At 60.6% G+C, this 54,961-nt stretch carries 61 protein-coding genes (2 of these 61 only partly in view); 44 read left to right on the top strand and 17 right to left on the bottom strand.

Features of this window, described 5'->3' with window-relative positions:
- Positions 1-72 carry the 3' end of a mechanosensitive ion channel domain-containing protein gene (locus DSM107133_RS16610; protein WP_240310470.1) on the top strand. Its footprint begins 1,245 nt before the window's first position, so 72 of the gene's 1,317 nt are visible here — the last part of the coding sequence; the start codon falls outside the window, past its left edge; its stop codon occupies positions 70-72.
- On the opposite strand, the gene DSM107133_RS16605 is transcribed toward DSM107133_RS16610, so the two are convergent.
- Positions 69-1,292 carry an SEL1-like repeat protein gene (locus DSM107133_RS16605; RefSeq protein WP_114292746.1) on the bottom strand — a complete coding sequence of 408 codons (1,224 nt, stop codon included), beginning with the start codon at positions 1,290-1,292 and terminating at the stop codon, positions 69-71. The two genes, DSM107133_RS16610 and DSM107133_RS16605, sit on opposite strands and share 4 nt — an antisense overlap.
- A 239-nt stretch (positions 1,293-1,531) precedes the next feature.
- On the opposite strand from DSM107133_RS16605, the gene rsfS reads away from it, so the two are divergent.
- Both rsfS and rlmH read left to right on the top strand, forming a co-directional pair.
- Complete coding sequence (rsfS, locus tag DSM107133_RS16600; RefSeq protein ID WP_114292745.1) at positions 1,532-1,897, top strand: ribosome silencing factor; 366 nt, start codon at positions 1,532-1,534, stop codon at positions 1,895-1,897.
- Between the two features lie 7 nt (positions 1,898-1,904).
- Entirely contained in the window at positions 1,905-2,375 is a 471-nt protein-coding gene (gene rlmH / locus DSM107133_RS16595) for a 23S rRNA (pseudouridine(1915)-N(3))-methyltransferase RlmH (RefSeq protein ID WP_114292744.1), read from the top strand.
- Positions 2,376-2,445: 70 nt separating this feature from the next.
- On the opposite strand, the gene DSM107133_RS16590 is transcribed toward rlmH, so the two are convergent.
- Both DSM107133_RS16590 and DSM107133_RS16585 read right to left on the bottom strand, forming a co-directional pair.
- The gene (locus tag DSM107133_RS16590) at positions 2,446-2,796 is read right to left on the bottom strand and encodes a hypothetical protein (RefSeq protein WP_114292743.1); all 351 of its coding nucleotides are present in this window, start codon (positions 2,794-2,796) and stop codon (positions 2,446-2,448) included.
- On the bottom strand, positions 2,793-3,491 hold the full coding sequence (locus DSM107133_RS16585; RefSeq protein ID WP_114292742.1) for a DUF599 domain-containing protein: 699 nt from the start codon (positions 3,489-3,491) through the stop codon (positions 2,793-2,795). The genes DSM107133_RS16590 and DSM107133_RS16585 overlap by 4 nt, the downstream gene beginning before the upstream one ends.
- Before the next feature lie 80 nt (positions 3,492-3,571).
- Here DSM107133_RS16585 and DSM107133_RS16580 point away from each other — a divergent pair, with 80 nt between their 5' ends.
- The 7 genes from DSM107133_RS16580 (at position 3,572) to DSM107133_RS16550 (ending at position 10,824) form a co-directional block, all read left to right on the top strand.
- The gene (locus DSM107133_RS16580; RefSeq protein WP_114292741.1) at positions 3,572-5,020 is read left to right on the top strand and encodes an FAD-linked oxidase C-terminal domain-containing protein; all 1,449 of its coding nucleotides are present in this window, start codon (positions 3,572-3,574) and stop codon (positions 5,018-5,020) included.
- Between the two features lie 48 nt (positions 5,021-5,068).
- Positions 5,069-6,181 (top strand): FAD-binding protein, encoded by a 1,113-nt coding sequence (locus tag DSM107133_RS16575; protein ID WP_114292795.1) that lies wholly within the window; start codon positions 5,069-5,071, stop codon positions 6,179-6,181.
- Positions 6,181-6,549: a hypothetical protein gene (locus DSM107133_RS16570; protein WP_114292740.1), complete on the top strand. Its 369-nt coding sequence runs from the start codon at positions 6,181-6,183 to the stop codon at positions 6,547-6,549. The genes DSM107133_RS16575 and DSM107133_RS16570 overlap by 1 nt, the downstream gene beginning before the upstream one ends.
- Before the next feature lie 10 nt (positions 6,550-6,559).
- Positions 6,560-7,948: a glycolate oxidase subunit GlcF gene (gene glcF, locus DSM107133_RS16565; RefSeq protein ID WP_114292739.1), complete on the top strand. Its 1,389-nt coding sequence runs from the start codon at positions 6,560-6,562 to the stop codon at positions 7,946-7,948.
- 68 nt (positions 7,949-8,016) lie between these two features.
- Entirely contained in the window at positions 8,017-8,829 is an 813-nt protein-coding gene (locus DSM107133_RS16560; RefSeq protein WP_240310467.1) for a trypsin-like serine protease, read from the top strand.
- Between the two features lie 163 nt (positions 8,830-8,992).
- Positions 8,993-9,463 carry an Hsp20 family protein gene (locus DSM107133_RS16555; RefSeq protein ID WP_114292738.1) on the top strand — a complete coding sequence of 157 codons (471 nt, stop codon included), beginning with the start codon at positions 8,993-8,995 and terminating at the stop codon, positions 9,461-9,463.
- A gap of 140 nt (positions 9,464-9,603) precedes the next feature.
- Positions 9,604-10,824 carry a PLP-dependent aminotransferase family protein gene (locus tag DSM107133_RS16550; protein WP_114292737.1) on the top strand — a complete coding sequence of 407 codons (1,221 nt, stop codon included), beginning with the start codon at positions 9,604-9,606 and terminating at the stop codon, positions 10,822-10,824.
- 43 nt (positions 10,825-10,867) lie between these two features.
- Here the strand turns inward: DSM107133_RS16550 and DSM107133_RS16545 are convergent, their stop codons facing one another.
- Positions 10,868-12,343 carry an NAD-dependent succinate-semialdehyde dehydrogenase gene (locus DSM107133_RS16545; protein ID WP_114292736.1) on the bottom strand — a complete coding sequence of 492 codons (1,476 nt, stop codon included), beginning with the start codon at positions 12,341-12,343 and terminating at the stop codon, positions 10,868-10,870.
- A gap of 80 nt (positions 12,344-12,423) precedes the next feature.
- Between DSM107133_RS16545 and DSM107133_RS16540 the strand changes: the two genes are divergently transcribed.
- The 12 genes from DSM107133_RS16540 to DSM107133_RS16485 all read left to right on the top strand — a co-directional run bounded on the left by DSM107133_RS16540 (position 12,424) and on the right by DSM107133_RS16485 (position 23,308).
- Positions 12,424-13,209: an alpha/beta hydrolase gene (locus DSM107133_RS16540; protein WP_114292735.1), complete on the top strand. Its 786-nt coding sequence runs from the start codon at positions 12,424-12,426 to the stop codon at positions 13,207-13,209.
- A 152-nt stretch (positions 13,210-13,361) separates the two neighbouring features.
- Complete coding sequence (locus tag DSM107133_RS16535; protein ID WP_114292734.1) at positions 13,362-14,594, top strand: aminopeptidase P family protein; 1,233 nt, start codon at positions 13,362-13,364, stop codon at positions 14,592-14,594.
- 196 nt (positions 14,595-14,790) lie between these two features.
- Positions 14,791-15,867 carry a hypothetical protein gene (locus tag DSM107133_RS16530; RefSeq protein ID WP_114292733.1) on the top strand — a complete coding sequence of 359 codons (1,077 nt, stop codon included), beginning with the start codon at positions 14,791-14,793 and terminating at the stop codon, positions 15,865-15,867.
- 25 nt (positions 15,868-15,892) lie between these two features.
- Complete coding sequence (locus tag DSM107133_RS16525) at positions 15,893-17,008, top strand: hypothetical protein (RefSeq protein ID WP_114292732.1); 1,116 nt, start codon at positions 15,893-15,895, stop codon at positions 17,006-17,008.
- Positions 17,009-17,078: 70 nt separating this feature from the next.
- Positions 17,079-19,007: an ATP-binding protein gene (locus DSM107133_RS16520; protein WP_114292731.1), complete on the top strand. Its 1,929-nt coding sequence runs from the start codon at positions 17,079-17,081 to the stop codon at positions 19,005-19,007.
- Positions 19,004-19,381: a hypothetical protein gene (locus DSM107133_RS16515; protein ID WP_114292730.1), complete on the top strand. Its 378-nt coding sequence runs from the start codon at positions 19,004-19,006 to the stop codon at positions 19,379-19,381. The genes DSM107133_RS16520 and DSM107133_RS16515 overlap by 4 nt, the downstream gene beginning before the upstream one ends.
- 63 nt (positions 19,382-19,444) lie before the next feature.
- Positions 19,445-19,687 (top strand): hypothetical protein, encoded by a 243-nt coding sequence (locus DSM107133_RS16510; protein ID WP_162791991.1) that lies wholly within the window; start codon positions 19,445-19,447, stop codon positions 19,685-19,687.
- 154 nt (positions 19,688-19,841) lie between these two features.
- Positions 19,842-21,206 (top strand): DUF6638 family protein, encoded by a 1,365-nt coding sequence (locus DSM107133_RS16505; protein WP_114292728.1) that lies wholly within the window; start codon positions 19,842-19,844, stop codon positions 21,204-21,206.
- A 4-nt stretch (positions 21,207-21,210) separates the two neighbouring features.
- Positions 21,211-21,489, top strand: a complete 279-nt coding sequence (locus DSM107133_RS16500) for a hypothetical protein (RefSeq protein ID WP_114292727.1) — start codon at positions 21,211-21,213, stop codon at positions 21,487-21,489.
- A 13-nt stretch (positions 21,490-21,502) separates the two neighbouring features.
- Complete coding sequence (locus DSM107133_RS16495) at positions 21,503-22,153, top strand: DUF1523 family protein (RefSeq protein WP_114292726.1); 651 nt, start codon at positions 21,503-21,505, stop codon at positions 22,151-22,153.
- A gap of 73 nt (positions 22,154-22,226) precedes the next feature.
- Positions 22,227-22,565, top strand: coding sequence for a hypothetical protein (locus tag DSM107133_RS16490; protein ID WP_114292725.1), 339 nt, complete (start codon positions 22,227-22,229; stop codon positions 22,563-22,565).
- A 53-nt stretch (positions 22,566-22,618) separates the two neighbouring features.
- A complete protein-coding gene (locus tag DSM107133_RS16485; RefSeq protein ID WP_205387782.1) occupies positions 22,619-23,308 on the top strand; it encodes a L,D-transpeptidase in 690 nt (229 codons plus the stop codon).
- A 64-nt stretch (positions 23,309-23,372) separates the two neighbouring features.
- Here DSM107133_RS16485 and DSM107133_RS16480 read toward each other — a convergent pair whose 3' ends face one another.
- Positions 23,373-24,950: a DUF5928 domain-containing protein gene (locus tag DSM107133_RS16480; protein ID WP_114292724.1), complete on the bottom strand. Its 1,578-nt coding sequence runs from the start codon at positions 24,948-24,950 to the stop codon at positions 23,373-23,375.
- Positions 24,951-25,094: 144 nt separating this feature from the next.
- Between DSM107133_RS16480 and DSM107133_RS16475 the strand changes: the two genes are divergently transcribed.
- Positions 25,095-25,913, top strand: coding sequence for a sulfotransferase family protein (locus tag DSM107133_RS16475; protein ID WP_114292723.1), 819 nt, complete (start codon positions 25,095-25,097; stop codon positions 25,911-25,913).
- A 46-nt stretch (positions 25,914-25,959) separates the two neighbouring features.
- On the opposite strand, the gene DSM107133_RS16470 is transcribed toward DSM107133_RS16475, so the two are convergent.
- Positions 25,960-26,628 (bottom strand): SGNH/GDSL hydrolase family protein, encoded by a 669-nt coding sequence (locus tag DSM107133_RS16470; RefSeq protein WP_114292792.1) that lies wholly within the window; start codon positions 26,626-26,628, stop codon positions 25,960-25,962.
- 113 nt (positions 26,629-26,741) lie between these two features.
- Between DSM107133_RS16470 and smpB the strand changes: the two genes are divergently transcribed.
- From smpB to DSM107133_RS16455, 3 genes are all read left to right on the top strand, one after another.
- On the top strand, positions 26,742-27,221 hold the full coding sequence (gene smpB / locus DSM107133_RS16465) for an SsrA-binding protein SmpB (protein WP_028957004.1): 480 nt from the start codon (positions 26,742-26,744) through the stop codon (positions 27,219-27,221).
- An 85-nt stretch (positions 27,222-27,306) separates the two neighbouring features.
- The gene (gene sseA, locus DSM107133_RS16460; protein WP_114292722.1) at positions 27,307-28,161 is read left to right on the top strand and encodes a 3-mercaptopyruvate sulfurtransferase; all 855 of its coding nucleotides are present in this window, start codon (positions 27,307-27,309) and stop codon (positions 28,159-28,161) included.
- Entirely contained in the window at positions 28,161-29,345 is a 1,185-nt protein-coding gene (locus DSM107133_RS16455) for an amino acid aminotransferase (protein ID WP_114292721.1), read from the top strand. The genes sseA and DSM107133_RS16455 overlap by 1 nt, the downstream gene beginning before the upstream one ends.
- A 142-nt stretch (positions 29,346-29,487) precedes the next feature.
- Here DSM107133_RS16455 and DSM107133_RS16450 read toward each other — a convergent pair whose 3' ends face one another.
- Both DSM107133_RS16450 and DSM107133_RS16445 read right to left on the bottom strand, forming a co-directional pair.
- Positions 29,488-30,828, bottom strand: coding sequence for an ammonium transporter (locus DSM107133_RS16450; protein WP_114292720.1), 1,341 nt, complete (start codon positions 30,826-30,828; stop codon positions 29,488-29,490).
- 28 nt (positions 30,829-30,856) lie between these two features.
- Positions 30,857-31,195 carry a P-II family nitrogen regulator gene (locus DSM107133_RS16445; RefSeq protein WP_114292791.1) on the bottom strand — a complete coding sequence of 113 codons (339 nt, stop codon included), beginning with the start codon at positions 31,193-31,195 and terminating at the stop codon, positions 30,857-30,859.
- Positions 31,196-31,453: 258 nt separating this feature from the next.
- On the opposite strand from DSM107133_RS16445, the gene DSM107133_RS16440 reads away from it, so the two are divergent.
- Entirely contained in the window at positions 31,454-33,631 is a 2,178-nt protein-coding gene (locus DSM107133_RS16440) for a PBP1A family penicillin-binding protein (protein WP_114292719.1), read from the top strand.
- Positions 33,632-33,664: 33 nt separating this feature from the next.
- On the opposite strand, the gene DSM107133_RS16435 is transcribed toward DSM107133_RS16440, so the two are convergent.
- Positions 33,665-34,258, bottom strand: a complete 594-nt coding sequence (locus tag DSM107133_RS16435) for an ABC transporter substrate-binding protein (RefSeq protein WP_114292718.1) — start codon at positions 34,256-34,258, stop codon at positions 33,665-33,667.
- Positions 34,248-35,042 carry a VacJ family lipoprotein gene (locus DSM107133_RS16430; protein WP_240310466.1) on the bottom strand — a complete coding sequence of 265 codons (795 nt, stop codon included), beginning with the start codon at positions 35,040-35,042 and terminating at the stop codon, positions 34,248-34,250. Before DSM107133_RS16430 ends, DSM107133_RS16435 begins: the two co-directional genes overlap by 11 nt.
- Before the next feature lie 188 nt (positions 35,043-35,230).
- On the opposite strand from DSM107133_RS16430, the gene DSM107133_RS16425 reads away from it, so the two are divergent.
- From DSM107133_RS16425 to DSM107133_RS16395, 7 genes are all read left to right on the top strand, one after another.
- A complete protein-coding gene (locus tag DSM107133_RS16425) occupies positions 35,231-36,946 on the top strand; it encodes a type I secretion system permease/ATPase (RefSeq protein WP_240310465.1) in 1,716 nt (571 codons plus the stop codon).
- Positions 36,943-38,253, top strand: a complete 1,311-nt coding sequence (locus DSM107133_RS16420) for an HlyD family type I secretion periplasmic adaptor subunit (protein ID WP_114292715.1) — start codon at positions 36,943-36,945, stop codon at positions 38,251-38,253. The genes DSM107133_RS16425 and DSM107133_RS16420 overlap by 4 nt, the downstream gene beginning before the upstream one ends.
- Before the next feature lie 132 nt (positions 38,254-38,385).
- A complete protein-coding gene (locus DSM107133_RS16415) occupies positions 38,386-38,844 on the top strand; it encodes a RidA family protein (protein ID WP_114292790.1) in 459 nt (152 codons plus the stop codon).
- 2 nt (positions 38,845-38,846) lie between these two features.
- Positions 38,847-39,608, top strand: coding sequence for a glycerophosphodiester phosphodiesterase family protein (locus DSM107133_RS16410; protein WP_114292714.1), 762 nt, complete (start codon positions 38,847-38,849; stop codon positions 39,606-39,608).
- A gap of 74 nt (positions 39,609-39,682) precedes the next feature.
- A complete protein-coding gene (locus DSM107133_RS16405; protein WP_114292713.1) occupies positions 39,683-40,870 on the top strand; it encodes a GNAT family N-acetyltransferase in 1,188 nt (395 codons plus the stop codon).
- Entirely contained in the window at positions 40,867-41,163 is a 297-nt protein-coding gene (locus tag DSM107133_RS16400) for a 4a-hydroxytetrahydrobiopterin dehydratase (RefSeq protein WP_114292712.1), read from the top strand. Before DSM107133_RS16405 ends, DSM107133_RS16400 begins: the two co-directional genes overlap by 4 nt.
- Positions 41,164-41,166: 3 nt before the next feature.
- Entirely contained in the window at positions 41,167-42,018 is an 852-nt protein-coding gene (locus DSM107133_RS16395; protein WP_114292711.1) for a mechanosensitive ion channel family protein, read from the top strand.
- A 100-nt stretch (positions 42,019-42,118) separates the two neighbouring features.
- Here the strand turns inward: DSM107133_RS16395 and DSM107133_RS16390 are convergent, their stop codons facing one another.
- On the bottom strand, positions 42,119-42,607 hold the full coding sequence (locus DSM107133_RS16390) for a peroxiredoxin (RefSeq protein ID WP_114292710.1): 489 nt from the start codon (positions 42,605-42,607) through the stop codon (positions 42,119-42,121).
- Positions 42,608-42,710: 103 nt separating this feature from the next.
- On the opposite strand from DSM107133_RS16390, the gene DSM107133_RS16385 reads away from it, so the two are divergent.
- The 4 genes from DSM107133_RS16385 (at position 42,711) to DSM107133_RS16370 (ending at position 46,547) form a co-directional block, all read left to right on the top strand.
- Positions 42,711-43,913 carry an FAD-dependent oxidoreductase gene (locus DSM107133_RS16385; protein ID WP_114292709.1) on the top strand — a complete coding sequence of 401 codons (1,203 nt, stop codon included), beginning with the start codon at positions 42,711-42,713 and terminating at the stop codon, positions 43,911-43,913.
- The gene (gene rsmD / locus DSM107133_RS16380; RefSeq protein ID WP_114292708.1) at positions 43,910-44,461 is read left to right on the top strand and encodes a 16S rRNA (guanine(966)-N(2))-methyltransferase RsmD; all 552 of its coding nucleotides are present in this window, start codon (positions 43,910-43,912) and stop codon (positions 44,459-44,461) included. Before DSM107133_RS16385 ends, rsmD begins: the two co-directional genes overlap by 4 nt.
- Before the next feature lie 120 nt (positions 44,462-44,581).
- On the top strand, positions 44,582-45,370 hold the full coding sequence (locus DSM107133_RS16375) for a substrate-binding domain-containing protein (RefSeq protein ID WP_114292707.1): 789 nt from the start codon (positions 44,582-44,584) through the stop codon (positions 45,368-45,370).
- A 217-nt stretch (positions 45,371-45,587) separates the two neighbouring features.
- Positions 45,588-46,547 (top strand): IS110 family transposase, encoded by a 960-nt coding sequence (locus tag DSM107133_RS16370; RefSeq protein WP_243253540.1) that lies wholly within the window; start codon positions 45,588-45,590, stop codon positions 46,545-46,547.
- 12 nt (positions 46,548-46,559) lie between these two features.
- On the opposite strand, the gene map is transcribed toward DSM107133_RS16370, so the two are convergent.
- Both map and sfsA read right to left on the bottom strand, forming a co-directional pair.
- Positions 46,560-47,369 carry a type I methionyl aminopeptidase gene (gene map / locus DSM107133_RS16365; protein WP_114293169.1) on the bottom strand — a complete coding sequence of 270 codons (810 nt, stop codon included), beginning with the start codon at positions 47,367-47,369 and terminating at the stop codon, positions 46,560-46,562.
- Between the two features lie 69 nt (positions 47,370-47,438).
- Positions 47,439-48,143, bottom strand: coding sequence for a DNA/RNA nuclease SfsA (sfsA, locus tag DSM107133_RS16360; protein ID WP_114293168.1), 705 nt, complete (start codon positions 48,141-48,143; stop codon positions 47,439-47,441).
- A 49-nt stretch (positions 48,144-48,192) separates the two neighbouring features.
- Between sfsA and DSM107133_RS16355 the strand changes: the two genes are divergently transcribed.
- The 4 genes from DSM107133_RS16355 to DSM107133_RS16340 are packed head-to-tail and all read left to right on the top strand — an operon-like array spanning position 48,193 to position 51,159.
- Entirely contained in the window at positions 48,193-48,915 is a 723-nt protein-coding gene (locus DSM107133_RS16355; protein ID WP_114293167.1) for a molybdopterin-binding protein, read from the top strand.
- On the top strand, positions 48,912-49,634 hold the full coding sequence (locus DSM107133_RS16350; protein WP_114293166.1) for a GNAT family N-acetyltransferase: 723 nt from the start codon (positions 48,912-48,914) through the stop codon (positions 49,632-49,634). Before DSM107133_RS16355 ends, DSM107133_RS16350 begins: the two co-directional genes overlap by 4 nt.
- Positions 49,631-50,203: a peroxidase-related enzyme gene (locus DSM107133_RS16345; RefSeq protein ID WP_114293165.1), complete on the top strand. Its 573-nt coding sequence runs from the start codon at positions 49,631-49,633 to the stop codon at positions 50,201-50,203. The genes DSM107133_RS16350 and DSM107133_RS16345 overlap by 4 nt, the downstream gene beginning before the upstream one ends.
- Positions 50,200-51,159, top strand: a complete 960-nt coding sequence (locus DSM107133_RS16340; protein ID WP_240310495.1) for an OmpA family protein — start codon at positions 50,200-50,202, stop codon at positions 51,157-51,159. Before DSM107133_RS16345 ends, DSM107133_RS16340 begins: the two co-directional genes overlap by 4 nt.
- 49 nt (positions 51,160-51,208) lie before the next feature.
- Here DSM107133_RS16340 and DSM107133_RS16335 read toward each other — a convergent pair whose 3' ends face one another.
- The 3 genes from DSM107133_RS16335 to DSM107133_RS16325 form a co-directional block, all read right to left on the bottom strand.
- Positions 51,209-52,114, bottom strand: a complete 906-nt coding sequence (locus tag DSM107133_RS16335) for a LysR family transcriptional regulator (RefSeq protein ID WP_114293164.1) — start codon at positions 52,112-52,114, stop codon at positions 51,209-51,211.
- A gap of 345 nt (positions 52,115-52,459) precedes the next feature.
- On the bottom strand, positions 52,460-53,398 hold the full coding sequence (locus tag DSM107133_RS16330; RefSeq protein WP_114293163.1) for a zinc transporter ZntB: 939 nt from the start codon (positions 53,396-53,398) through the stop codon (positions 52,460-52,462).
- Positions 53,399-53,401: 3 nt separating this feature from the next.
- A complete protein-coding gene (locus DSM107133_RS16325) occupies positions 53,402-54,088 on the bottom strand; it encodes a winged helix-turn-helix domain-containing protein (RefSeq protein ID WP_114293162.1) in 687 nt (228 codons plus the stop codon).
- A 74-nt stretch (positions 54,089-54,162) separates the two neighbouring features.
- Between DSM107133_RS16325 and DSM107133_RS16320 the strand changes: the two genes are divergently transcribed.
- Positions 54,163-54,468 carry an NIPSNAP family protein gene (locus tag DSM107133_RS16320; protein WP_028957032.1) on the top strand — a complete coding sequence of 102 codons (306 nt, stop codon included), beginning with the start codon at positions 54,163-54,165 and terminating at the stop codon, positions 54,466-54,468.
- The gene (locus tag DSM107133_RS16315) at positions 54,465-54,827 is read left to right on the top strand and encodes an antibiotic biosynthesis monooxygenase (protein WP_114293161.1); all 363 of its coding nucleotides are present in this window, start codon (positions 54,465-54,467) and stop codon (positions 54,825-54,827) included. Before DSM107133_RS16320 ends, DSM107133_RS16315 begins: the two co-directional genes overlap by 4 nt.
- Positions 54,828-54,948: 121 nt before the next feature.
- Here the strand turns inward: DSM107133_RS16315 and DSM107133_RS16310 are convergent, their stop codons facing one another.
- Positions 54,949-54,961: the 3' end of an NADPH-dependent 2,4-dienoyl-CoA reductase gene (locus DSM107133_RS16310; protein ID WP_114293160.1), read on the bottom strand. 2,018 nt of this gene lie beyond the right edge of the window; only the last 13 of its 2,031 coding nucleotides appear in the window; its start codon lies off the right edge, out of view; it ends in the stop codon at positions 54,949-54,951.

The raw sequence follows: 54,961 nt of genomic DNA, 5'->3' as shown, positions 1-54,961 counted from the left end.
GAGCCGGCCCCGAAAGAGGACGCGGCGACCGCTGTCAAAGACGACAAGACGCCCAGCACCTCGTTCGGCTAATCCAGCGCCAGTGCGTCAAGGGCCGCTGCGTTGCCGCCCTTGGCCGCTTGTTTCAGATATTTCAGATAGGCTTTGGGATCAGGGGCGATGCCATTGTCGCCGATATAAAGCTGCGCCAGTGCATAGGCCGCATCTGCGTCCCCCTTGTCTGCGGCGTCTTGCAAAAAGGCCTTGGCCTGCTGTGGATCACCATCGCCCAAAGTGCCATCGGCCAGCCATGCGCCATAGGTGCGTTGCGCGGCAGGATAGCCTGCTTTGGCGGCCTCAAGCAGCAGCGCGCGGCCTTTGTCCCGATCTGCGTCGCCGGTGCCGTTTTCGATCAGCATCCGCCCAAGGGAATAGCGGCTGACCAGATCGCCCAACGCCACGCCCTGTTCCAGAAGGTCGCGTGCGACGGCCAGATCGCGCTGGACGTAGGTGCCGGCGAAGTAAAGCGTTGCGAGGCCGTTGAATGCGATGGGATAGTGATCCTGTCGCGCGGCTTTGGTCAGCAGCTCCAGCGCGCGCGGATCGCCCGCACGGTCATAGGCGCGGCCCAGTTCATAGCGGGTGCGGGGGCTGACATCGCCCGCGGCATAGGCATTCAGGCAGGCGGTGGTGGCGGTTTCGGGATTCATGTCGTCCCAGGCGACGCCCGGTGCGTCTGATTCGCCATCAAAGGGATGGGCGGCGGCGGCGTCGCAGGCGTCGATCCATTTTGCGCGCACCTCTGGCCCGCCTTCACTGATCTGTTGGGCGGCGCGCGCCGCGTCAACCGCAACCCGGGATCCCGCCAGCGGAAATGTGGCGCTTTGCTCGCCTGCCTGCAACGTCCAGTCGCGGGCGGCCTGAAACAGTTCGACATCTTCGGGCGAAATGAAAAAGCTGTAGGACACCATGCCGTCAGCCTTGGCCGGTTCACGGCGCAGTTCGTCGCCCGTTACCGTCACCGTGCGCGCCGATCCGTCCGTCATGGTCAGAGTGGATTTCACGCTGTCCTGAAAGGCGTTTCCAGGGATAACCGCGCCAATCGCAGTGTTTTTCCCTTTGCTGTCCAGGATCATGATCGCAAAGCTGTAGTCTTCAAGGATGACGCCTGCCGTATGGACACCTTCGGCATACAAAAGATCGCCGGGCTGGTGATAGTGCCATTCTTCAAAGGCAACTTCCTGTGCAAGACCCCTGTCAGCGGCGGCGGCCAAAACCAATACAGCGCAGAAAATGCGGAAAAAATACGTCAACGGACGGGTCCTTGTTATCAGGTCCGCCTACCTTAACGAGGGCAGGGTATTGCACGCAAGTTCAGCAACATGTCACAGGGCGCTGCAATGTCGTCAGGCATGCGTTGAAATCTGCTGTGGGGCTTGCTAACTTAGAGCTACATCCCAGCGCCGGGGATCTGGCGGCGCGCATCTAGGAGGGCAATGTCCTGTCAATCCATACAACGTCGGCACAGGCTGCCGGCCAAACGGCCGCACTGATGGGCGCCGTCGCACATGAAGCAGGCAGCGAAGCGCAGCTGGCCCTGATCCTTTCTTCCCTTTCCGATGACAAAGCCGAAGAAGTCGTGCAGATCGATCTGCACGGCAAGACGGCCTTTGGCGACTATATGGTTGTCTGCTCGGGCAGGTCCTCACGCCAGGTTGCTGCGATTGCTGAAAAGCTGGTGCAGCGTCTGAAAGAAGCATTCGGTCGTCCCGTGCGGATCGAGGGCAAGGACACAGGTGACTGGGTGCTGGTCGACACCGGTGATGTGATTGTTCACGTCTTCCGGCCCGAAGTGCGCGAGTTCTACCAACTGGAAAAGATGTGGCTGGGTACGGACGGTTCGACCGCCGCCAACTGACGCATCTATGAAGGTTCATATCATTGCCGTGGGGCGCCTGCGTGGCGGCCCCGAGGCTGATCTTATTTCCGATTATCTGACACGTTTCGATCGTACCGGACGGGCCCTGAGCCTGGGTCCGGCGCAGATCGTCGAGGTGGAGGACCGCAAGGGCGGTGGCATGGCCGCCGAAGCCGAGCTGCTGCGTCGTGCTGTGCCCAAGGGCGCGTTTCTGGCGGTGATGGACGAGCGCGGGCGGGTGGAAACGTCGCCCAAGTTTGCCAGCCGTCTGGCCGGATGGCGCGATGGCGGGCGGTCTGATCTGGCGCTGGTGATCGGCGGGGCGGATGGAATTGACCCTGCGCTGCGCGCCGAGGCGGATTTTGCGCTGTCGTTCGGGGCAATGGTCTGGCCGCACATGCTGGTGCGGGTGATGCTGGCCGAACAGTTGTACCGTGCCGCGTCTATTCTGGCCGGTGCGCCCTATCATCGGGATTGATTTGGGGCTCTGCCCCCGCCCTGCGGGCGTCCCCGGGATTTTTTGAACCAGAGAATCTAGGGTCCAGACCCTAAGGGCGCAGGTTCACTTGTGTGGTCTCTACGTTCCAGCCGTCGGGCAGCGCGCGGGCCTGTATCTGCACCTGTCGGGTGCCTGTGGGGATTTCCACGCCGGAAAGTGTGCGGGTAAAGGGCTGTTCGTTGACATGCGGATGCGCCAGCACACGCATCCCCAGTTCATTTCCGTCCATATCCAGCACCCGCCAGCCGTCGGCGTAATGGTCCCAGCCGGCATCGGGGTGGGCGATTGTTACGCTGAATTGCCATGTGTCACCGGTTTGGGTGGCGCTGACGGCGGTAATAACGGGCGGTTCTGCAAGAGCAGCCGTGGATGTGAGGGCGAAGGCGGCGAGCCATTTCATTCCGCGGCCTCCAGAAGGATACGGCGTGCGTGCGAGGCAAATTCACGCCGCCAGATCACGGCAAGGGTAAAGGCGGTGGCGACCATCAGCGGAACCGGCCCCAGCAGCCAGGCAGTCATTGCGATGCCGAAATAAACGGCCCGCAAGCCACGGTTGAAGCTGCGGGCGGCGATTATGTTGATCTCGGCGGACTGGTTTGCGCGGGTCAGGGCCAGCGGGTCGTTGGGGTCGTTGGGCACCGCGGCCATGACAACGGCGGCGTAGCCGAACAGACGGTTCGCCCAGACGAATTTCAGGAAGGCATTGGTCAGGAACAGGCTGATGATCAGCAGCTTTGCCTCCCAGACAAAAACCGGTTCCGAAACCAGTATCAGATCGTTCGCGATGTCAGTGATGCGTTCGGCGTTGCCGATCATCGCCAGTGCACCGCCGATGGCGATGGCGGCGGTAGAGGCAAAGAAGGCCGTGCTTTGGCGCAGGCTGCCGAGCACATGGGCGTCAAAGATGCGCGGGTTGCGTGTGATCATCTGGATCATCCACTCGCGCCGGTATCCCGCCATGATCCGGGCTGTTGACGGGGCCTTGGACGTGGTGCTTTCGACGCGCCAGCCAATCACCAGCCACGCAGCAATCAGCAGGCTCAGGGCCGTGTAATCAAGCGTATCAAACAGGGCAAGGCGATTGGTCCATGTCATGATACAGTGATAGGGTGTTGTCTGGCCCCTTGTCACGCGGTCAAATTGGTAATATTATTTTACCAATAGAAGGAGCAGCCATGGAAATGCCGATCCCCAATCCCGCCATTCTGGCATGCAAGGACCGTGTGGTCGCGCGTCTGTTGCAGGTCTTGCCCGCCGATGCGGTGATCAGCGACGAGTCCGAAACGCGCGCCTATGAGTGCGACGCGCTGACCGCCTATAGATGCGCGCCGATGGTGGCAGTGTTGCCGGCCTCGACCCGGGAAGTTTCGGACGTGCTGCGCATTTGCCATGAAGAGGGCGTGCCAGTTGTGCCGCGCGGGTCGGGCACCTCGCTGGCCGGTGGCGCACTGCCCACAGCGGATTGTGTGATTCTGGGCGTGGCGCGGATGAACGATGTGATCGAGACGGATTATGCCAACCGGATCATCCGCGTGCAGACGGGGCGCACCAATCTGAGCGTTACGGGCGCTGTCGAGGAAGACGGGTTTTTCTATGCGCCCGATCCGTCCAGCCAGCTGGCCTGTGCCATTGCGGGCAATATCGCAATGAACAGCGGCGGGGCGCATTGTCTGAAATACGGGGTGACAACCAACAACCTTATGGGTGTCACTCTGGTGCGGATGGATGGCACTGTCGTCGAGATCGGAGGCGGCTATCTGGACGCGGGCGGGTTGGACCTGTTGGGTGTCATCTGCGGCTCGGAAGGACAGTTGGGCGTGGTGACCGAGGCGACCCTGCGCATCCTGCACAAGCCCGAGGGCGCACGGCCTGTGTTGATGGGGTTTGACGACAACGAAGTCGCGGGGGCCTGCGTGTCGGACATCATCAAGGCGGGTGTTCTGCCGGTGGCCATCGAATTCATGGACCGGCCCTGTATCGAGGCGACCGAAGCTTTTGCCGGTGCCGGATACCCTGACTGCGAGGCCTTGTTGATCGTCGAAGTGGAAGGGTCAGAGGCCGAGATTGATGACCAGCTGTCGCGGATCATGGAAATCGCGCGGCGGCACAATCCGGTCGAGTTGCGCGAAAGCAAGTCTCCCGAGGAAAGTGCCCGCATCTGGCTGGGGCGCAAGAGTGCGTTCGGCGCGATGGGGCAGATCAACGATTACATGTGTCTGGACGGGACGATCCCGGTGTCGTCGTTGCCTTTCGTGCTGCGGCGTATCGGCGAGATGTCGGCGGAATACGGGCTGCGGGTGGGCAATGTGTTCCATGCGGGTGATGGCAACATGCATCCGCTGATCCTGTTCGATGCGAACAAGCCGGGGGATCTGGAGCTGTGCGAGGCCTTTGGCGCTGATGTGCTGAAACTGTGCGTCGAGGCGGGCGGCTGCCTGACCGGCGAACATGGCGTAGGCATAGAAAAGCGCGATCTGATGCATGTGCAGTACAACAAGGACGATCTGGAAGCGCAGATGGCGGTGAAGGACGTGTTCGATCCGCAATGGTTGCTGAACCCCGCAAAAGTGTTTCCGCTGGATGCTTCCGAGACGCGGCGCGCAATTGCTGTGGCGGCGCAATAGGGGGCCAGCCCCCTGACCCCCCGGGATATTTGGAGCCAAAAGAAAATGATGACACCGCAGAGCGAAGAAGAGCTGGCAGGAATGATAGCCGGGGCCAAGGGGCCGCTGAGCGTGCAGGGTGGTGGTACGCGTGGTTTTGCGGGGGCGGGTGATGTGCTGTCCACGGCTGGGTTGGGCGGGATTAGCCTTTATGAACCGGGGGCTTTGACGCTGGTTGCCGGCGCCGGCACGCCGGTGGCCAAGATCGAGGCAGCGCTGGCGGCGGAAAACCAGCGGCTGGCGTTTGAGCCGATGGATCACCGTGCCTTGCTGGGGACATCTGGCACACCGACCATTGGCGGGGTGATGGCCGCCAATGTCAGCGGGCCGCGGCGGATTGCGGTGGGCGCTGCGCGGGATTTTGCGCTGGGGGTGCGCTTTGTCGATGGTGCCGGGCGGATCGTGAAGAACGGCGGGCGGGTGATGAAGAATGTCACCGGCTATGATCTGGTCAAGCTGATGTGCGGGTCGTTCGGCACCTTGGGTGTGTTGAGCGAGGTTGCGATGAAAGTGCTGCCCGCGCCGGAAACCGAGGCCAGTCTGGTCATTGCCACGGGTGTGGTCGAGCAAGCGGTGGCGGCGCTGTCACGCGGGTTGGGATCGGCGTTCGAGGTGACAGGGGCGGCGTTTCTGCCCGAGCGCGGGGCCGTGGTGCGGGTCGAAGGGTTCGACGCCTCGGTTGCCTATCGGTTGGCGGCGCTTGAGGAGATTTTGGGCGGATTTGGCGGCGTTGAGCGGCTGGACGCGGGGGCATCGAAAACGCTGTGGCGTGATGTGCGCGACGTGCAGCCCTTTGTCGGGCGTGCGGGCAATGTGTGGCGGGTGTCGGTCAAGCCCGGCGATGCGCCGACTGTGGTCGCTGCCTTGCCAGTGAGTGCAGATTATCTGCTGGATTGGGGGGGCGGGTTGATCTGGGTGCTGTGCGCTGAAGGAACGGATTTGCGGGCGATGATCGCACCTTTGGCCGGACATGCGACGCTGGTGCGGGCCGATGCGCAGACGCGCGCGCGGCTGGGGGTGTTCCAGCCCGAGCCGGCAGCGCTGGCCGCGTTGACCGATGGCGTGCGCGCCCGGTTCGATCCGCGCGGGGTGCTGTGCCCCGGTGATATGAAGGCGGCGTGATGGGGATATGGCTGACCTTGTTCGCCGTGGTTTTCGGCCTTGGCCCCTGGGTCTTTTTGCGGTTGATGCGTTTGACGCCCTCGACGGGCGTTCTTGCCAGGCTGGCTTTGGCCATGGTGATCTGCGCCACTGCGAGCCTGTGGCTTCGGTTTCTGGCGCCCGTCCCCTGGGGGGTAAACATATGGGCGACATGGCTGGGCATCGGGCTGATCTGGGCCGCATGGATCGCTGTGCTGGCGCTGGTCGCTTTGGCGTTGCGGCAGGTTGATTCAGGTCGGGCCATGCGCCGGTGGACCGGCATTATGGGTGCAATCGGCACCACCGTGCCGTGGTTTGGTCTGGCTTCGGCCCGTCTGATGAGCAGTTGAAAGAGAGATAATGCAAACGACATTTACGCCTGAACAGTTGCAGGACCCGAAGATACAACGCGCCAACCAGATCCTGCGGTCTTGCGTGCATTGCGGGTTTTGCACAGCGACCTGTCCCACATATCAGGTGTTGGGTGACGAATTGGACAGCCCGCGCGGGCGGATTTATCTGATCAAGGACATGCTGGAAAACGAGCGGGTGCCGGATGCCAAGACGGTGGGGCACATCGACCGTTGTCTGTCGTGCCTGGCGTGTATGACGACCTGCCCGTCGGGGGTGCATTACATGCATCTGGTGGATCAGGCCCGCGAATACATCGAGGACAATTACAAACGTCCCCTTACCGACCGCGCCTTGCGCTGGGTGCTGGCGCGCATCTTGCCCTATCCGACACGGTTTCGGGTGGCGCTTTTGGGGGCCAAGATGGCGCGGCCCTTTGCGCGGTTTCTGCCCGATCCACGGCTGCGGGCGATGATCGCGATGGCACCCAAACAGGTGCCCCCTGTCAGCCGCAACGACGATCCGCAAAGCTTTGCGCCGGTGGCGGCGCGCACAAGGCGCGTGGCACTGATGACGGGCTGTGCGCAAAAGGCGCTGAACACCGACATCAACGACGCCACCATCCGGCTGCTGACGCGGCTGGGTTGCGAGGTGGTCGTGGCCAAGGGGGCGGGCTGTTGCGGGGCGTTGACGCACCACATGGGCAAAAGCGATGAAAGCCATGCGGCGGCCTCCAGAAACATTGCCGCCTGGGCTGGCGAAATGGACGGTGACGGGCTGGATGCGATTGTGATCAACACCTCGGGCTGTGGCACGACGGTAAAGGATTACGGCCATATGTTCGCGGGCACCGATCTTGAGGGTGACGCCCGGCGCGTGGCCGCCAAGGCAATGGACATAAGCGAATTGCTGGTCCAGTTGATGACGCCAGAACACATCACACGCAGCGCCAATATGGCCGCGATGTGCATTGCGGGCACCGACGCCACAGCGCCCGAAGACAGGGAGCGCACTGTCACCGTTGCCTATCACGCCGCCTGTTCGTTGCAGCACGGACAGCAGATCAAAACCCATCCCAAGACCCTGCTCAAGCTGGCCGGATTTGGTGTGGTTGAACCGGCAGACAGCCATCTGTGCTGTGGGTCTGCGGGCACCTATAACCTGATGCAGCCCGAGATTTCGGCGCAGCTGAAGGCGCGCAAGGTGCGCACGCTTGAGGCCAAAAATCCCGACATCATCGCGGCGGGAAACATCGGTTGCATGATGCAGATCGGCAGCGCCACGGGGGTTCCGGTTGTGCACACGGTCGAGCTGCTGGACTGGGCGACGGGCGGGCCGCGCCCCCCCGCTTTGGACCGCAAAACAGGCGGCGCGCCCGCGGTGCCAATGTTGCGCTGAATGTCGTGCTTGCCATAATGTCGCCGCATGGCGCGCGTAGTCCGTGCGCAACCCTCTAGGAGAGATAAATGCGGCGTTGGATGTCCCTGACCCTGATGGCCATTGTGGTCGCGTCCACTGCCTTTGCGCAGGATGCGCAACTGCGCCGACTGGAAACGACAAACACGGGCCGCGAATGGGAGGCTGTCGGGCGTCTGGACCTTGATGGAATCGGCTTTTGCACCGGTGCGTTGATCGCGCCCAATCTGGTGCTGACAGCGGCGCATTGCCTGTTCGACAAACGCAGCAAACAGCCGATTGACCACGAAAAGATTGAATTTCTGGCCGGTTGGCGCAACGGGCGGGCATCGGCCTATCGCAATGTGCGCCGTGCCGTGGTGCATCCGAAGTATGTTTACGACGGCAAGGTTTCATCCGAGCGTGTGCGCAACGATCTGGCGCTGCTTGAGCTGGATCAACCTATTCGCAACACCACGATCCGCCCTTTTGGCACGGCCGTGCGACCGGCAACGGGCGACCGGGTGGGTGTGGTCAGCTATGCGAAATCACGTTCAGAAGTGCCGTCGCTGCAAGAGGTCTGTACCGTGCTGTCGCGTCAGGAAGGCGTGCTGATCACCTCGTGCAATGTCGATTTCGGGTCATCCGGCGCGCCGATCTTCAGCTTTGACGGAGGCGAGGCCAACATCGTGTCGGTGGTTTCGGCCAAGGCTGATCTGGACGGAAAAAACGTGTCACTGGGCACATCGCTGGGCGAACCTTTGGAGGAGTTGCGGTCGGAATTGTTGGCCGGCGGCGGGTTTCAGCAAAGTGCGGCACCTTCTGCCACCCGCATTCGCGTCGGGCAGCGCAACGACACCGGCGCGAAATTCGTCAAGCCCTGAGGGCCTGTGTGCAGAGCTGTTTGCGCAGGTCTTGAAACTGCAAAATCCATCCCCACATTTGATTTGTCTGAACGCCTATACAGGGTTCTGACATCTGCAAAACGGGTCCGTCCAAGGATGGAGGGCCTGACCTGAAATCGCTCACTCTAAGAGGATGACACATATGCGTAGTTTTGATTTTGCACCGCTTTACCGTTCGACTGTTGGCTTTGACCAGATCGCTGACATGATGGACCGCGTTCTGACCAACGACCATGCGCAGAACAGCTATCCCCCGTATAACATTGAGAAAACCGACGAAGACGCCTATCGTATTTCGATTGCGGTCGCGGGATTCTCGGATCAGGATCTGTCTGTTGAAGTGCGCGAAAAGGCGTTGATCGTTTCCGGCCGCAAGGCAGACGAAGACAGCCAGCGCAGCTATTTGCACCGTGGCATCGCGACCCGTGCATTTGAACGCCGGTTCCATCTGGCAGACCATGTGGTTGTGACGGGCGCGTCACATGCGGATGGCATGCTGCACATCGACCTGCAACGCGAAGTGCCCGAGGCACTGAAACCGCGTCAGATCGAGATTTCAGGTGGCACCAGGTCGATCGGCAAGGATGTCGTAGACGCCAAATCGGTCAACTGATCCAACCTGAACAACTGACGTTTCATGCCCGTGCGCATCTGCGCGCGGGCTTTTGTGTTGCGGAACTTAGGTCACACTTGTTGACTTAAATGGCAGATCGCGCCACCTTGTCCTGATTCCAAAAGGGGGAGATTTGCGGAATGTCGTTGCAAGAAATATTCGCCACACGCGCCGGTCGCATGAAAGCGTCCGAAATCCGCGAACTGCTCAAGCTGCTGGACCAGCCTGACATCATTTCATTTGCCGGGGGCATTCCCGACCCTGCGCTGTTTCCCAAGGCAGCCTTTCAGGAGGCCTTTGCCGATGTGCTGAACGGCCCGCTGGCGGGGCAGGCGCTGCAATATTCCACCAGCGAGGGGCACAAGCCCCTGCGCGACTGGCTGGCGACACATATGCAGGCGATCGGGATACCCGCGACGCCGGACAACATCCTGATCACCTCGGGGTCGCAGCAGGCGCTGGACTATCTTGGCAAGCTGTTCCTGTCGCCGGGTGACACGGCGCTGGTGGGCTGGCCGACCTATCTGGGGGCCTTGGGCGCGTTCAACGCTTACGAGCCGCGCTATGACAAGCTGGACCCGCTGAGCAACCGTTCGGGTGCGGATTATTGCGCAGCGGCGCAGGCGGCGGGTGGCTCGGCCAAGTTTGCCTATCTGTCGGTGGATTTTGCCAACCCCACGGGGGCCACTGTCAGCCGCGCCGCGCGCGAACGGGTGATTGATCTGGCCGAGGAGATGGATATCGCAGTGATAGAGGATGCGGCCTATCAGGCGCTTCGTTTTGACGGAGAGGTGATCCCGCCGATTCTGGCGCTTGAGGCTGCGCGCAGGGGCGGCGACATCGAAGAATGCCGTACGATCTATTGTGGCAGTTTTTCCAAGACACTGTCGCCGGGCCTGCGGGTGGGCTGGGTCTGTGCCGCAATGCCGGTGATCCGCCAGCTTGTTCTGATGAAACAAGCCGCCGACCTGCACAGCGCAACGCTGAACCAGATTGCGATCACCCAAGTGGCCGAAACGCATTTCGACGCGCATATCGAAACCATCCGCACCGCCTATCGCGCGCGGCGCGATGTCATGCTGGATGCGCTCGCGGCGCATATGCCGGAAGGCGTAAGCTGGACCAGGCCCGAGGGCGGGATGTTTATTTGGGTGACGTTACCCGACAGTCTGGACGGGGCCGATCTGCTGGCCCGTTCGCTGGAAAGCGAAAGGGTTGCCTTTGTCCCCGGACATGCGTTTTTCGCAGACGGGTCGGGGCGCAATACCTTGCGTCTGAGCTATGCGACATCGGATGAGGCCAGGATTTCCGAAGGGATCAAACGTCTGGGCAATCTGATCGGCAAGGCGCTGGACAGCTGAAACAATACGGGCGGCAGGGATAACCCGCCGCCCGCAAGCCATGTCAGACCGACATGCAGATGTATTTCATCTCTTGATAGTCTTCCATGCCGTGATGGCTGCCTTCGCGGCCCAGACCCGACTGTTTGACGCCGCCAAAGGGGGCCAGTTCGGTACTGATGATGCCGGTGTTGATACCGACAATGCCATATTCCAGCGCTTCGGCAACTTTGTACACGCGGCTCAGGTCCTTGGCGTAGAAGTAGGACGCCAGACCAAAGATCGTGTCGTTGGCCATTGCGATCACTTCGTCCTCATCCTCGAACTTGAACAGTGGCGCCAGCGGGCCAAAGGTTTCTTCGGTTGCTACCGCCATGTCGGGTGTGACACCTGTAATGATGGTGGGGGCAAAGAAGTTGCCTGTCATCGTGTCCTGCGCGTCGCCCAGAATAACTGTGCCGCCCTTGGCTTTGGCGTCCTTGATGTGTTCGATCACCTTGTCTCCGGCTTCGGGGTTGATCAGTGGCCCCAGATCCACGCCAGCCTCAAGGCCGTCGCCTACTTTCATTTTCGACACGCGGTCCTTCAGCTTTTGGGCAAAGGCGTCGTAGACACCGGCCTGCACGTAGATGCGGTTGGCGCATACACAGGTCTGGCCGTTGTTGCGGAACTTGCACATGATCGCACCTTCGACCGCCGCATCCAGATCGGCGTCGTCAAAGACGATGAACGGCGCGTTGCCGCCCAGCTCCATCGAGCATTTCATGACCTGTTCCGAAGCTTGTTTCAGCAGGATGCGGCCCACTTCGGTCGACCCTGTAAAGGTCAGCTTGCGGACCTTGGGGTTCTCGCAAAACTCCTTGCCCACGGCAGAGGACGACGACGACGGCACCACGTTGAACACGCCCGCAGGTATGCCCGCGCGTTCGGCCAGAACGCCCATCACGATCGCGCTCAGCGGGGTTTCGGCGGCGGGGCGCGCAACGAATGCGCAACCGGCGGCCAGCGCGGGGCCGGCTTTGCGGGTGATCATCGCGTTGGGAAAGTTCCACGGCGTGATCGACGCAGCCACACCGATGGGCTGCTTGATCACGGTGATGCGTTTGTCGCGCTGGTGGCCGGGGATGGTTTCGCCATAGTTGCGCTTGGCCTCTTCGCCGAAGAATTCGATAAAGCTGGCGCCATAGGCAATCTCGCCCTTGGCCTCGGCCAACGGCTTGCCTTGTTCCGCGGTCAGGATGGTGCCCAGGTCGTCCTGGTTTTCCATCATCAGGTCGAACCACTTGCGCATGACGGCGGCGCGTTCCTTGCCGGTCCAGCCGGCCCACTCCTTTTGTGCGGCCTCGGCGGCGTCGATGGCCTGGCCCACCTGCGCACGCGACAGGTCGGCCACCTGGGCGATCACATCCCCGCGTGCGGGGTTGGTCACGTCGAACGTGCCATCGTCGCCGTCGATCCACTGGCCGTTCACATAGGCACGTGTTTCCAGCAGCGAAGGGTCTTTCAGCAGGCTCTTCAGGTCGGTCTTTGCGCTTGGCATTGCATCTCTCCAGATTTGGTCTCGTGCAGCAAAACCAACTCCTGCTATGAATGTCCAGTTCCAGACAGGAAGGAAGCAACATGCCAGTTAACGACGATGCCTATGCCAACGGCGCCCACATTCCCGACGGAGCCAGCTATCCGGCCCGTTGGGCGCGCGATGCGTCGGCCTTTCGCAACGGTCTGGGGGCGCGCGCGCAAGTGGGTTTGTGCTACGGTCCCAGCCCGCGCCAGACCTTTGATCTGTTCCAGCCCGAGGGAGCGCCCAAAGGCACGCTGATCTTTGTACACGGCGGGTTCTGGCGTCTGTTGTCGCCGTCCGACTGGTCGCATCTGGCAGCTGGCGCGGTTGCGCGGGGCTGGACCGTTGCCTTGCCGGGATACGAGCTGTGCCCCGATGTGCGCATTGCCGGTATCACCCGGTCGATTGCGCAGGCGGTACAGGTGATTGCAGGCCGGACCACCGGGCCGCTGGCGCTGGCCGGGCACAGTGCGGGCGGGCATCTGGTGGCGCGGATGTGTTCCGAAGGCATGTTGCCCGTCGATGTGATGGCACGGGTGGGTCATGTCATGCCAATCTCGCCCCTGTCGGACCTTGAGCCGCTGTTGCTGACCACGATGAACGATGATTTCCAGATGGACGCCGCGATGGCCCGCGCCGAAAGCCCCATCCACCAGCCCGCGCCCACATGCGATGTGACCGTCTGGGTTGGCGGCGCCGAGCGTCCTGCGTTTCTGGATCAGGCGCAATGGCTGGCCCAGGCATGGGGCTGCGCGCACCATGTTGAACCGGACAAACATCACTTTGACGTTGTTGACCCGCTGGGCGATGCGGACAGCGTCATGTTGAACCGACTGCTGGGATAAATACTCATTTGCGACACCCTTTGGGTCTGTTCCAGACTTTCGGGGTGTCGCTGAGCAGGCTATAAGAAAGACAGACCGTGCGATGGCGTCGCCGGTGTCTTTCCCCAAATATGTCCTGAACGCCGGGATCTTTCTGCGAAGGAGGGTCTGACATGACCATTCACAGCACTATTTCCGCCGCCAGCCGCCCTGACTTTCACCGTGTGCACAACGGACCCAAAGCGCCCCTGCAATTTTCAGGTGCCGAATATGACGCGCGTATTGCGGGGCTGCGTTCAATTCTGAATGACACCGGAGTCACCGCCGCCGTTCTGACGTCGATGCATAACGTGTCGTATTACTCCGGTTTTACCTATTGTTCGTTTGGCCGTGCCTATGCGCTGGTTGTCACGGCTTCCGAGGTTGTCACCATTTCGGCGGGTATCGACGCAGGCCAGCCGTGGCGGCGCAGCCATGGCGATGCGATCACCTATACCGACTGGACCCGCGACAACTTTTGGCGCGCGGTCGCTTCGGTCGCGGGAGCGGACGGAGTGATTGGATTTGAAGGCGATCACATGACGCTGGACCAGCACCGCAAGATGCAGACGTACCTGTCGCCGTCGCAAACAGTCGACCTTGCCCCTGCCACAATGCGCCAGCGCATGCACAAAAGCGCCGCCGAACTGGACCTGATCCGCGCAGGCGCGGCGGTGGCCGACGTTGGGGGCTATGCCATCCGTGATGCGGTGCGTGCGGGGACGCGCGAGATTGACGTGGCCATGGCGGGCCGCGACGCGATGGAACTGGAGATTGCCCGCCGCTTTCCCGATGCCGAATATCGCGACACATGGGTCTGGTTCCAGTCGGGCTTGAACACCGACGGCGCGCACAATCCCGTCACGGCGCGGGTATTGGAGCATGGCGACATCCTGTCGTTGAACACCTTTCCGATGATTTCAGGCTATTACACGGCGTTGGAACGCACCATGTTCGTGGGCGCAGTCGACGACGCATCGCTGGCGATCTGGGAGGCGAATGTCGCGGCGCATGAATACGGCATGAGCCTGCTGAAACCGGGGGCCACCTGCGCCGAGGTGACCCATGCGATCAATGATTTCTTTGAAGCGCGCGACCTGCTGCAATACCGGACCTTTGGCTACGGCCATTCCTTTGGTGTGTTGTCGCATTACTATGGCCGCGAGGCGGGACTGGAGCTGCGCGAGGATGTGGACACAGTGATCGAGCCGGGCATGGTGATTTCGATGGAGCCAATGCTGACCCTGCCGCAGGGGGCTGCGGGGGCCGGGGGATACCGCGAGCATGATATCTTGATCATCACCGCAGAAGGGGCCGAGGATATCACCAGGTATCCATATGGTCCCGACTTTAACGTGGTCGGTTAGTCCACCCTCACGACATGTGATCCCGACACCGCAAGGCCAGGCAATGGCCTTGCGTTTTGCTGGGTGGGGCACGCTTGGTTCTTTCCTTTGATCGCCGGATTTGCGAGAGTTTTTGCAAAATCGGGCTCAGGCCCGATGTAAATGCAAATAACATTGCCTATATAGTGGGCAACACATTGATACGAGGGAGAATTTGATGGCGAACTTTGATGCACAGGTGCGCGAGTCTCAGTCGCAAGTTGCCGAGGCACAGGCAAAAATCAGTGAACTGACCAGCCGGATCGAAACCGCGCGCGCCAAGTTGAAGGCGGGTGACGATGCGATGATCGATATTGAAAACGCCACATTGGAAGACGTTCATGCCCACACCGACGTGATGAATGCCAATATCGCCGAGCTGATCATGGGGCTGGACGATGTGACATCTGCCTTCTCCAAGGATTTTGACGAGATGCGCAACAAGACGGGCTGGGAAAGCTTTGTCGGCATCTTTTCGCGGGCCAAATCCGACAGCATGCGGCAGGAACGCGTGCGCACCGCGTCGATCGACGACAAGCTGCAAGACCTGATTTCAAAATCGGACATCATCGTGCAGTTGCTGCAAGGGCAGTTGACCATGCTGGAAGAGCAAAAGGTCAAGGTCGAAGGCAACCTGACCGAGACGCTGGACGAGCGTGAATTCACGGTTCAGGAACTGACCGCGCTGCAAAACGACATCAAGGCGATGGACCCCAAGATCATCGGGCTGGAAAACCAGATCGCGTCGGAAACCGATGCGGCAAAGCGGACCAAGCTGGAAACCGAACTGGCCGATCTGAACAGCCAGTACAACCAGATGGTGCAGGACGAACAGGTGAAACTGGCCAAAAGCCAGACGCTGGAACGCTATATCGAAAAGGGCAAAACCTGGATCGACTCGCTGCAAAACCAGGCGGCAACGCAGATGGTGCTGATCAACAAGCTGCAAACAGACACCAAGCAGCGTGTGGTTCTGTATGATGCGCTGACCAAATCGCTGAAAACCGCGCAGCAGCAGGACGTGGCCCACCGCATCAACGAAATCGGCGTGAAAACCGACCAGGAGGCACAAACCGCCATGGCAGGCATCGGTGCCGCAACCAACGCGCGGATGGCCGACATGCTGGAAGCGCACGAGGACCACATGGTCTTTGCCCGCGACGTGCTGGAGCAAAAGGCCAAGGCAGACGAACGTTTTGCCCGCCGGTTCGAGGCCATCGTGAAAAAACACGACAGCAATGCGTATGGCGGGTGAGCGGGCGAAAAGGACAGCCTGAGCAATGACCGCCCTGAATGATACCATCGGCCTGACCGACCTCTTCGCCTCGCGCCGCTATTTCCGCAAGTTCGAGGCGATCATGGCCCACATGACCCGTGTCGCGGGCGTGATGGAGGCCGAAGGCACGCTGACCCGTGACGAGGTGAGCATCCTTGTCGGCTATGCCGCCGCGCTGAACTACACCTTCAAGGCGCTGAGCCTGAAATACCTGCTGGTCGGGCGCGATACGGGGCGGTTCTTTGGCTCGCTGGCCATCGACGCCACCGAAAGCGGCTTTCCGGCGTCGGACGAGCTGATCACCATGGCCTCGGACGCGCAACAGGCCGAGAAACACCTGTTGGGCATGCCTTCGGTGGACGAGCTGAAGGCGCAGATGGTGCAGGTGATATTGGGCGAGCGTTCGGTTCCGACCAAGCTGCAATTCGCCCTGTCGCAACGGCTGTATTACGAAGAGCTCTTAAAGGGCAAACTGTTCTGGCCGCGCAATGATCCGGAGATTGACTGGCTGGGCAACACGGGCGAACGGCGGCGGTTCCGTATGCATTGGGCGGTCTATGACAGCCAGGTCAACCTGCCGGTGATCTATGTAATGGAACTTGAGGACACAGGCCGCACCGCCCTGCCCAAGGACCAGCGCCGCTGGCCCGAGGTGCAGGCGCACCTGATGGCGCAGTCGCTGGGCGGGCTGAAGCTGATGACCATCGCCAAGGGCTTTGACGAGGATTTCAACGACCTGCACCCCAAGCGCCTGCGGCGGTTTCACGTGGGGCCGATGTATTCGGATGCGTTCACCAAACAGTCGGGGCCGATTGGCGAGGTGCTGTCACAGGCGCGTGCGCCGGACGGGCAGGACTGGGCGTTGGTCTGGACCGAGGAAGATTTGCAATCTGACCGCGTGGTTGAAGAGCGGGCAGGCTGGTTTTCGTCCGTCGAGCGCGAGATTTTCAAGCTGGACCCCTTTGCCGGGCGCGGGGCCGATACCGGCACCACGCGGATTGAACGCAGCATCATCCTGCCGCAGCGGCCCTATCAGGTGTTGGAAGAATTGAACCCGCCGGGGTTCCGGTCGGTGGCCAAGTTCGTGGTCAGCGATGCGGGGCGCGTGCTGCGGTACTAAGCGGGGCGCTTTTGGCGATCCGGCCCTCCGGGGGGAGTTTATTGAGCAAGATGAAGATTGAGGGACTGACATGAGCCAGACAGCCGACCAGATGGAGCTGCGCGAGGAAGAGATCACCGCGCATTACGCGATGGCCTTGGCGATGTTGCAGGGGTTCGACCACGCGCCGCGGATCGGCAAGGGTGTCGAGGCGCCGCAGCAAGAGGCGTCATCCGGCATCGGCACACGGCGCCGGTTTCGCACCACGACACCCGGTCTGGTGACACGGCGCAGCACGGCAACCGGTGCCGTGCAACTGATCGCGCGGGTCGAGGGGGCGGACGATACGCTGATCTCGCCCTTGCAGGCGACTGTGCTGAACGGGCTGCGGCGGGCGATTTCCATCGCCTTGGCAGTGGCCGAGAACTATGCGGATGTGTCCGGTCTGGGAGATCTCAAGCGCGCCAATCTTGAGGGCAACCTGCCCGACGCGCGCAAAGTCGAGTTTTCGGAATTGCTGGCGGGCGAGGCGCTGGTCACGCTTTATGTGTTTGGCAATGCCACTGCGTACCTCATGTCCTCGCACCAGTCTGAAGTGACCGTCGAAGTGGGCGATGTGCAGGAAATGCTGACCGACAACGGCCAGACCGCCCTGCACGGTGCGCTGTGGGAACTGGATCAGGACATCGCCGCCCACGCCACCGACGACGCGCGGCTGGTGGCGACCGTCGCCGCCTTTGCCGAGGCGCTGATGGAAAAGGTCGCCCTGCGCGCGCAGGAAGCCCCGCGCCTGTCCGGTTTTACCAACGCCGTGTGGCGGGTCGAGGCGGATGATTTCACCATCGCGGGCTTTACTCCCGCGACCAAGGCGAAGTCGACCAAGCTGACGATGACCTTCAAGAAGCCCAACGAGGTCGTGGGCAACCACATTGCCAAATACCAGGCGATGAAGCTGGCCAAGATGCTGATGGCCTATGACTTTGACCGCCGCCTGAATCCCTTTGCCGAATTGGGCGGGTTCATCTTTACGTTCATGGGCGATGGCAAGCCGGGCACTGGCAAGACGACGCTGATCCAGATGATGGCGGGGCTGATCAACGATTATTGCGCGGTTGCGGGCTATCCGTTCCGCTATCAGAACCTGAGCACGGACAACATCGACAGCTATCAGGGCAAGTCGGGACAGAACGCCAAGGCGTTTATCAACACCATTATCGACCCGGGCGCCATCGGCTTTGGCACGATCGACGACATCGACCAGCTGGCCGGCAAACGCGGCGACCGGCAGTCCAGCGCGGGGCAGTTGGAGATCACGGCGGTGCTGATGGAAAGCTTTGCCGGCGCCAACACCGTGGTGCGGGGAAACTGCACCTTTGGCATGTTCTCGAACTATCCCGAAAACGTGGACGACGCCCTGCGCCAGCGGGCGGGGGCGCGGTTTCTGGTGGACGGGCCGCAAACGTGCGAGGATTACATCGACATTCTCTATCTGCTGATGGGCAAGAACCACGACATTCCGGTGGGCGCGCATCAGGTGTTTTCGGCGCAGGAAATCAAATCGGCGGTGGCCGCATCCTTCGAAAGCCACAGCCGCCCGCATGAGGCGGGGTTGATGCAGGTGTTTGACCGTGTGAACGACCAGATTGGCGAGCTGGACACGATTGCCAAGCTGGGGACGTACCTGAAGGGCATCCAAGAGGCCGACGAACGGTTCACGGGCCGCGCGATCAAGAACATCACCGATGCGGTCAAGGTGCGGGCGATGGATTTCGAGCTGCCGGATGAATGGATGGAAAACCCCGAACTGTTCCTGTTCAAGGGCTATGACGCCAAGAAGGACATGATCGCGGAGCTGCGCCAGCCGATTACGGTGGAGATGGTGATACAGGAGATCAACCGCTATGCGGATTCTGAGTTCCGTTATGCGGATAAGTCGGATGAAGTGGCGATTGACGCGATGGTGCGGGACTTTGGGCGGCAGGAAGAAGCGAAGAAGCGGTATTTGGAGGGGCGGGAATGACAGATTTCGACCTGATCATTAACGCCTACACATTGGCGCTCGGACTATTGGGCGCGTGTATTGTGTATATGGGCCTGTGCATCGGGGTGCGGGTGTCAAAGGGCGCGCGCTTTTCGGTCTTCGTCGTTGTCTCTCTCGGTGTTGCGATCTGCGCGATTTTCTGGGCAGCCCGTTTTGGGCAGGCTGTATTGTCGGATATTCAGTTTCTGTATTTGGTCACCGGTGATATTTCGCGGCCGGAGGTCCATGCATTCAAAGACAACCTGTCGGGTGTGCCGTGGTTCGCGGCTGGTTTCGCCGGTTTTTTCTGGGCATGGCAGGTGGTTCGTTTCGAACGCAGTCTCCAGGTTTCCGAGGACGGGCCGGCCGCATGAACGAGGATCAGGTCACACTTATCAACACGGGCCCGCCGCTGGCGATCTCAGCGGAGGGTGCTGGTGTCGGTGGTGCTGTCCGCTCTGGTGTTGATGGCGTCGAGCGTGCTGGTCTTCGCGGTCTTCGACAAGCGCAGCCTGCTGGGCGGCGAGAGCCTTGCCGCGCAGGGAGCCGTGGCGTGGATGTACCTGCGCAGTTCGCTGGGGGCGGTGGTGGCCTGGGGGCCGATGCTGGTCTTCGTGTGGCTGGGGCTGGCACAGCGGGTGGAGCGGTTGAAGGGGAAGATATTGCGGGGGGAGCCGTGATGGGTGAGCTTGCGATCATGGCACCAGGCCGTCCCGGGTTTGACCCGGGACCTCGGCGCCGGAAAAGAGAGGCCCCGGATCGGGTCCGGGGCGCGGTGGCGCTTGGGGCGGGCCGGGGGTGGCGGGTTGGAAACCCACCCTACGGAGGGGATGCATGGAACGACTGATCAAATCCGGCCTCATGTTTGGCAACCTCTACCCCGTCACCAGCCCCGCGCTGGTCGAACGCTATAACCGTGCGCTGGAGCATCTGACCGGCAAGCGCACCACGCTGACCGATTTTTACATCGACCTGTCCGGCTTTTCCCCCGAGGTGGGCGCTGATCTGGGGGATCCGCTGTACCTGAACAAGGGCGGCGTGAACCGGCAGTTTATCCTGCTCAGCACCGACCAGAAGCGCGCGCCGCTGCTGGATGCGAAATTCTCGACCTCGCGCACCATCTTGCGGCGGTTCATCGAGGAGAACGAGGCGGCGCTGTTCGCGCTGACCGCGCGGGATGCGGTGGCGGGCGAGCTGGTGAATTCGGTCTATGACGTGTCCACGCCCCAACGCCTGTTCGACATCCGCGCCATCACCATTGATGCGGACACCACCGCAGGCACCGTGCGCAATGCCGAAGTGCTGGCGGGCAAGGTGGACAGGTTCCTGGAAGCCGAAGATGCGTGGTTCGACGATGTGCTGATCGCCGAGATGATCGGCCTGGCCGCGCAAACCGGTGACGTCACGCGCAATCCGGTGAAGCTGAAAAAGGCACGGTTCGAGCAGGGCAATTTCTGGACGGCGCATTTCGGCGGCCTCTATGTGTTTCAAAAGGTCGAACATCCGGCGGTGATTGCATCAGGTGACGCAGGCGCGCTGGGCAAACTGCCCTTGGAGCATGTGTTCGAGACCCGCCAGCGCAACCAGATCGCGCGGTTTCTGGAGCTGAACGGGCTGGCCGAACCCATCGTGGCGGCGCGGGGTATCGATTCGGCCGCGATCCTGCGCCAGAAGATGGATTTCATTCTGGTCGATGCGGTCACCTCGGCGGGCGTCGATCTGTCGGGCACCACGCGTGCCGATATGCGCAGGCTGGCGCGCAACCATGCAGAACACCTGCCCGAGGAATTCCACGCGCTGGCCGCGCTGGTGAACTGGGCCGAGAACGGCGGTGCGTGGCCGCACATCACTTCGGACCATCCGGCCTATTTCTACACGCTGCGGGCGGCGGCGCATCCAGATGCCGATCTGGTCAACATGATGCTGGCCGAGCTGACCCCCAAGGACGTGCGCCAACTGTTCATCTGTCACAAACAGATGTTCTATGACACATACGCCCGCTGGCCCGACGCCAAGAAGGAATATGTCGCGCAGTACCTCGCGGCCGAGTATCAGGCGGACAAGGTCGGCACGCGCGACGCGTTGTTCGGCCATGACGCGCCGATGGAAGAACCCCCCGCAGCCACCACACGCACCAAGCCGCAAACGATGGACGATGTGGTCGCCCGCGTTGGCCCCTGGGGCGCAGTCAGGAGATAGGCCCATGTTTGCATTGCTACGTCTGATCGTTGTCGGCTTTGTTGTGCTGACGATCATCTATATCGCGCTGTCGCTGTATTCGCGCAGCGTGCGCAAGGGCAAGCTGCGGGCGGAATGGCGCGAACAGGCGCAGGCCGGTGTTGCCGAACAGACCGAAGAGGCGTTTGTAGATATCGGCATGATCGAATACGACAACTCCTTGCGGCGCAAGCTGATCCTTGGTGTCTATGTGGTGCCTACGGTTCTGGTCGGCGTCATCATCTATCTGACCAATTTCGCCTGAACGGAGGCCCCCTATGCGCTACGTCAAATGGTTTATCATCATCGTGTTCTGGGTCTTTGTGGCGGCCTTTTTCCATTACACCCTGCCGCAGAAAGATATCGTGCGGATCACCGACACCTATGAAAAGCGGATTGATTTCGGGGAGAACTCGATCTTCTGGGCGCAGGCGGATGTGGGCAGTGATGGCACCGTAGCCAACCGCGATGTGTTCTTTATCCAGACGCGCCTGGCCGGTTCCGACCGTGTCATGGTGTATCGCAATGAAGACACCGGCTGGGGCTGGCCGCCCTATTTCAAGTTCGATACCTCGAACCTTCAGGCCGAGGCAGGAGATCTGAAATCCACCGCAGCCAATCCGCGCTATGCGATCATCAAACATTACGGCTGGCGGAACGAATTCTATTCGATCTTTCCCAACGCCATCTCGGTGACGCCGGTGGACGGGCCGGATGCGTCCAAGGGCATTCCGTTCCTGAATATCTTTATCCTGACGCTGTTTTTCATGGTGGTCTACTTCATCTGGGTGCGCTGGCGCCGGTTCCGGCAGGCGCGCATCGACCCGAAGCTGGAAGAGATGCAGGACAACTGGGAAGCCGCAGGCGATGCTGTTGCGGACCGGCGCAACCGGTTCTCGCGCTGGCTTGGGACGTGGCGCGCGAAATAGACGCGGCGCATGCTCATCAGGATGTGAACGCCCACGGCTGGACTTGGGGCGCCGCATCGGCCATGGCGGGGATATGATGGTCTTGCGCTCTATCCTGCTGGCAGTGATGATCTTTGTGGCGATGCCATGGGGGGCGTTTTCGGCTGTCTATCCGGTGCTGGGCAATCCGGCGCATGCCTTGGCCGAAGATGCATCGCAATTGTCTGCCGTGCCTGCGTCGGTCGAGCGGCCGCGCAAGCGGTGCCGCACGGCGACGCTGCCGGGATCACCCTGCGGGCTGGATGTGCGGCTGCATGACAGCGTCGTGCTGGTCGAGCCAGCGGGTGACACGGCCCTGCCTGTGCCGCGCGATATGGTGCTGCGCAGCGGCGTCGACAAGCCGCCGCCGCAGGGGCCGCCGCGCCTGATCTGAACGGACCACCGGCGCGCCTGCGCCATTCCCGATCAGATCAAAGGATACCCCAAATGTTGACCCGACGTATGTTCGTTGCCTGTGGCGCGGCAGCTGGCCTAAGCGCTTGCGCCCGCCCCGAACCCACACCTGTTGCCCCGCCTGCGCCCGTGATCCCGCCTGTGCCTGCCTTCTACCGGGCCATCACGGACGAACCCTTTCCGGTCCCAGCGGTGGCCGAAGGCATCCTGAAGCCCGAATACTGGCGGCAGGAGGTGGCAAACCTGTGGCCACAGCATCCGCGTGGCACCATCGTTGTCGATCCCGACGCTGCGATGCTGTATTTTGTTGAAAGCCCTGAGGCCGCGACGCGCTATGGCGTAAGCGTGGGGGCCGCAGGCTATGCGTGGAACGGCACCGCGCGGTTGCAGTTCCGCCGTAAATGGCCCGTGTGGAAGGTGCCGGCGACGATGATTGCGCGCAAACCGGAACTGGCGCCCTATTCGGTGGCCAAGGGGGGCATGCCGCCCGGGCCGGGCAACCCGATGGGCGCGCGGGCCTTGTATTTGTTCCAGAACGGCATCGACACCCTGTACCGCATTCACGGCGACGCCGACCCGCGCGAGCTGGGGCGGCCTGTGTCGTCGGGCTGTATCCGAATGCTGAATCAGGACGCGATCCATTTGTACGATCGTGCCTTGCACGGGGCATCTGTGATCGTTTTGCCGTCGATGAAACCCTCTGGTGTTGATGGCATTTATTGACCGACAGGCGGCGCGTGCAGGGTCGGCACTGTGCGCGTCGGGTTCGGACCATAGGGTCCAGACCCTAATCTGCGAATAGATACTCGGCGCTGGCAATCTCGCGCGCCTTGTCTTCGCCAATGCTTAGGAAGTTCGACAAAGCGTGGGTGTTTTCCTCAAGCGTCGCCCCTTCGCGCATCCGGTTCATGTTTTCGAATTCGGCGTCGCGGATGTGGTCGCTTTCAAAGACCATATCGTTTCGGATCGTGGGCAGCAGCCGTTCCAGCGTGTCCGAATTGGTTTGCTCACCTGCCAGGCCAACCCGCATGGCGTGACCGATCAGATAGTCGTCCGAGAATTTACACTGGATTTCCAGCATGCGCGTCATCGACCGGTCGCCGGCAAAATCCTGAAGCAGGTCCAGTTCCCCGGGGTCCATACACACGATCAGGCGGTCGGTTTCGTAATAGTCGAACAACATCCGCATCAGTGCGCGCCGATGGCGCGTGCGCTTGCCCAGCGTTTTCTGGATGCCACCCAGATCCGGCAACGGGGTGCTTTCTTCGTTGAACAGGTATTCGATGGCGGGCACGTTGGTCACTTGGCGGATACGTTCAAGCATCCGCTTCGCAACATGCCATTTCTTGCAAATCACGATCATCAGTTCGCGCTCACGGCCCAGCGTTGATTCCGTTTCCCAGAACCGCATGGCAAAGCGACGGCCGATACGGCCCCGCCCGCTGAGGAACTTGAACAGGCTGCGGCCTTCGTTCGAGATCTGGAACTGCACCCCTTCGGCCGCATAAAGCAATCCAAGGCGGCGCTTCAGGTCTTGTGCCTCGGGGCTGATTTTGCGGGCAAACAGGAAATCCTGACTCAGCAGCAGATCATAGTGGTCGTCGTAGAATACAACCGGCATCCCGTAATCGGTGAACATCAGGAAGGTCAGCGTGCGGCTGCGAATCTCTGTTTCGGGCACCACATGGCGCACGATGGTCTGAAAGAACGTCTCGTCCGGTATCCATGTGGTGCGAAAAAAACGCATGACATCGCGGCGCTTCTTGGTGAACTCCAGCACCCATTCGACAGTACGACGGCGCAGGCACCACCATTGGCTGCCGATCTGTACCTGAATGTCGTCGGGAATCTTGCGGGTCAGGCCCAGACGCTGTTGCAACTGAAAGCTGGTGTTGAACAGCCATTTCTGGGTGCGTTCGTTGAAGAAGTGGCGATAGATCAGCCGCTCTTCCTTCATGCCGGTCTTGATCCAGTCGCTTTCGAAATAGTCGAAGCTTTCGATGAAATCGGCGTCGTTGTCGTCAAGGAACCGGTGCGTGTATTCAGCGGATTTGATCGCCATGCAGTCGCCCGACAGCATGTAAAAATGCGTGGCCCGCGGAAAGGCGTCGACCGCGGATTCAACGGCATACAGCGTGGCCTGCACCAGCGACCATTCCCCCCAGCCGCATTTGATGCGTTTGCGGGCAAAGGTGACGTTGGGATTGTCTTTCAGGGCGGCCTGAATGGCTGCAAAATGTTCGGGTTTGGCCGAGGCATCAAAGTGGATGGCCATGTAATCGCCGGCAGCCGTCAGCCGCTGTGCCTGCTTGATGACAGCGCCAGGGTCCTTGTGACACAGCAATATATAGGCGATTTTGGCCATACCGGTGATTTACAGACCCTTTACCTGATGTTGTTTACCTAGATAGAGGTGAAGGGAGATTGAATAAACAGCATTTATTTGCTTTTTTGCGATGACAGACAACTGCTGCCATATGAAACAGCAGGTTTTCAGAGGACGACAGGTATGGGTTTCCCCGGAACGTGGATGACGGAAAGCGAAAGCGTGGTGTACCGCGTGGTGCCCAAATGTGCCTGTTCGACCATCGGGCAAATCATGTATTATTCCGACCACGGTGAGTTCTTCGATGGCGACATCCACGACGCCAAAGGGGGGATGCACAAGTGGGCGCTGGAGGACAGTCAGGGGCCGATCACGGCAAATGTGCAGAACCACAGCTCGTATGCCTTCACCTGCGTGCGCAACCCGTACACCCGCATCCTGTCGTCGTTCTTTGACAAGATCTGCGGCATCCAGCGCAACGGCAAACGCTATCGCGGCAATCTGGTGCCTTTGCTGATCCAGAAATACGGCATCGACGTGGGTGGTGATGACGGCAAACAGGAATTCGACCAGATCGCCAGCTTTCGCCGCTTTTTGCTGTTCACCCGCGACACCATCCGCTGGCGCAAGCCGATGGAGCCCGACATTCACTGGTCGGCGATGTCAGGCCATGTCTCGACCTACATCGTAAACGGCGGAAAATACGACAAGATCATCTGGACCGAGAAGTTCAATGAAGGCATGCAAGAGGTTCTGGCAGCCGTTAACACGCCCAAAAAGGTGAACATCGCCGATATTCCGCGCTTTAACGAAAGCGAGGGTCACGGACCCAAGCGGGCACATCCTGTCGAGGATTACTTTGACGATCTGTCGATGCATCTGGTGTATGAAATCTACAAGCGCGATTTCGAAGTGTTCAAATACGACTTTGAAAATCCCGCCAACAAGATGCCCATCGCCGAGATCGACCTTGACGAGGTCCACAAGAAACTGGGCGACTAGGGTCCGGACCCTGAAGCGCCCGGCTTTTGACCTGAGGCCGGACGCGCTAGCTGCCCGTTTCTGCAATGATTTTCGCCACACGTTTGCCTGCCGCGGCGGTCCCTTTTTGACTGGGGTGGATCATGTCGGCGGCGTGGAACGACCGGTCGCCGTACGGCACCATATCGGCCATCGGCACGAACCACACGCCCTGATCGCGCTGCGCCATGCGCGCGATGCGTGCGTCCAGCTCGTCCCCTTCGTCGCGGCAATGTTCGATTGGCGAGCCGCGCCCGGGGCTGCGCAGGTATCCTACATAGATCACCCGTGCGCCGGCGCTGCGAATTTTGGACACCAGGGACGGAATTTCACCGCGCGTTCCGTCCTTGGAAATCATCTTGGTCATTTTGCGGTTGCAGCGCGAGCAATTGCAGCCCAGCCACAGATCGTTGCCACCACCGTTCATAATCACCCAGTTCCAGGGGCCGGGGCGGTACTGGCGCGAAATGTTGAACCCAAGGGCCCCGCTCAGGGGCAGCTTGTAGATCATTCTTGCGCCCATCACTGCGCGATTTGACACCTTCTGACCCAGCTCGCGGGCCACCACATCGGGAATTGACTGTTCCGACCGCGAATAGGTGGCAAAAAACGAATCCCCGATGGCAAGGATATGCGCCTGTTCGGCGCGCAGGGGCGACGCCAGTAGCATCAGAACCATCAGCAGGATCGGTTTCATCAAGTTTCCCTTCGCGTACAAGATACCGCTTCTTTGCATCACAGTTCCTGTAAATTGTGAAAGTGCTGCGGCGATATTGTGAAATGCGCCGCTTCGTCCTACATCCCCAGTCTATGGCACAGGTAAAGAACGCAGACCCGAATTACAAAGTGATCGCCGAGAACCGGCGGGCACGGTTTGACTATGCCATCGAGGAAGATCTTGAATGCGGGATTATTCTGGAAGGCTCAGAGGTCAAGTCGATGCGTCAGGGCGGGTCGAACATCGCCGAAAGCTATGCCGCTGTTGAAGATGGCGAGCTGTGGTTGGTGAACAGCTATGTTGCCCCCTACGACCAGGCCAAGACCTTTCGCCACGAAGAGCGCCGCCGCCGCAAGCTGCTGGTCAGCCGCAAGCAGATGTCCCATCTGTGGAACGAAACCCAGCGCAAGGGCATGACGCTGGTGCCGCTGGTGCTGTATTTCAACCACCGGGGCATGGCCAAGATCAAGATCGGCATCGCAAAGGGCAAGAAGAACCACGACAAACGCGAGACCAGCGCCAAGCGCGACTGGAGCCGTCAAAAGGCACGTTTGCTGAAGGATCACGGCTGAACATCCGCCTAACAGGCGATCTATCTTGCGAAGGCGGCCCTGCGGGGGTAGGGAAAACACGTTTATTCCTGCACGGAGGCCGCCCATGTCCGATGATCCCAAAACGCTTGTCTCGACCGAGTGGCTGGCCAAACACATCAAGGACCCGGACCTGCGCGTTCTGGATGCCTCGTGGTATCTGCCCGATGCCAACCGCGACCCGCAGGCCGAATATGACGCGGCCCATATCCCCGGCGCGCGGTTTTTCAACATAGACGAAATTTCCGACGCGCGCTCGGATCTGCCCCATATGGTGCCCCCGGTTGAGAAATTCATGTCGCGGATGCGGGCCATGGGTGTGGGTGACGGCCATCAGGTTGTGGTTTACGACGGTGCCGGCATTCTGTCGGCCCCCCGCGTATGGTGGCTGTTCCGCCTGATGGGCCACGAAAACGTTGCCGTGCTGGATGGTGGCTTTCCCAAATGGCAGGCCGAAGGCCGCGCCATCGAGGATCTGCCACCCGTGGTCAAGGACCGCCACCTGACTGTGCGCTTTCAGAATCATCTGGTGCGCGATGTCACACAGGTGTCGCAAGCCTCGAAGCTAGGTGATGCACAAATCGTCGATGCCCGCTCGGCTGCCCGTTTTCGCGGGGATGCACCCGAACCGCGCGAGGGATTGCGCGCAGGTCACATTCCCGGATCGCGCAATGTGCCCTTTGGTACGTTGCTGAACGCTGACAATACACTTAAATCGCCCGCCGAGTGCCGCGCGGAGTTCGAGGCGGCAGGCGTCGACCTGTCCCGTCCTATGATCACCACTTGCGGCTCGGGTATCACGGCTGCGGTTCTGGCGCTGGCGCTGGAACGAATCGGCGTTGATACATGGTCGCTTTACGATGGATCCTGGGCCGAATGGGGGATGTTCCCCACTGTGCCCATCGCAACCGGAGACGCATAATGTTCGAAACTCTCAAGCCACAGGCCCCTGACAAGATCCTGTCGCTGATGGCCCAGTACCGCGAAGACCCGCGTACCACCAAGATCGACCTTGGTGTGGGGGTGTACAAGGATGCCTCGGGTCTGACGCCTGTGATGCGCGCGATCAAGGCCGCCGAGCACAAGCTGTGGCAAGAGCAGGACACCAAGACATATACCGGCCTGACCGGCGACCCCGCGTTTTCGGATGCGATGATCAAACTGGTTCTGGGCGACGCGGTGCCGCGCAACACCGTTGCCGCTGCGGCCACGCCCGGCGGTACAGGTGCGGTGCGTCAGGCGTTCGAGATGGTGCAAATGGCCAACCCCAAAGCGCGGGTGTTTGTGTCTGATCCCACATGGCCGAACCACATTTCGATCCTGCAATATCTGGGTATCGAAGTGGTGCCCTATCGTTATTTCGACAGTGAAACCCGCAGCGTGTCGTTCGATGCGATGATCGAGGACCTGAAGGGCGCGACCAAGGATGACGTGATCCTGTTGCACGGCTGCTGTCACAACCCGACCGGTGCCAACCTGACGATGGACCAGTGGGCCGAAGTCATCAAAGTGTTGCAGGACACCGGCGCCACGCCGATGATCGACATTGCCTATCAGGGCTTTGGCGACGGCCTGGACGCGGATGCGGCAGGCACCCGTGCGGTGGCTGCGGCTGTGCCGGAATGTCTGATCGCGGCAAGCTGCTCGAAGAATTTCGGCATCTACCGCGAGCGGACCGGCATTCTGATGCTGGTGGCTGCCGATGCCGGTGCGCAGACGCTTAATCAGGGCACGCTGGCCTATCTCAACCGCCAGAACTTCAGCTTTCCGCCCGATCACGGCGCACGGCTGGTGACGATGATCCTGACGGATGATGAACTGCGCGCCGACTGGCAGGCAGAGCTGGAAGAAGTGCGTCTGGGCATGTTGAACCTGCGCAAGCAACTGGCAGGCGAACTGAAGCGCTTGTCGAACTCGGACCGATTCGATTTTCTGGCCGAACATCGCGGCATGTTCTCGCGTCTGGGCACCACGCCCGAACTGGTCGAGAAGCTGCGCGCGGATCACGGGATTTACATGGTGGGTGACAGCCGGATGAACATTGCGGGCCTGAATGAACAGACCATTCCGATTTTGGCGCGCGCGATCATCGACGCAGGCATCTGACACGCATCTGATGTGATGGAACGGAACGGGCGGCCCTTCGGGTCGCCCTTTTTTGTTCAGTTTGTCCCGGAAAAAGAAAAACCGGGCGCATCGCTGCGCCCGGCTTGTGTTCTCAAGGCTGAAAGGTGGGAGGAAAGAAACCTCAGCCTTTGGAGAATTCGGGATAGGCCTCCATGCCCATCTCGGCCATGTCCAGACCGTTGATCTCGTCCTCTTCGGTGACGCGGATGCCCATTGCCACCTTCAGGATGAACCAGACGACACCCGATGCGACGACGGTGAACAGACCCACCACAACGATCGAATACAGCTGTGTTGCAAGCGAAGCGTCGCCATTGGTCAGAACAACCGCGATGGTGCCCCAGATGCCGCAGAACAGGTGAACGGGGATCGCGCCAACAACGTCGTCGATTTTCAGCTTGTCCAGGAACGGAACCGCGAAGACCACGATGATACCACCCACAGCACCGATCAGTGTTGCGGCACCCAGCGAGGGGGTCAGCGGTTCGGCTGTGATCGACACCAGACCGGCCAGTGCGCCGTTCAGGATCATCGTCAGGTCGGGCTTTTTGTACAGAACCTGTGTCAGGATCAGCGCGGCAATCGCACCGCCGGCAGCCGCCGTGTTGGTGTTGGCAAAGATACGGCTGACGTCAGCCACATCGCCCACGGTGCCCATCGCCAGTTGCGAACCACCGTTGAAGCCGAACCAGCCCAGCCACAGGATGAACGTACCCAGTGTTGCCAGTGTCAGGTTCGAACCGGGCATCGGAATGGTGCGGCCGTCCTTGTATTTGCCGATACGCGGACCCAGGATCAGCGCGCCGACCAGGGCAGCCCAGCCACCGACCGAGTGCACAACAGTCGAACCCGCGAAGTCGAGGAAACCCATGGCATCCAGGAAGCCGCCGCCCCATTTCCACGACGCCTGAACCGGATAGATCACGGCTGTCAGGGCGATGGTGAAGATCAGGAAGGGCCACAGTTTGATGCGCTCGGCCAAGGTGCCCGAAACGATCGACGCTGTGGTCGCACAGAACATCAACTGGAAGAAAAAGTCGGAACCGGTCGAGGCATAGTCATAAGCATCTGCATCAGCCGCCGCAACGCCCACAGGCTCAAGCCCGGCAGTGCCGAATGCGCCCAGAACGCCGTCAATGCTCCAGCCGTCGCCGGGATACATCAGGTTATAGCCCAGCAGGTAATAGAAAATCGCCGCCAGCGAGAACAATGCGATGTTCTTGGTCATCTGCATGGTAACGTTTTTCGAGCGGACCAGACCGCCTTCGAGCATGGCAAAGCCTGCTGCCATCCAGAACACCAGAAAGCCGCCCACGAGGAACAGCAAGGAGTTCAGGATATAAACGGTGTCGGTCGATGCATTCACGCCGGCCGTCGGGCCTGCGTCCTGGGCCAGGCCCAGCGTCGGCAGCAGCGCGACAGACGCGGCAGCTGCAAGGGTCAGAGTAGTGGTACGTTTCATTTTTGGAATGTCCCCGGTTGCGGTCGCGTTAAAGCGCGTCTTGATTGGTTTCGCCGGTGCGCACGCGCACGGCCTGTTCGACATCGAGTACGAAAATCTTGCCATCACCGATTTTGCCGGTGTGGGCGGTCTTCTTGATCGTCTCGACCACCTGATCGGCAGCCGCGGAATCGACCACGATTTCCAGTTTGATTTTCGGAACGAAGTTCACGGCGTATTCCGCGCCGCGGTAAATTTCTGTATGGCCGGACTGAGAGCCGAAGCCCTTGATCTCGGTTACCATCATGCCGCGGACGCCTGCTTCGGTCAGAGCCTGACGGACATCCTCCAGCTTGAATGGTTTGATCGTTGCAATGATCAGTTTCACGCACATTCCCCTTGTCGTTAGGCCGTGTTTTCAGCCGTTTTCCTAAAGGCAACAGACGGAATGATGCGGCTTTGGGGAAGGTTGGGTGGGGGTTTTGCGACTCGAATCCGGGTGATTGTGCGCAAAAAATGCGCAAAAATGAATTAATGCTCAAAAAATAATCGAAAAAATGATGAACACCAGGCGGTAGTTCCCCGTGTATCTCCGGGCGCAGACGGGTATTGTGTGCAAAACAATCAAGGCCGAGCAGGGGTCTACATGAGCAATTCGACACGCGGCAAGCGTCCATTGGTGGCAGACAAGCGGACGGGTGCCGCGGCCAAGAAGAAACCAGCCCCGGCGCGCAAGCGACCGGTTAAACGACGCAAACCCACGCCGCCACGGCGCGGTGGTATCGTCGGGTTTTTCCTGCGTATCCTGCGTTTTTTCCTGCGGCTGTTCTGGACGGTGGCATGGCGTGGCGCGCTGGCGGTGGTTGTGGTTCTGGGCCTGTGGGTTGGCTATACAGCCACGACGCTGCCTGATCTGGAAGAGTTGCTGGACGGTCGTGCCCGCGGGTCTGTGACGATGCTGGATTATCAGGGCAAGGTGTTCGCATGGCGCGGAGACCAGTTTGGCGGGGTCGTGACCGCGCAAACGGTATCACCCAACCTGCTGCACGCGATCGTCGCCACCGAGGACAAGCGATTCTACAAACACATTGGCGTCAGCCCGCGCGGTATTGCCAGCGCCATCCGCATCAACCTGAGCGAAGGGCGCGGTCCCCTGGACGGGCATGGCGGTTCGACCATCACACAGCAGGTGGCAAAGCTGCTGTGCCTGGGCACGCCCTATGATCCGACCACCGGGCAATCCGAGAAGGAATATGAACAGGAATGTCGTCGCGGGACCCTGCAACGCAAGATCTACGAGGCTGTCTATGCGATGGCGATGGAGGCCAAGTATTCCAAGGATGACATTCTGACGGTCTACATGAACCGCGCCTTTCTGGGCGCCGGTGCCCGTGGGTTCGAGGCGGCAAGCCAGCGTTACTTTGGCAAGTCGGCGGCCAACGTGACCCCCGCCGAGGCCGCGATGCTGGCAGGTCTTCTGGTTGCGCCCACCCGGTTTGCCCCCACCAACGATCTGGCGCGGTCGCAGAATCGTGCGGCGACAATCATACGGCTGATGAACGAACAGGGGTACCTGACCAACGCCCAGGCCGCCGACGCGCAGGCCCACCCCGCCGAACTGAGCGAAGCTGCTGCCGCGCGGGCGGGGGGCTATTTCGCCGATTGGGTGATGTCGTCCGGCCCCGAGTTCTTTACCCGCAAGACCACCGAGGATGTGATTATTCACACCACGCTGGATCAGCGCATTCAGCGGGCTGCCGAGGACGGTTTGAAGTGGATCTTTGAAAACAAGGTGCGCGAAGGGTCCAATGCGCAGGCGGCCATTGTGGTGATGGACGCTGACGGCGCTGTGCGCGCGATGGTCGGCGGGCGCGAAAACCAGGTGGCCGGTGCCTTTAACCGCGCCACGCAGGCGCTGCGTCAGACCGGTTCGGCGTTCAAGCCGTTCGTTTATGCCACGGCGCTGGACCTGGGATATTCGCCCCTCGATACGGTCGAGGACGCGCCTTTGACGATCAATATTCCCGGCTCGGGCGCTTGGTCGCCTAAAAACTATACCAACCGTTACCTGGGCACCGTGACCCTGGCCAAGGCGCTGGAGGAATCGCTGAACATCCCTGCGGTAAAGGTGTCCGAGGGCGTGGGGCGCGATCTGGTGCGGCGTGTCGCCAGTGGCTTTGGTATTGAAAGCGACCTGGCGGCGGGACCTGCGCTGGCACTGGGCGCATCGGAAAGCACGTTGATCGAAATGACCGGTGCCTATGCCGGTTTCCTGAACGGCGGCTCGTCGGTCACGCCCTATGGTCTGACCGAACTGCGTCTGTTGGGCGACAAGGAACCTTTGATGGGCACGGGCGGCGGCATTGGCGAGCGGGTGATTCAGGAAGAGGCCGCACGTCAACTCGTCTGGATGATGGAAAAGGTTGTCAGCGAAGGCACCGGCGCGCGCGCGCAGTTTGGCGGGCGCGAGATTGCCGGCAAGACCGGCACCACGCAGGCGGCACGTGACGCGTGGTTCATCGGGTTCACCGGCAGCTATGTGGCCGGTGTCTGGATGGGCTACGACGACAACACGCCGCTGACAGGGGTGACCGGGGGCGGGCTGCCCGCTGAGATCTGGAGAGAGGTCATGGTGCGTGTCCACGAAGGTGTGCCGGAAGTTCCGCTGCCGATGGACGCGCCGCGCCGCCCGGAACATGTGGTGGATGAACCGGTTGCGCAGCCCCGGACAACCGAAGGCATCATCAACAACCTGTTGCGCGATATTCTGGGGGGTGGCGGTTCCGGCTCCCGGACTCCGCCGCCGCGAGGGAGCGACCGGTAGCGGCCTGCGAAGGCTGCCACCGGCTGCAAAAAGTTACCCCATGCGGGCGAGGTCTGCGATCATCTTGTCGATATTGCCGCCGTTGCGGTCCAGCAGGGCACCGATTTCGGTGCGCTCTGTCAGCAGCAGGTTCACGCCTTCGATGAACATGTTGAAGAACAGGTTACGTCCCGATTTGTCCGAAACAAGGAAAGTCACCTCAAAAGGGGCCTCTCCACGCAGAAATGCGGTCGTTTTGATTTCATAGCCGGATTTGATCTGGCGGGCTGATTTCACCTCGATCCGGCCACCGATAAACTCGTGGAAGCGTTTGCCGTATTTGCGCGAGATGTAGCCTGCGAAGACTTCACCAAACTTGCGTTTTTGTGCGGCAGATGCGCTGCGTCCATCCACACCCAAAGCATATTGCGCCATGATCGGCACATCGCCGTATGTTGCAAAGATGTTTTTGAAATCATTGATCATCGCCGCTTCGGACTTGCCCGAGGCGATAACGCGGTTGATTTCGGCAACAAGCCCGTCGACCAGAGTGCGCGCCTGAGCTTCGCTCAGCGCCCAGACGGGTCCTGCAACAATGGCACCGCCCGATGCGGCAAGGAAAGTGCGTCGTGTCAGGTTATTGAGCATAGGGGTCCTCGTAAATGTCAGAGTACGGGTCATCAGAGTACGGGTCGGCGCTGTCAGCGCCGGCGCTGGAACCCAGTTCAAAGCGCCGGTTTTGCAGGTAGATCAGGCGGGCCTGGGCATAACTGTCTGCACTTTCGTATAGAATCGAATCCACCGTGTCAGAGTAACGGCCACGATCACCCAGTCGCGATGCCAGTTTGGCACCAGTGGCATAATAGCTTTCGGGCGTGGGCAAACGGTAGCTCAGCGGGTTGGTGAACAGGTCGACAACCCGCCCGACCGCGTCGCGTCTGGTTGCCGGGCCGACAACAGGCAATTCCACATACGGACCTTCGCCAGCGCCCCAGACATACAGCGTTTCGCCAAAATCGGTGTCGTGTTGTGGCACTTTGAACTCGGTGGCAGCATCGACGAATCCGCCAAACCCCAAAACCGTGTTGGTCAGGAACCGCACTGTGGACAGACCCGCACCGCGCAAATCGCCTTGCAGCACCGAATTCACGATGACGCTGGGCTGGGCCAGGTTGGTTGCAAAGTTGCCGATGCTGTCTTCGATCCCGTCGGGGACAGCATTGGAATAACCACGCCCTGCGGGACGCAAAATAGCCTTGTCCAATCCAAGGTTAAAGGCGTGCACCTTGCGGTTCTTCGCTTCGTTGGGGTCATAGATGCCATCGCGCGTCACTGCACCGGGGTCGGGTGCAGCACATGCAGAAACAAGGGCCAAGGCCAGAATGAAAATCGGCATACGCGCCACATGGTGCTGGAAGCGATAAACTGGCAATGGAAATCTCCGTTTGATAACTTTACAACGTACCTAATACTTTCGCTGGCAATGCCCAGATGAGAACATTCGAATTCTTTCTCTGTGGCAGTTCAGCGACAGGGATCTTAAAGTCTTTACGCCCGAGAGGGCATAGCAAGCGCCATATCACAGGCGAAAAGGTGCCGATGCAAAACCGAGTTCTAAAAATGGGAGTGACCGAGCTTCGGCGCGCCCGAGCAGAGAGTCGCGGCCTGTACTGGCTGGTTGGTGTGTTCAGTTTGTTTGCAAACCTGCTGATGTTGACGGGGCCGCTGTATATGCTGTCGGTCTATGACCGGGTGCTGGGCAGCCGGTCAGAGGCGACGTTGATCGCCCTGTCACTGCTGGTGCTGTTTTTGTACGGCATCATGGGGATTCTCGATTATACCCGCAGCCGGATCATGGCCCGTGTGGGCGCGCGTTTTCAGGCGCGGCTGGACCGGCGCGTGTTCGACGCGGTGGTGCGTAAATCTGCGGTGGCGCCCGATCTGCAAACGCAATCGGGGTTGGCGGATCTGGAAGCGGTGCAGCGGTTTATCACCTCGCCTGTTCTGATCGCCTTTTTCGACCTGCCGTGGACGCCCATTTTTATCGCCGGGATCTTCATGTTCCATCCGATGCTGGGTTGGCTGGCAGTTGGCGGCGGGGCCTTGCTGATCCTGATTGCGTTTTTGAACCAGTGGCTGTCGCGCGAACCCCAGTTGCGTGCCGGCGTCGCCGGCCAGCAGGCCGGTACGATGTCCGACCAGATCCGCATCGAAGCCGAAATGGTGCAGGCGATGGGAATGCGGGATGCGGCCTTTACCCGTTGGGCAAAATCGCGAACGCTCGCGTTGAAAGAGCAGATTGCCGCGACAGATGTCGGCGGCACGTTCACCTCGCTGACCAAAACCCTGCGGCTGTTCCTGCAAAGCGCGATGCTGGGCCTTGGCGCCTATCTGGTTTTGCAGAACGAAATGACTGCGGGTGCGATGATCGCAGGGTCGATCCTGCTTGGCCGCGCACTTGCGCCGATTGAAATGATGCTGAACCAGTGGCCGGTGGCACAACGCGCTTCCAAAGGGTGGGACAACCTGGCCGAACTGTTGGGGGCCGTGCAGCCGGAACAACCCCGTACAGCCTTGCCCAAACCCAAGGCGCGGCTGGTGGCCAAGTCACTGACAGTGGTGCCGCCGGGGCAAAAGCAGGCGTCGCTGCGCGGACTGAACTTTGAACTGAAGCCGGGTGAGGCGCTGGGCGTGATCGGGCCTTCGGGCGCGGGAAAATCGACATTGGCGCGATGTGTGACGGGCGTCTGGCGGCCTGCGGGCGGGTCCATCCGCTTGGACAGCGCAGCCCTTGATCAATACGACCCTGACACATTGGGCCAGCACATCGGATACCTGCCGCAACGGGTTCAGCTGTTTGACGGCACGATTGCCGAAAACATCGCCCGTCTGGCAGAAACACCCGACGATGCCGCCGTTGTGGCCGCCGCCAAAAAGGCGGATGCACACGAGATGATCCTTGAATTTCCCGAAGGCTATGACACGCGCATCAGCGCGGGGCAGCAACGCCTGTCGGGCGGGCAGATCCAGCGCATCGGTCTGGCACGCGCGCTTTATGCCGATCCGGTGATCATGGTGCTGGACGAACCGAACTCGAACCTCGACAACGATGGCACCGAGGCACTGAACCGCGCGATCCGCGCGATGAAGGCTGACGGGCGGTCGATCATGATCATGGCGCACCGGCCTTCGGCCATTGCGGAATGTGAAATGCTGTTGATCCTGGATCAGGGCGCGCGCGTGGCCTTTGGCCCAAGGGATGAAGTGTTGAGAGCGAGCGTCCAGAACCATCAACAGATCACGCAGGCTCCGCTGCGCGCAGGAGGGATCTCATGAGCGCTGTACCCGCAAAAGCTTGGAGCGCCCGCGCGCCGGTATTGTTCGGCCTGTTTGGCCTGATCGTCCTGTTCGGCGGTTTTGCTGTCTGGGCCACACAGACCAACATCGCGGGGGCGATCATCGCGCAGGGGCGCATCGAGGTCGACCGCAACCGTCAGGTTGTACAGCATCCGACAGGCGGGGTTGTGTCGGAAATTGCCGTGAAAGAAGGGGATACCGTCAAGGCGGGCGATCTGCTGCTGGCGCTGGATGACCGGCAATTGAAGTCGCAGCTGTCGATCATCGAAGGCCAGCTGTACGAGCTGATGGCCCGGCGTGGCCGGCTGGAAGCCGAACGCGACCAGACCGATGAGGTTGTGTTCGAGGCGCAGTTGATCGAAGCCGGGACGAACAACCCCGATCTGCAAGAGCTGATCAGTGGCCAGCGCAACCTGTTCTTTGCGCGCCGCGACAGCGTCGCCAGCGAGACCGATCAGTTGCAGAAGCGGCAGGGGCAGATCCAGAACCAGATCGACGGCATCGAATCGCAGGAAAAGGCGCTGGGATTGCAGTTGGGCTTTATCGAAGAAGAGCTGACCAATCAAAAATCCCTTTTGGAAAAAGGTCTGGCACAGGCGACTCGGGTTCTGGCGCTGCAACGTCAGGAAGCCAGCCTTGTCGGGCAACTGGGGGAGCTGGCCGCCAGCAAGGCGCAGGCCGAAGGGCGGATCACCGAGATTGACCTTGAGGTGCTGAAATTGGGTGTCGGCCGGCGCGAAGAGGCGATCACACGGCTGCGTGATCTGCGCTATCGCGAGCTGGAACTGGTGGAACAGCGCCTGTCGCTTTTGTCGGATATCGACAAACTGCAAATCCGCGCACCGGTGTCGGGCATCGTCTATGGAATGCGGGTGCAGACACCGCGGTCGGTCATTCGTGGCGCCGATCCGGTGCTGTTCCTGATCCCGCAAGACAGGCCGCTGGTGATCGTCGCACAGGTGGACCCGATCCACATTGACGAAGTTCATGTCGGTCAGCAGGTGAACCTTCGGATGAGCGCGCTTGACCACCGCAGCACACCCGAGCTGATCGGGCAGGTGGACCTGATTTCTGCCGATGCGTTCGAGGATGAAGCGATCGGACGTACTTACTACCGTGCTGAGATCACGCTGAGACCTGGTGAGCTGAGCAAGTTGAACGAAGGCGACGTCCTGATCCCCGGCATGCCTGTAGAGGCCTATATCCGGACCCTGGACCGCACGCCGATGGCCTATCTGATCAAGCCTTTTGCAGATTACTTCAAACGGGCGTTCCGCGAATCCTGATCGGTGCAGGGGGCCAGCCCCCCGACGCTGCGCGCCGTCCCCCGGAGTTTATTGGGCAAGATGAAGCTTTGGGCTTTTGCTTTTGCGGGCGAAGGAATAGCGTCGCGGCGAAATTCAATATTGGAGATTGCGATGAGCTTTGCAAAGAAACTGGCAGACCTGGGTGTGGAACTGCCGAATGCGCCGGCACCTGCGGCGAACTATGTGCCCTTTGTTCAAGTGGGCGATATGGTCTACGTCTCGGGCCAGATCTCTAACGGTCCTGACGGGTTCATCACCGGGAAACTGGGCGCAGATATGGATGTGGCTGCGGGCGCGGCTGCGGCTCGGACTTGTGCGATCAGCCTGCTGGCGCAGGTCAAGGCGGCCTGTGGTGGCGACATCGACCGTCTGGTGCGTGTGGTCAAGCTGACCGCATTTGTGAATTCAACGGCAGATTTCACCGACCAGCCCAAAGTGGTGAACGGTGCGTCGGACTTTTTGGTCGAGGCGCTGGGTGATGCGGGGCGGCATTCGCGCTCGGCCGTTTCGGCGGCGTCCCTGCCTTTGGGTGTGGCTGTCGAGATCGAAGGCATCTTCCAGGTCAAATGATCATGCGGTTGCCGCAGGACTTTCTCGATGTGCCACTGGCGCATCGGGCCTTGCACGATGTGGCTGACGGGCGGCCCGAGAACAGCCGCGCGGCAATCCGCGCGGCGATTGCACACGGTTATGGAATCGAGATCGACCTGCAACTGAGCGCCGATGGCCATGCGATGGTGTTCCATGATTACGCGCTGGACCGGTTGGCCGAAGGCAGCGGAGCGGTGCGCATGTGCGATTCGGCGACGTTGGGACGCACGGTGCTGCGTGGATCGAACGAGGGGATTCCCCAGCTGGCCGAGGTTCTGGAGATTGTCGCGGGTCGCGTGCCGCTGTTGGTCGAGTTCAAGGATCAGGACGGCGCGATGGGTCCCCATGTGGGGCTGCTCCAGGACGTGGCGGCGCGGTCCCTGCGCGACTACGCGGGGCCGTTGGCCGTGATGTCGTTCAACCCCCATGCCGTGGCGCGACTGGCCGAGGTGTTGCCCGACGTGCCGCGCGGGCTGACAACAAGTGCCTATCGTGCCGAAGACTGGCCGCTGAGCGCCGAAGTCTGTGACCGGTTGCGTGAAATCCCGGATTATGACCGTGTCGGTGCCTGTTTTATCAGCCACGAGGCCGAAGATCTGGGCCGCGCACGTGTCGCGGCGTTGAAGGCGGCGGGGGCGGCGGTCTTGTGCTGGACGGTCTGCTCACCCGAGGCCGAAGCCGAAGCGCGCCTGGTGGCGCAGAACATCACCTTTGAGCAATATCTGGCCCCTCTCAAAGGTTGATCCGACGCAGCGCCGCCACACATAGTGTGGGTGGCCGCCGTCGCAGGGCAGCTATAACAACAAGCGGGGCAGAGATGAGCGGGCAAGAGGTAGAAATCAGGGTCGTCCCCACGCTTGCGCAGATTGACGCGGCAGACTGGGATGCCTGCGCCTGTCCCGAGTCTGGGGGGGGCGCGCGTCCGAACGATCCGTTTACGACCTATCGCTTTTTGCGGGCGTTGGAAGACAGCGGTTCGGTGGGCACGGGCACAGGGTGGCAGCCCCAGTATCTGGTCGCGTCGATGCAGGGGCAGGTGATCGGCTGTGCCCCGATGTATGTCAAATCGCACAGTCAGGGCGAATATATCTTTGACCACAACTGGGCCCATGCCTATGAGCGCGCGGGCGGGCGGTATTATCCGAAATTGCAGATCGCTGTCCCGCATACCCCCGCCACGGGGCGGCGGTTTCTGGTGCATCCCGACTTTGCCGAAGCCGGCTTTGCGGCTCTGGTGCAGGGGGCCGTGCAGCTGGCAGAAAACAACGGTATTTCGACCCTGCACGCCACGTTTTGCACGGAAGACGAGGCGGCGCTGGGCGTTCAGATGGGGCTGTTGCGGCGGACCACACAGCAGTTTCACTGGCACAACGACGGCTATGCGAGCTTTGATGACTTCCTTGCCAGCCTGTCCAGCCGCAAGCGCAAGAACATCCGCAAGGAACGTGCGCAGGCGCAGGGTTTTGGCGGCGAGATCGAAGTGCTGACGGGGGAGGCGATCCAGCCGCACCATTGGGATGCGTTCTGGGAGTTCTATCAGGACACCGGCGCGCGCAAATGGGGCACGCCCTATTTAACGCGGGACTTTTTCAATCAGGCGCAGGCGCATTTGCGCGACGACATCTATCTGGTGCTGGCGCGGCGCGGTGGGCACTATGTGGCTGGCGCGCTGAATTTCGTTGGCGCACACGCGCTTTACGGGCGCTATTGGGGCTGTACCGAGCATCACCCCTGCCTGCATTTCGAACTGTGCTATTATCAGGCTATCGACATCGCCATCTCTCTTGGGCTGGACACGGTCGAGGCGGGTGCGCAGGGCGAACACAAGCTGGCGCGCGGCTACCTTCCGACCCAGACCCATTCTTTGCACTGGGTGGGGGATGCGGGTTTCTCTGACGCGATTGCGACCTACCTTAGGGCCGAAGGTGCAGCCGTGGCCGAGGAAATCGAAGTGCTGACGGAATACGGACCGTTCAGGAAAATACAAATCGAGGAACAGGAATGACTGAAAAATTAAGCACCGAGACACGCAAGACACTGCTTGCGCCGTTGAAGGAAACCGGCTGGGACATGGTCGAAGGCCGCGATGCCATTTGCAAGACGTTCAAGTTTCATGATTTTGCGGATGCTTTCGGCTGGATGACACGCGCCGCGTTCTGGGCCGAAAAGTGGGATCATCACCCCGAATGGAGCAATACCTATAATAGGGTCGCTGTGGTGCTGATCACCCATGATGTTGACGGTCTCAGCTCGCTGGACGTCAAACTGGCGCGCAAAATGGACAGCCTGGCAGGATAAGAGATGTTTCAAGACTTAATGAATACCGAGATTTTTGGCGGCCATACCATTGCCGATTTCCTGACACTGAACATGCTGGCGTCGATTGCCGGATCGGTTGTCGGGGCGGTCGTCATCATCATTGTCGGCTGGATCATTGCCGCATGGCTGGGCAGCCGCGTGCGCAAGATCGGCACGGCACATGCGCATCTGGACAACACGCTGTTCAATTTCCTGGGCTCGATTGTCCAATACGTCATCATCGGCTTTACGATGCTGATCGTGCTGAACACATTCGGCATTCAGACCACGTCAATTGTCGCGGCGGTGGGTGCTGCGGGTCTGGCGATTGGTCTGGCCTTGCAGGGCACGCTGTCCAACGTCGCGGCGGGCGTTATGCTGATCCTGTTCCGTCCGCTGAAGATCGGCGATTTTGTCGATGTGGCAGGGCAGATGGGCACGGTCAAGGACGTGACGCTGAACTTTACCGAACTGGCCAGTATGTCGAACACGCAGGTGATCATTCCCAACAAGGAAGTCTGGGGCAACGTGATCGAGAACTACTCTGTCTATCCCACCCGCCGCGCCGAATGGTATTTCGGTGTGGGCTATGGCGCGAACCTGAAGGACGCCGAGGACACGATCCGCGAAACGATCATGGCCGATCCGCGTGCGCACAAGGAACCGGAACCGTTCATTCAGGTCGGCAACCTGGGCGACAGCTCGGTCGATTTCCGGGTGCGGGTGTGGTGCAATGCGTCGGATTACTTTGCCTTCACCAACGACATGAACCGCAAGGTCAAGGAAGCACTGGATGCCAAGGGTGTCGATATTCCGTTCCCCACGCGCACGATCTATCAGGCTGCGGCAGAATAAAGCGCGGCGATGCTGACATGAAAAAGGCCCCCGTTGCGCGGGGGCCTTTTGCGTTCAAGGCACGTCTCGATAGCCCATAGGGGTAACCCATGGGTGACCTTTACATGCTGTCCAGCAAACCTTCGCCGCCGGACACGTCACAGACGCCGGGGTTTTCTTCGGCCTGGAACAGGGTCACCTTGCCGTCGTCCACCAGCATTGCATAGCGTTTGGACCGTGCCATCAGGCCGACGGGCGGGGCGTCAAAGTTCATGCCGATGGCGGTGGTGAATTCGCTGCTTGCGTCCGACAGCATGGTGATGCCTGCGGCGGTCGCGCCGGTGGCTTCGCCCCAGGCGTTCATCACGAACGGGTCGTTGACCGATACGCAAATGATCTCGTCCACGCCTTTTGCGTCGAACTGATCCTTGGTGCGGATGAACGAGGGCACATGGGCCGAATGACAGGTGGGGGTGAAGGCGCCGGGAACAGCAAAGATCACGACCTTGCGACCCTTGGTCTTGTCAGCCAGGCTGACCGGAGCGGGGCCTTCTGCGCCCATTTGCACCAGTGTTGCGTCGGGCAGGGTGTCACCTTGAGAGAGTGCCATTATCGGCTCCTTTCGGGAATTGTGTTAACGTCCGTTCCCGATATAGGGTCCGCCAGGGATTTGGGCCATAAAAATCGGTCAGAACGTCAGGGAAGGACACAATATGCACGTTATTGTTATCGGGGCCGGTCAAGCCGGATCGTCTTGTGTGGCAAAGCTGCGCAACAAAGGGTTTGAGGGCAAGGTAACTTTAATCGGTGCAGAGGCGGTTCCCCCCTATCAGCGCCCGCCCTTGTCAAAAGGGTATCTGCTGGGTGACATGACGCTTGAGCGGATGTTTCTGCGTCCCGAAAGCTTCTATTCCGAGAACAACATCGACCTGCGCATGGGTACAAAGGTCGAGGCGATTGACCCTGTTGCGCAGACTGTGACGATACCGGGCGAAGTGCTGCATTACGACCAGCTGGTTTTGACGACAGGATCAGATCCGCGCCGTCTGCCTGCTGCGATTGGTGGCACGCTTGACGGGGTGTTCACCGTGCGCGACCTGCTGGACGTTGACACCATGGCTCCGCGTTTTGCCGATGGTGCGCGGGTATTGATCGTGGGCGGCGGCTATATCGGGCTTGAGGCGGCAGCGGTGGCGTCCAAACTGGGGCTGAAGGTGACGTTGGTCGAAATGGCCGATCGTATCCTGCAACGGGTCGCATCGCCGGAAACCAGCGACTACTTCCGCGCTCTGCACACAGGCCACGGTGTCGACATCCGCGAAGGTGTCGGGCTGGACCGCCTGCTGGGCGAGGGAGCCGTCAGCGGAGCGCTTTTGACCGATGGGTCCGAGCTGGACGTGGATTTTGTGATCGTGGGTGTTGGCATTGCGCCTGCATCGGGTCTGGCCGAAGCGGCGGGGCTGGAGATGGAAAACGGTATCAAGGTTGACGCGTTGGGGCGCACCTCTGATCCGCATGTCTGGGCGGCGGGCGATTGCGCGTCCTTCCCCTATCGCGGCACCCGTATCCGGCTGGAAAGCGTGCCCAACGCCATTGATCAGGCCGAGGTGGTGGCCGAAAACATCATGGGCGCGGGCAAGGATTATGTGGCCAAGCCCTGGTTCTGGTCGGATCAATATGATGTGAAACTGCAAATCGCCGGGCTGAATGTCGGCTATGACCGTGTGGTAACCCGCGACAGCGGTGCTGCGGTGTCTTTCTGGTATTACCTTGGGGACCAACTGCTTGCAGTGGACGCTGCCAATGATCCGCGTGCCTATATGATCGGCAAGCGACTGATCGAGGCGGGCAAGACGGCGGACCCCGCCATCGTGGCCGATCCTGACGCCGATCTGAAGCCATTGCTGCAAGCGTGAGGATCATCGCAGGCACATGGCGCGGCACGGCGCTGGCCCATCTGGGCAAGGGGGATGCGGGCGCACATCTGCGCCCCACCTCGGACCGTGTGCGCGAAAGCCTGTTTTCGATGCTGACCAGTCGCGGCGTGATCGACGGTGCGCGGGTGCTGGACCTGTTCGCAGGCACGGGGGCACTGGCGCTTGAGGCGCTGTCGCGCGGCGCGGCGCAAGCGGTATTGGTGGAAAACGGACGCGTGGGGCAAAAGCTGATTGGCGAAAACCTCAAAAAACTGCGGGCCGAGGACAATGCGACGCTGATGCGCAACGATGCCACGCGGCTGGGCGCCTGGATCGCCGCGCCTTTCGATCTGGTGTTTCTTGACCCGCCCTATGGCAAGGGCATGGGCGACAGCGCGCTGCGCTCTGCCGTCGCCGGCGGCTGGATCGCCAAGGGGGCCTGTATTGTCTGGGAAGAAAACGCCCCGATGACCGCGCCTGACGGCTTTGTGCAAGTGGACGGGCGTCGTTTTGGTGACACCCATGTGACGCTGCTGGAAAAAGGCTAGGTGCTTAGGGCAGTGTATGTTTGATGCTTTGGTGTATACTGCAATCAGGGCAGGTGTTGGCGGCTTCACGTCGGCAGGCTGTCCCGATACGAATTCCGATCCACTTAAGGGCGATGTCGCATGATCCGTAGTTTGGCCGCGTTGGCTTTGGCATTGACTGCTTTTGCTGCGCAGGCTGAAACGCTGAAACTGGCAGTCACCACACCTTTTGCGGTCTCCGGGCTGTCCGATGTGCTGTGGCCCGCGCTTGAGGCAGACACCGGTATTTCCGTGCAGATGCAGTCTGGCGACACGGTTCAGGTGCTTGCATTGGGCGAGACAGGGCAGGTGGATGCGATTCTTGTTCGCAGCCGCAGAGATGAAGAAACTTTTATTGCGACAGGGTTTGGCACCCATTGTCGTCAGATCATGTATGATGATTTTGTTCTGGTCGGGCCGGTGGACGACCATGCGGGCATTGCACAGGCCAGGTCTGTGACCGAAGCCTTGCAGCGCATCGCCAAAAGCGAACGCCGTTTTGTCAGCTATAGCGGTGACAGCGTTGTTCAGGCCAAGGAACAGGCGCTGTGGGCCGATGCGGGGCTGATGCCGCAGTCGTTTCCGAACTGGTACAGCGTTGTGTCTCAGGGCAGCCTGAGCGCCGCTGTGGAATTCGACGCCTATGCTTTGACGGACCGCGCCAGCTGGCTGAAATTTGACAACAAGGCCAGTCTTGCGGTTCTGTTTTCGGGGGATCCGGTGTTGTTCAACCAATACAGTTTTGTCCCGCTCAACCCCGAACGGCATCCGCATGTGGCACATGACCTGGCCGAACGGGTCGAGACATGGCTGAGCAGCCCGCGCGCGGCAGAGCTGATCAACACCTATACGGTCGGTGGCGAACCCCTGTTCACCTTCAGTGCCGAATAGATCCTGGGGTCCAGACCCTTCTGTATCTCCGATCTGTTATTGTTCCCCCGTCAGCGACCTTGGCCGAGGTCACTGACGGGACGTTGTATGGCGTCAGAGCCTTGTGGCCCAAGTTGAACTGGGACCACGTTTGCTAGCGAGCCAGCACTGTCTCTCTTCATCCATCTCGAACAGTTGCTTGTGGCCAGCTTGGACCACGGATCAGAAGGAAGAGAACATGAACAGGATAACACGAGACGCAATCCTTGGCATAGATGTCAGCCGCGATTGGCTGGACATTCATTGCCTGCCAAGCAATCAGAGACTTCGATTGCCCAATTCCGAGGACGGGCATGCGCGCGTGGGCGCCCTGGCAAAGTCAGCCTGTGCGCTGGTTTGTTTTGAGGCCACAGGGGGGCAGGAATGGCGTCTGTGGTCGGCCCTCGACGTTGCAGGGGTCGCGACCAGGCAACTGCCGCCCGCGCAAATCAAAGCCTTTGCCGCCAGCCGGGGCACGCGGGCGAAAACGGATAGGATCGACGCGGAGCTTATCGCGCGGTTCATGGCCTTTCGGCCTGATGCAGGGCGGACCTTGCCGCATGAAAAGATACGTCTTCTCAGGGCTTTGGTGTCCAAGCGTGGTCAGCTCGTCGAAACACGCAAACGGCTTTTGGCGCAAATCAAGGCGCATGCGAAACTGGGTTCGGATGATCTGTTCGACGTCATGGATGGTGACCTGAAAGACCTACTGGATCGCCAGATTGCAGGACTTGAGGTCCGGATCGAACAGATCATCGCCTCAGAGGAAGGCCTTGCCACGACTGCTGCCATCTTGCGTTCAGTTCCCGGCATTGGCCCGGTCGCCAGCACGATGTTGATCGCTGAAATGCCGGAACTCGGCCAGATCACGGGCGAACAAGCCGCCGCGCTGACAGGCCTTGCGCCCATTGCCCATGACAGCGGCGCGATGCGGGGCAAGCGCGCTATCGGAGGCGGCCGGCGCCCGCTGCGACACGTTATGTTCCAGGCGGCGCTCGTCGCCAGTCACCACAATCCCGTCCTGAAGCCGTTCGCAGACCGCCTTCGCGAAGCCGGAAAACCACACAAAGTGATAATCACCGCCGTCGCAAGAAAGCTTGTGACAATCGTGAACGCCCTTTGCAAAAGTCGGCAGAAATGGACTACTCAACTCGCTTGAGAAATACAGTTGCTAGTAGGTCGGGTGGAACGTTCCGGCCTCGGAGAGGGTAAAGATTTCAACACCGGTTTCCGTCACACCAACCGAATGTTCAAACTGTGCAGACAGCGATTTGTCGCGGGTTACGGCGGTCCAGTCGTCGGCCAGCGTTTTTGTCTCGGCGCGGCCAAGGTTCACCATCGGTTCGATGGTAAAGAACATGCCGGGCTCCAACCGCGCACCTGCGCCCTGGCGGCCATAGTGCAACACGTTCGGCGGCGCGTGAAAGACGCGGCCCAGCCCATGCCCGCAGAAATCGCGGACCACCGACATGCGGTGCGCTTCGACAAAGCTTTGGATGGCATAGCCGATATCGCCGAATGTATTGCCCGGCTTCACCGCTTCGATCCCTCGCATCAGCGCGTCGTGGGTCACTTGGATCAGACGCTCGGCCTTGCGGGGTAGTTTGCCTGCCACATACATGCGGCTGGTGTCACCAAACCATCCATCAACGATCACGGTGACGTCGATGTTCAGAATGTCGCCATCCTTCAGCTTCTTGTCGCCGGGGATGCCGTGGCACACCACATGGTTCACGCTGATGCAGCTGGCGTGTTCATAGCCCTTGTAGCCGATGGTCGCCGATTTGGCGCCCGCCGCGTCCACCATGTCGGTGATTATCCGGTCAATCTCGGCCGTGGTCTGACCGGGAAAAACATGTTCGGACATCGCATCAAGGATACGCGAAGCCAGTGCTCCGGCGGCGTACATACCAGCGGAGTCAGACGGATCGTAAATGCGTATGCCGTCTTTGGTCAGACGGCCCCGGTTTTCTTGTTTCAACAGAGGTCTCCGTTGGTCCTGAGAATTTGCACAATTGTAATGCAAGTGCAGAAAAATTGCCAGAGTTGCTTACATATCAACGGTCAGAGGATCGGCAATTGTGATCGCTTGCGGGGTTATATGGGTGCCGATGCAAATGGTTTCCACCCCGGCGTGTGTGGCGGTGGCATAGGCGGCGGCATAAGCAGGGTCAATATCGCCCGCCAGCGCGAAACGGGTGCAATCGGTGCGTTGCACCAGATACAGCATCACCGCGCGATGGCCGTCCTGTACCATGCGGGTCAATTCGCCCAAATGCCTGGCCCCGCGCGCGGTCACGCTATCGGGAAATTCGGCCAGTCCGGGTTGGCGGTTCAGGGTCACGGATTTCACCTCGACATAGGCATCGGGCAGGCCCGGTTCGCTCAGCAGGAAATCAATGCGGCTGCTGGTGCCGTATTTCACCTCGGGCCGCACAGTGCCATAGGCCGCCAGAGGGCCGATCTGGCGGGTCTCAAGCGCCGCACGCAAGGCGCGGTTGGGCACAGATGTGTCAACGCCGGTGAAATGCCCGTTTTCGTGATCGACCAGACGCCAGCCGTATTTCAGCTTTTTCTTGGGGTCGTCATTGGGCTCCAGCCAGATTTTCATGCCCGCTTCGGCCAGCCCCATCATCGAGCCGGGGTTGGCGCAATGGGCGGTGATTTCGGTGCGGTCTTCCAGCGTACAGTCGGCCAGAAAGCGTTTATATCGCCGGAGCAGGCGGGCAGGGACAAGTTGGGTTTGAAAGCGCATGAGGGCGGGCCTATACCTTGGGCAACACAGGCTTAAGGGAACCGCCCGGATGACACAACCAACCGCAGCCATGCTGGTGATCGGCGACGAGATCCTGTCGGGGCGCACCCGCGACAGCAACATGTATCATCTGGCCGGACAACTGACCGAACGCGGCATCGACCTGCGCGAGGTGCGCGTTGTCAGCGACGACGCGGATGCAATCACCGAGGCGGTCAAGGCGCTGTCGGCGGCTTATGAGCACGTGTTCACCAGCGGCGGCATCGGCCCGACCCATGACGATATTACCGCCGATTGCATCGCGGCAGCCTTTGGGGCGCATATCGATGTGCGCGATGATGCGCGGGCATTGCTTCAGGCGCATTACAACCGGCAGGGGATGGAATTCAACACCGCACGCCAGCGCATGGCGCGCATTCCCGACGGGGCTGTGCTGATCGAAAACCCTGTTTCGATTGCCCCCGGCTTTACCATGGAAAACGTGCATGTGATGGCGGGGGTGCCAGCGGTGTTTCAGGCGATGGTTCAAAGCGTTCTGCCCACCCTGACAGGCGGGGCACCCCTGATCAGTCGCACCCGGCGCATTGATCGCGGCGAGGGGGACATTGCCGGCCCCTTGGGGGAACTGGCGCGGGCCTATCCGGCCCTGTCGATCGGATCCTATCCGTTTCAAAAGGACGGGCGATATGGCGCGAACATTGTTTTGCGCGGCACCGATGCGGCGATGCTGGACGCCGCAGTGGCCGCGCTGGATGCAGAGTTTCCGGCATGACAACAGTACAGAAACTGTATGATGTATGCGACGCGACCTGGCCAGCAGCGCGGTTCATTCCACTGGGATCGTGGATGTTGCGCGAGGGACAATGCGGCGGCAAACGTGTTTCGGCGGCCTCGGCCACGGGGCCGGTGAGTGAGGGCGACATCGACGCCGCCATTTCCGGGATGGCGGCGCTGGATCAGGAACCTTTGTTTCAGGTGCGCGAAGGGGACGACGCGCTGGACGCGATGCTGGAAGCGCGCGGCTTTGTCGTGATCGACCCGGTTGTGCTTTATATCACACCCGTTGGGACACTGACCGACAAGCCGATCCCCAAAGTCACGGCCTTTTCCATATGGGAGCCGCTGGCGATCATGGAAGAAATCTGGGCCAAGGGCGGTATCGGCCCGGCCCGTCTGGCGGTGATGGCGCGGGCCAGGCTGAAAACCGCGATCCTGTCGCGCTGGAACGAACAACCCGCAGGTGTTGCCTTTGCCGCTATCCATGACGGCGTGTGCATGGTCCATGCGGTCGAAGTTCTGGAACACCAGCGCCGTCAGGGTGTGGCTGACTGGATGATGCGCAAGGCGGCTTTTTGGGCGCAGGAAAACGGGGCGCACAGCCTGTCGGTTCTGTGCGTGGCGACAAACACAGCGGCCAACGCGCTATATCAAAAAAGCGGCTTTACCGAAGTCGGGCGCTATCATTACAGACATCTGGAGGATGCAACATGAGCGACAAGACCCAACCCACAGCCCTGAATCTGCCAATGGTTGATCCGCTGCCCGCAGCGACGCAAAAATACTTTGACGTGTGTCAGGACAAACTGGGCATGATCCCGAATGTGTTGCAGGCCTATGCCTTTGATATCGACAAGCTGAACAGCTTTACCGCGCTGTATAACGACCTGATGCTGGGCGACTCGGGCCTGACCAAGCTGGAGCGCGAAATGATCGCCGTTGTCGTCAGTTCGGTGAACAAATGCTATTATTGTCTGACCGCCCATGGCGCTGCCGTGCGGCAACTGTCGGGTGATCCGATTTTGGGCGAACAGATGGTGATGAACTGGCGGGCGGCTGATCTGGAACCGCGGGTGGCGGCGATGTTGGAATTTTCCGAAAACCTGACCGTCGCCAGCGCCAAGACCACCGAGGCCCACCGTCAGACCCTGCGCGATCACGGATTTTCCGACCGCGATATCTGGGACATCGCGTCGGTCGCGGCCTTTTTCAATATGACCAACCGTGTGGCCAGCGCCACTGACATGCGCCCCAACGACGCCTATCACAGCCAGTTTCGGTGAACGCGCGGCTGGCAATAACGGCCTTGGTCGTCTGGGCCGCAGCGCCGGTTCAGGCGTTGCAGCTGACCCTGTCGACCAGCGCGCGCGAAACGGTCGAACGCAACAGCGCACTTGACCGCTATCTCGCGCCGACGGGGGCGTTTCAATACGGGGTGGGCGTGCCAACCGTCGCCATCGAGGGCCAAGTGCGCCGTCAGGCGTGGCGCATCGCTTCGGCCGGGCTGACCACCTTGCAGGTTCTGGTTCCCCTGCGCGCGCAGTTGAAAGCGGCGGGCTATGTCATCGCGTTGGACTGCGATCAATCCAGTTGTGGCGGCTTTGATTTCCGGTTCAACACCGAAGTGCTGCCCGCGCCGAACATGCGCGTGAACATGCGGGCCTATCGGTTTGTGACCGCCATCATGGGGCCGACCGAACAGCCGGACAGCGTGATTACGTTGATGGTGTCCACGACATCGACCGCAGCCTATGTGCAAATCATCGAAGCGGGGAAGATCGTACAGCAGCAAGGCACACCCGAGACCGTGGGCGACCGCCCGACGCCGGCCATCGCACCCACGGACCCGCCCCCACCTGTTGCGGATTTCGACAGGCAGCTTTTGACAGATGGCCACATCGTTCTGGGCGGGCTTGAGTTTGACACCGGCACCTCGGCGCTGGGCAAGGGGCCGTTTGCCTCTGTGCAAATGCTGGCAAAGTTTCTGCTGGCGCAGCCCGATGTGACGATTGCGGTGGTTGGGCACACGGACAGTGTTGGCAGTCAGGACGTGAACATAGCCCTGTCACGACAACGCGCCGCAGCAGTACGCCAGCGGTTGATTGATGCCTATAACGTCGATCCCGAACAGGTACAGGCCGAGGGCATGGGTTATCTTGCCCCGATTGCGTCGAACCTGACCGCGGCGGGCCGCGAGCAGAACCGGCGGGTCGAAGCGGTGCTGTTGTCACAACGCTGAAAACCCCGCACTGGGGCGGGGCTTTCTGCGAGGTAACTTTTGGTCGGGTTTACCAGTCGGATGGACCCTTGTCGGCAAACTCATGCACGAGAAAGTCGATGAACGCGCGCACTTTGGGCTGGGTAAACCGGCCCGGCGGATAGACGGCATAGATGCCCTGACTGTCCATCGGCAGGTCGGGCATTGCGTCCTCGACCAGACCTTTTTCCATTGCATCCGCATACAGGAACGACGGCAGATAGGCGATGCCCAGACCCGACACAGCGGCGTTCAGCAAGGATTGCCCGTCGTTGACCGACAGCCAGCCCGCAGTGCGCACCTGACGTTTTTCGCCAGACGGAGCGGTCAGCTTCCACACGTTGCCCGAGGACTGGTTGGAATAATGCAGCAGTTTGTGATTGTTCAGATCGTCGATTTTTTCCGGCTTGCCGTATTTCGCGAAATAGGCGGGCGAGGCAATCATGCGTTTGGTGGTTTCCGTCAACTTGCGGGCGCGCAGGGTGCTGTCTTCCAGCTCGCCGATGCGCACGGCCATGTCGAACCCTTCCGAGATCAGTTCGACATAGCGGTTGTTCAGCACCATGTTGACGGTGATGTCGGGGAAATCTTCAAGGAATGAGGACAGGGCCGGTGACAGATGATTAACGCCAAAATCGGTTGCCACACTGATCCGCAGCAGGCCGGACGGGGCAGATTGCATCGACGTGACCAGCGCATCAGCCTCGCCTGCGTCATTCAGCACGCGGCGCGCGCGGTCATAATAGGCAAGTCCGATTTCGGTCGGCGACACGCGGCGCGTGGTGCGGTTCAGCAGGCGCGCCCCAAGGCGCGCTTCCAGCGACGAGACGTGCTTGGACACGGCCGATTTGGAGATTCCCATCTTCTTGGCCGCGTCAGTGAATCCTCCCTGATCCACAACTGTGGCAAAGGCTTCCATTTCTGTTAGGCGGTCCATGCCGTCCCCTTCTCTCGGTATTCGGTTTCTAACCCCGTGTATCGCGCCCAATCACGGCAAGATCGGGGCAAGGGTGGGATAATCTTGGGGTTATTCGGGACATCGTTGCAGGCGCGGAAACGCGAGAACGCTGTGTTTCTGTTGGGGGCTAATTCGAATATCTATTTGATATTAATCGGAAAAGTTAGCGTGTATTGTGATTTTCGACCGCAATCCAGGCGCGAGTCGATGTCACAATTGCTTGCAACAAGAGTCATTCGAGAATTTCAGCAATGACATTGTCTGCTCACATTTTCCAGATTTTCGGCATAATGATTCATCAGGCCGACAGGGCGTGGCGGGCACTTATATCCACTTGAGCCAACGCATGATCACAAACGACACCAAAGTGATCGCGATCATTGACAGACATAGAATTGTGAAGGCAAGGGGGCTGTTAATACCCGGCATTCCACCCACGTTGACGCCAAACAGGCCTGTGATGAAACTCAAGGGCAAAAATATCCCGGCGATGATACTCAGGATATAGCTGTTGCGGTTCTGCACATTGGCAGCTTGAGCGGCGTGGTGGTCGTTGATCGCGGTCAGGCGGCTCTGAAGCCCGTCCAGTTCCTCGACGGTCAGCATTGCAAGGTTGGCCAGTTCGCGGCGGTGCAGCGGGCTGTTGCCAGCGGGCGTGTCAGTGGCGGCCAGCGCCATCAGCGCGTCGCGTTGCGGGCCCAGATAGCGGCGCAGGCGGATCGCGGTGCGGCGCAGTTCGGCCAGGTTTTCGGGCAGCGGTGCATTATCGTCATCGTGGATGGCGTCCTCCAGATCGTCAACCTCGTCAGCCAACTCGAACACGGTGTTTTGCACACGTTCGGTCAACCGGCTGGCCAGCGCTTCGACAAAGGCGGCGCTGCTGTTGGGGCCGCCCCCTTTTTCCAAGGCCTTGCGAATGTCCTCGATGGCAAAGACGCGGCGCATGCGCACGGTCACCACGGTTTGATCGGTGACCCACATCCGTACGGCGACCATCTGGTCTGCTGGTCCGTCAGAGTTCAGGTTCACGCCGCGCAGGTTCAGCATCAGCCCGTCGTCATGCACATCGCAGCGTGGCCGGGTTTCGGTTTGCAACAAGGCACCTGCGGGGATCGGGTGCAGATGCGCGTTGGCCCATTGCGGCAGTTCAGGGTCCTTCAGGTCGAAGTGGAACCAGCGGTAGCCGCTGAGGCCGGTGGGCGATGTGTCGGTCGTGGGGGTCGCGGTGCCGTCGGGCAGGATGTCGTAGATATAGAGAGGCATGGATCAGTCCAGTTTCGCAAATGTCGCGTCAAAGGCGGCGCGGCCCTTGGGGGTAAAGCGGATGATACGGGTGTTCGGCACGCGGGATGCCCAGCCCAGTGTCTCGAAATGGGACAGCAAAGCACGCCCCAGTTTGCCCGCCAGATGCGAGCGGCGTGCGCTCCAGTCCAGACATTCGCGGCACATCGGCGCGCGGGATTGTGCAAGCGCATCAAGCGGCAGGCCAAGGCGCTGCATCAGATCCATGCCAGTGTCGGTCAGGTCCAGACCGTCGGGGCCGGTGGCGATCTGCCCCTTGGTCAGAAGCGCACGAAACATCTGAACGCCAGTGTCGCCCGCAAGGTGGTTGTAGCAGACCCGCGCGGTGCGCAGTTCGATATCCTTTGGCCCCTGGCGGGTGCGCAGATGGCCGTGGTTCGCGGCCAGCCCCATCATCGCCTCGATGGTATGTGCGACCTCTTCTGTGGCCAGCGCGAAATAGCGATGCCGCCCCTGTTTGCGGCGCAACAGCAGCCCGCCCTGTTCCAGCTTGGCCAGATGCGACGAGGCTGTCGCAGCGGTCACGCCCGCCTCTGCGGCCAGTTCAGATGCGGTCAGTGCACGCCCTGACATCAGCGCTGTCAGGATGTTGGCGCGTGCGGGGTCGCCCATCAGCATGGCGATCTGGGTGAAATCGGGGCCTTCTTTCATAGTTTGATGCTAGTCGAAGCATTTGCGTGCGGCAATCGTCTATCAGTGCCTGAGCAACCGAAGGAGAATGACCGATGCTGACCTGTGTAATCCGATATCAGATTGACCCCACGCAACACGATGCCTTTGCGCAATATGCCCGCAACTGGGGGCAGGCGATCCCGCGCTGTGGTGCCGACCTTGTGGGGTATTTCGCCCCGCATGAGGGGTCGTCCACGCTGGCCTATGGCATTTATCATGTGAAATCGCTGGCGGACTACGAAGCCTATCGGGCACGTTTGGCCGAAGACCCGCTGGGGCGGGAAAACTATGCCTTTGCGCAGTCGCAGAAGTTTCTGCTGCGCGAGGACAGGACGTGGTTGAGAAAGGTATCGGGATGATTGCTGTTATATTTGAAGTTGAGCCCGCAGAGGGCAAGCGCGACGCCTATCTGGACATCGCGGCGGCGATGCGTCCGCTGGTGGATCAGGTCGAGGGGTTTCTGGGCGTCGAGCGATTCGAGAGCCTGACGACGCCGGGCAAGCTGTTGTCGCTGTCGTTCTTCGAGGACGAGGCAGCGGTGGAACGCTGGCGGACGCTGACCGCGCATCGCGGGGCGCAGAGCAAGGGGCGGGGTGGTGTCTTTGCCGACTACCGTTTGCGTGTGGCGCATGTGATCCGGGATTACGGGATGTTTGACCGCGCAGAGGCCCCCGAGGACAGCCGCGCGGCGCATGGCGGATCGGAGCAGAGCGCCTGACGGCGCACGCGATGCTTTGCGCCTTGCGGCGGTTTCTTTTGTTTGCGCCTTGCGGCGCAGCGAGGGGGCTTTCGGCCCCCTCACACTCCCCCCGAGGATATTTGCAGCCAAAAGAAGGGGCTCAGAGTGTCGCG

The sequence above is a fragment of the Pseudosulfitobacter sp. DSM 107133 genome (assembly GCF_022788695.1).
GTDB lineage: Bacteria > Pseudomonadota > Alphaproteobacteria > Rhodobacterales > Rhodobacteraceae > Pseudosulfitobacter.
Note: the sequence above shows the minus strand (reverse complement) of the source record. Positions and strands in the feature narration are given on the sequence as shown.

Bases quoted from the DNA above. Each gene is read 5' to 3' on its own strand.
- DSM107133_RS16440 (WP_114292719.1), top strand. From the start codon at position 31,454: ATGAGCAATTCGACACGCGGCAAGCGTCCATTGGTGGCAGACAAGCGG.
- DSM107133_RS16525 (WP_114292732.1), top strand. From the start codon at position 15,893: ATGACCGCCCTGAATGATACCATCGGCCTGACCGACCTCTTCGCCTCG.
- DSM107133_RS16315 (WP_114293161.1), top strand. From the start codon at position 54,465: ATGATTGCTGTTATATTTGAAGTTGAGCCCGCAGAGGGCAAGCGCGAC.
- DSM107133_RS16545 (WP_114292736.1), bottom strand. From the start codon at position 12,343: ATGCCAAGCGCAAAGACCGACCTGAAGAGCCTGCTGAAAGACCCTTCG.
- rsfS (WP_114292745.1), top strand. From the start codon at position 1,532: ATGGGCGCCGTCGCACATGAAGCAGGCAGCGAAGCGCAGCTGGCCCTG.
- DSM107133_RS16550 (WP_114292737.1), top strand. From the start codon at position 9,604: ATGTCGTTGCAAGAAATATTCGCCACACGCGCCGGTCGCATGAAAGCG.
- DSM107133_RS16375 (WP_114292707.1), top strand. From the start codon at position 44,582: ATGATCCGTAGTTTGGCCGCGTTGGCTTTGGCATTGACTGCTTTTGCT.
- DSM107133_RS16580 (WP_114292741.1), top strand. From the start codon at position 3,572: ATGGAAATGCCGATCCCCAATCCCGCCATTCTGGCATGCAAGGACCGT.
- DSM107133_RS16530 (WP_114292733.1), top strand. From the start codon at position 14,791: ATGGCGAACTTTGATGCACAGGTGCGCGAGTCTCAGTCGCAAGTTGCC.
- DSM107133_RS16370 (WP_243253540.1), top strand. From the start codon at position 45,588: ATGAACAGGATAACACGAGACGCAATCCTTGGCATAGATGTCAGCCGC.
- DSM107133_RS16470 (WP_114292792.1), bottom strand. From the start codon at position 26,628: ATGAAACCGATCCTGCTGATGGTTCTGATGCTACTGGCGTCGCCCCTG.
- DSM107133_RS16325 (WP_114293162.1), bottom strand. From the start codon at position 54,088: ATGAAAGAAGGCCCCGATTTCACCCAGATCGCCATGCTGATGGGCGAC.
- DSM107133_RS16410 (WP_114292714.1), top strand. From the start codon at position 38,847: ATGCGGTTGCCGCAGGACTTTCTCGATGTGCCACTGGCGCATCGGGCC.
- DSM107133_RS16480 (WP_114292724.1), bottom strand. From the start codon at position 24,950: ATGGCCAAAATCGCCTATATATTGCTGTGTCACAAGGACCCTGGCGCT.
- rlmH (WP_114292744.1), top strand. From the start codon at position 1,905: ATGAAGGTTCATATCATTGCCGTGGGGCGCCTGCGTGGCGGCCCCGAG.
- DSM107133_RS16585 (WP_114292742.1), bottom strand. From the start codon at position 3,491: ATGACATGGACCAATCGCCTTGCCCTGTTTGATACGCTTGATTACACG.
- DSM107133_RS16425 (WP_240310465.1), top strand. From the start codon at position 35,231: ATGGGAGTGACCGAGCTTCGGCGCGCCCGAGCAGAGAGTCGCGGCCTG.
- DSM107133_RS16330 (WP_114293163.1), bottom strand. From the start codon at position 53,398: ATGCCTCTCTATATCTACGACATCCTGCCCGACGGCACCGCGACCCCC.
- DSM107133_RS16575 (WP_114292795.1), top strand. From the start codon at position 5,069: ATGACACCGCAGAGCGAAGAAGAGCTGGCAGGAATGATAGCCGGGGCC.
- DSM107133_RS16535 (WP_114292734.1), top strand. From the start codon at position 13,362: ATGACCATTCACAGCACTATTTCCGCCGCCAGCCGCCCTGACTTTCAC.
- DSM107133_RS16395 (WP_114292711.1), top strand. From the start codon at position 41,167: ATGTTTCAAGACTTAATGAATACCGAGATTTTTGGCGGCCATACCATT.
- DSM107133_RS16570 (WP_114292740.1), top strand. From the start codon at position 6,181: ATGGGGATATGGCTGACCTTGTTCGCCGTGGTTTTCGGCCTTGGCCCC.
- DSM107133_RS16450 (WP_114292720.1), bottom strand. From the start codon at position 30,828: ATGAAACGTACCACTACTCTGACCCTTGCAGCTGCCGCGTCTGTCGCG.
- DSM107133_RS16435 (WP_114292718.1), bottom strand. From the start codon at position 34,258: ATGCTCAATAACCTGACACGACGCACTTTCCTTGCCGCATCGGGCGGT.
- glcF (WP_114292739.1), top strand. From the start codon at position 6,560: ATGCAAACGACATTTACGCCTGAACAGTTGCAGGACCCGAAGATACAA.
- DSM107133_RS16475 (WP_114292723.1), top strand. From the start codon at position 25,095: ATGGGTTTCCCCGGAACGTGGATGACGGAAAGCGAAAGCGTGGTGTAC.
- sfsA (WP_114293168.1), bottom strand. From the start codon at position 48,143: ATGCGCTTTCAAACCCAACTTGTCCCTGCCCGCCTGCTCCGGCGATAT.
- DSM107133_RS16420 (WP_114292715.1), top strand. From the start codon at position 36,943: ATGAGCGCTGTACCCGCAAAAGCTTGGAGCGCCCGCGCGCCGGTATTG.
- DSM107133_RS16515 (WP_114292730.1), top strand. From the start codon at position 19,004: ATGACAGATTTCGACCTGATCATTAACGCCTACACATTGGCGCTCGGA.
- smpB (WP_028957004.1), top strand. From the start codon at position 26,742: ATGGCACAGGTAAAGAACGCAGACCCGAATTACAAAGTGATCGCCGAG.
- DSM107133_RS16505 (WP_114292728.1), top strand. From the start codon at position 19,842: ATGGAACGACTGATCAAATCCGGCCTCATGTTTGGCAACCTCTACCCC.
- DSM107133_RS16490 (WP_114292725.1), top strand. From the start codon at position 22,227: ATGATGGTCTTGCGCTCTATCCTGCTGGCAGTGATGATCTTTGTGGCG.
- DSM107133_RS16405 (WP_114292713.1), top strand. From the start codon at position 39,683: ATGAGCGGGCAAGAGGTAGAAATCAGGGTCGTCCCCACGCTTGCGCAG.
- DSM107133_RS16355 (WP_114293167.1), top strand. From the start codon at position 48,193: ATGACACAACCAACCGCAGCCATGCTGGTGATCGGCGACGAGATCCTG.
- DSM107133_RS16350 (WP_114293166.1), top strand. From the start codon at position 48,912: ATGACAACAGTACAGAAACTGTATGATGTATGCGACGCGACCTGGCCA.
- DSM107133_RS16590 (WP_114292743.1), bottom strand. From the start codon at position 2,796: ATGAAATGGCTCGCCGCCTTCGCCCTCACATCCACGGCTGCTCTTGCA.
- DSM107133_RS16415 (WP_114292790.1), top strand. From the start codon at position 38,386: ATGAGCTTTGCAAAGAAACTGGCAGACCTGGGTGTGGAACTGCCGAAT.
- DSM107133_RS16495 (WP_114292726.1), top strand. From the start codon at position 21,503: ATGCGCTACGTCAAATGGTTTATCATCATCGTGTTCTGGGTCTTTGTG.
- DSM107133_RS16540 (WP_114292735.1), top strand. From the start codon at position 12,424: ATGCCAGTTAACGACGATGCCTATGCCAACGGCGCCCACATTCCCGAC.
- DSM107133_RS16520 (WP_114292731.1), top strand. From the start codon at position 17,079: ATGAGCCAGACAGCCGACCAGATGGAGCTGCGCGAGGAAGAGATCACC.
- DSM107133_RS16560 (WP_240310467.1), top strand. From the start codon at position 8,017: ATGCGGCGTTGGATGTCCCTGACCCTGATGGCCATTGTGGTCGCGTCC.
- DSM107133_RS16485 (WP_205387782.1), top strand. From the start codon at position 22,619: ATGTTGACCCGACGTATGTTCGTTGCCTGTGGCGCGGCAGCTGGCCTA.
- DSM107133_RS16455 (WP_114292721.1), top strand. From the start codon at position 28,161: ATGTTCGAAACTCTCAAGCCACAGGCCCCTGACAAGATCCTGTCGCTG.
- DSM107133_RS16345 (WP_114293165.1), top strand. From the start codon at position 49,631: ATGAGCGACAAGACCCAACCCACAGCCCTGAATCTGCCAATGGTTGAT.
- DSM107133_RS16555 (WP_114292738.1), top strand. From the start codon at position 8,993: ATGCGTAGTTTTGATTTTGCACCGCTTTACCGTTCGACTGTTGGCTTT.
- DSM107133_RS16320 (WP_028957032.1), top strand. From the start codon at position 54,163: ATGCTGACCTGTGTAATCCGATATCAGATTGACCCCACGCAACACGAT.
- DSM107133_RS16390 (WP_114292710.1), bottom strand. From the start codon at position 42,607: ATGGCACTCTCTCAAGGTGACACCCTGCCCGACGCAACACTGGTGCAA.
- DSM107133_RS16335 (WP_114293164.1), bottom strand. From the start codon at position 52,114: ATGGACCGCCTAACAGAAATGGAAGCCTTTGCCACAGTTGTGGATCAG.
- sseA (WP_114292722.1), top strand. From the start codon at position 27,307: ATGTCCGATGATCCCAAAACGCTTGTCTCGACCGAGTGGCTGGCCAAA.
- DSM107133_RS16400 (WP_114292712.1), top strand. From the start codon at position 40,867: ATGACTGAAAAATTAAGCACCGAGACACGCAAGACACTGCTTGCGCCG.
- DSM107133_RS16385 (WP_114292709.1), top strand. From the start codon at position 42,711: ATGCACGTTATTGTTATCGGGGCCGGTCAAGCCGGATCGTCTTGTGTG.
- DSM107133_RS16500 (WP_114292727.1), top strand. From the start codon at position 21,211: ATGTTTGCATTGCTACGTCTGATCGTTGTCGGCTTTGTTGTGCTGACG.